The organism is Rhodobacter capsulatus SB 1003 (assembly GCF_000021865.1).
Lineage (GTDB): Bacteria > Pseudomonadota > Alphaproteobacteria > Rhodobacterales > Rhodobacteraceae > Rhodobacter > Rhodobacter capsulatus_B.
Window position 1 is genome coordinate 1064260 of sequence record NC_014034.1, and the last position, 52522, is coordinate 1116781.

At 65.9% G+C, this 52522-nt stretch carries 66 protein-coding genes, 1 other RNA gene and 3 pseudogenes (2 of these 70 running past the window's edge); 12 read left to right on the forward strand and 58 right to left on the reverse strand.

Going from position 1 to position 52522, the window contains the following annotated elements; all coding sequences use genetic code 11:
- The 44 genes from RCAP_RS04880 to RCAP_RS05075 all read right to left on the reverse strand — a co-directional run.
- Positions 1-1352, reverse strand: the start of a protein-coding gene (locus RCAP_RS04880; protein WP_013066710.1) for a phage tail tip lysozyme. The gene continues 1732 nt to the left of window position 1, outside the view; the window shows 1352 of its 3084 coding nt (coding positions 1-1352); it begins with the start codon at positions 1350-1352; its stop codon lies beyond the left edge, outside the window.
- A 1-nt stretch (position 1353) separates the two neighbouring features.
- Positions 1354-1569: a DUF1799 domain-containing protein gene (locus RCAP_RS19520; protein ID WP_013066711.1), complete on the reverse strand. Its 216-nt coding sequence runs from the start codon at positions 1567-1569 to the stop codon at positions 1354-1356.
- A 133-nt stretch (positions 1570-1702) separates the two neighbouring features.
- Complete coding sequence (locus RCAP_RS04890) at positions 1703-2080, reverse strand: hypothetical protein (RefSeq protein WP_013066712.1); 378 nt, start codon at positions 2078-2080, stop codon at positions 1703-1705.
- A gap of 132 nt (positions 2081-2212) precedes the next feature.
- The gene (locus tag RCAP_RS04895) at positions 2213-3139 is read right to left on the reverse strand and encodes a phage tail tube protein (protein ID WP_013066713.1); all 927 of its coding nucleotides are present in this window, start codon (positions 3137-3139) and stop codon (positions 2213-2215) included.
- Positions 3140-3141: 2 nt separating this feature from the next.
- The gene (locus RCAP_RS04900; protein ID WP_013066714.1) at positions 3142-3339 is read right to left on the reverse strand and encodes a hypothetical protein; all 198 of its coding nucleotides are present in this window, start codon (positions 3337-3339) and stop codon (positions 3142-3144) included.
- Between the two features lie 2 nt (positions 3340-3341).
- A complete protein-coding gene (locus RCAP_RS04905) occupies positions 3342-3773 on the reverse strand; it encodes a phage tail terminator protein (protein WP_013066715.1) in 432 nt (143 codons plus the stop codon).
- Positions 3773-4198: a gp436 family protein gene (locus RCAP_RS04910; protein WP_013066716.1), complete on the reverse strand. Its 426-nt coding sequence runs from the start codon at positions 4196-4198 to the stop codon at positions 3773-3775. Before RCAP_RS04910 ends, RCAP_RS04905 begins: the two co-directional genes overlap by 1 nt.
- Positions 4198-4488, reverse strand: coding sequence for an Acb2/Tad1 domain-containing protein (locus RCAP_RS04915; protein ID WP_013066717.1), 291 nt, complete (start codon positions 4486-4488; stop codon positions 4198-4200). The genes RCAP_RS04910 and RCAP_RS04915 overlap by 1 nt, the downstream gene beginning before the upstream one ends.
- A 70-nt stretch (positions 4489-4558) precedes the next feature.
- On the reverse strand, positions 4559-5047 hold the full coding sequence (locus RCAP_RS04920; RefSeq protein WP_013066718.1) for a hypothetical protein: 489 nt from the start codon (positions 5045-5047) through the stop codon (positions 4559-4561).
- Positions 5048-5111: 64 nt separating this feature from the next.
- Positions 5112-6065, reverse strand: a complete 954-nt coding sequence (locus RCAP_RS04925) for a major capsid protein (RefSeq protein ID WP_013066719.1) — start codon at positions 6063-6065, stop codon at positions 5112-5114.
- A 10-nt stretch (positions 6066-6075) separates the two neighbouring features.
- Positions 6076-6420 carry a DUF2190 family protein gene (locus tag RCAP_RS04930; protein ID WP_013066720.1) on the reverse strand — a complete coding sequence of 115 codons (345 nt, stop codon included), beginning with the start codon at positions 6418-6420 and terminating at the stop codon, positions 6076-6078.
- Positions 6421-6432: 12 nt separating this feature from the next.
- Positions 6433-7545, reverse strand: coding sequence for a hypothetical protein (locus RCAP_RS04935; RefSeq protein ID WP_013066721.1), 1113 nt, complete (start codon positions 7543-7545; stop codon positions 6433-6435).
- A gap of 267 nt (positions 7546-7812) precedes the next feature.
- Complete coding sequence (locus RCAP_RS04940) at positions 7813-8367, reverse strand: phage virion morphogenesis protein (RefSeq protein WP_013066722.1); 555 nt, start codon at positions 8365-8367, stop codon at positions 7813-7815.
- A gap of 92 nt (positions 8368-8459) precedes the next feature.
- Entirely contained in the window at positions 8460-9941 is a 1482-nt protein-coding gene (locus RCAP_RS04945; RefSeq protein ID WP_013066723.1) for a PBECR2 nuclease fold domain-containing protein, read from the reverse strand.
- Between the two features lie 95 nt (positions 9942-10036).
- The gene (locus RCAP_RS04950) at positions 10037-11413 is read right to left on the reverse strand and encodes a DUF935 domain-containing protein (protein WP_013066724.1); all 1377 of its coding nucleotides are present in this window, start codon (positions 11411-11413) and stop codon (positions 10037-10039) included.
- Positions 11410-11634 carry a hypothetical protein gene (locus RCAP_RS04955; protein WP_013066725.1) on the reverse strand — a complete coding sequence of 75 codons (225 nt, stop codon included), beginning with the start codon at positions 11632-11634 and terminating at the stop codon, positions 11410-11412. Before RCAP_RS04955 ends, RCAP_RS04950 begins: the two co-directional genes overlap by 4 nt.
- The gene (locus tag RCAP_RS04960) at positions 11631-11969 is read right to left on the reverse strand and encodes a DUF6527 family protein (protein WP_016042342.1); all 339 of its coding nucleotides are present in this window, start codon (positions 11967-11969) and stop codon (positions 11631-11633) included. The genes RCAP_RS04955 and RCAP_RS04960 overlap by 4 nt, the downstream gene beginning before the upstream one ends.
- Complete coding sequence (locus RCAP_RS19525; RefSeq protein ID WP_016042341.1) at positions 11969-12118, reverse strand: hypothetical protein; 150 nt, start codon at positions 12116-12118, stop codon at positions 11969-11971. Before RCAP_RS19525 ends, RCAP_RS04960 begins: the two co-directional genes overlap by 1 nt.
- Positions 12118-13776, reverse strand: a complete 1659-nt coding sequence (terL, locus tag RCAP_RS04965) for a phage terminase large subunit (RefSeq protein WP_013066727.1) — start codon at positions 13774-13776, stop codon at positions 12118-12120. Before terL ends, RCAP_RS19525 begins: the two co-directional genes overlap by 1 nt.
- Positions 13773-14276, reverse strand: coding sequence for a DUF1804 family protein (locus RCAP_RS04970; RefSeq protein WP_013066728.1), 504 nt, complete (start codon positions 14274-14276; stop codon positions 13773-13775). The genes terL and RCAP_RS04970 overlap by 4 nt, the downstream gene beginning before the upstream one ends.
- Positions 14263-14529, reverse strand: a complete 267-nt coding sequence (locus RCAP_RS04975) for a hemolysin XhlA family protein (protein ID WP_013066729.1) — start codon at positions 14527-14529, stop codon at positions 14263-14265. Before RCAP_RS04975 ends, RCAP_RS04970 begins: the two co-directional genes overlap by 14 nt.
- A complete protein-coding gene (locus tag RCAP_RS04980) occupies positions 14526-15038 on the reverse strand; it encodes a 3TM-type holin (protein ID WP_013066730.1) in 513 nt (170 codons plus the stop codon). Before RCAP_RS04980 ends, RCAP_RS04975 begins: the two co-directional genes overlap by 4 nt.
- A complete protein-coding gene (locus RCAP_RS04985; RefSeq protein ID WP_013066731.1) occupies positions 15038-15967 on the reverse strand; it encodes a lysozyme in 930 nt (309 codons plus the stop codon). Before RCAP_RS04985 ends, RCAP_RS04980 begins: the two co-directional genes overlap by 1 nt.
- A 71-nt stretch (positions 15968-16038) precedes the next feature.
- A complete protein-coding gene (locus RCAP_RS04990; RefSeq protein WP_013066732.1) occupies positions 16039-16407 on the reverse strand; it encodes a helix-turn-helix domain-containing protein in 369 nt (122 codons plus the stop codon).
- A 48-nt stretch (positions 16408-16455) separates the two neighbouring features.
- A complete protein-coding gene (locus RCAP_RS04995) occupies positions 16456-17133 on the reverse strand; it encodes a DUF7168 domain-containing protein (protein WP_013066733.1) in 678 nt (225 codons plus the stop codon).
- Between the two features lie 103 nt (positions 17134-17236).
- Positions 17237-17683, reverse strand: a complete 447-nt coding sequence (locus tag RCAP_RS05000; protein WP_013066735.1) for a regulatory protein GemA — start codon at positions 17681-17683, stop codon at positions 17237-17239.
- The gene (locus RCAP_RS05005; RefSeq protein WP_013066736.1) at positions 17680-17895 is read right to left on the reverse strand and encodes a hypothetical protein; all 216 of its coding nucleotides are present in this window, start codon (positions 17893-17895) and stop codon (positions 17680-17682) included. The genes RCAP_RS05000 and RCAP_RS05005 overlap by 4 nt, the downstream gene beginning before the upstream one ends.
- Positions 17892-18776: a hypothetical protein gene (locus RCAP_RS05010; protein WP_013066737.1), complete on the reverse strand. Its 885-nt coding sequence runs from the start codon at positions 18774-18776 to the stop codon at positions 17892-17894. The genes RCAP_RS05005 and RCAP_RS05010 overlap by 4 nt, the downstream gene beginning before the upstream one ends.
- Positions 18777-18782: 6 nt before the next feature.
- Positions 18783-18853: hammerhead ribozyme type II (locus tag RCAP_RS18775), an RNA gene on the reverse strand.
- Entirely contained in the window at positions 18853-19128 is a 276-nt protein-coding gene (locus RCAP_RS05015; protein ID WP_013066738.1) for an HU family DNA-binding protein, read from the reverse strand. Before RCAP_RS05015 ends, RCAP_RS18775 begins: the two co-directional genes overlap by 1 nt.
- A gap of 92 nt (positions 19129-19220) precedes the next feature.
- Positions 19221-19454, reverse strand: a complete 234-nt coding sequence (locus RCAP_RS05020; RefSeq protein ID WP_016042339.1) for a YggL 50S ribosome-binding family protein — start codon at positions 19452-19454, stop codon at positions 19221-19223.
- Complete coding sequence (locus tag RCAP_RS05025; RefSeq protein WP_013066740.1) at positions 19454-19996, reverse strand: host-nuclease inhibitor Gam family protein; 543 nt, start codon at positions 19994-19996, stop codon at positions 19454-19456. Before RCAP_RS05025 ends, RCAP_RS05020 begins: the two co-directional genes overlap by 1 nt.
- Positions 19983-20348 (reverse strand): hypothetical protein, encoded by a 366-nt coding sequence (locus tag RCAP_RS05030; protein ID WP_013066741.1) that lies wholly within the window; start codon positions 20346-20348, stop codon positions 19983-19985. Before RCAP_RS05030 ends, RCAP_RS05025 begins: the two co-directional genes overlap by 14 nt.
- The gene (locus RCAP_RS05035; protein WP_013066742.1) at positions 20339-20926 is read right to left on the reverse strand and encodes a helix-turn-helix domain-containing protein; all 588 of its coding nucleotides are present in this window, start codon (positions 20924-20926) and stop codon (positions 20339-20341) included. Before RCAP_RS05035 ends, RCAP_RS05030 begins: the two co-directional genes overlap by 10 nt.
- Complete coding sequence (locus tag RCAP_RS05040; protein WP_013066743.1) at positions 20926-21699, reverse strand: AAA family ATPase; 774 nt, start codon at positions 21697-21699, stop codon at positions 20926-20928. Before RCAP_RS05040 ends, RCAP_RS05035 begins: the two co-directional genes overlap by 1 nt.
- Before the next feature lie 32 nt (positions 21700-21731).
- On the reverse strand, positions 21732-24020 hold the full coding sequence (locus RCAP_RS05045; protein ID WP_044033673.1) for a Mu transposase C-terminal domain-containing protein: 2289 nt from the start codon (positions 24018-24020) through the stop codon (positions 21732-21734).
- A gap of 8 nt (positions 24021-24028) precedes the next feature.
- Complete coding sequence (locus RCAP_RS05050) at positions 24029-24496, reverse strand: hypothetical protein (RefSeq protein ID WP_013066745.1); 468 nt, start codon at positions 24494-24496, stop codon at positions 24029-24031.
- 1 nt (position 24497) lies between these two features.
- The gene (locus RCAP_RS05055; protein WP_238530223.1) at positions 24498-25337 is read right to left on the reverse strand and encodes a ParB/RepB/Spo0J family partition protein; all 840 of its coding nucleotides are present in this window, start codon (positions 25335-25337) and stop codon (positions 24498-24500) included.
- A 21-nt stretch (positions 25338-25358) separates the two neighbouring features.
- Positions 25359-25550 (reverse strand): hypothetical protein, encoded by a 192-nt coding sequence (locus RCAP_RS05060; protein WP_013066747.1) that lies wholly within the window; start codon positions 25548-25550, stop codon positions 25359-25361.
- A complete protein-coding gene (locus RCAP_RS05065) occupies positions 25550-25840 on the reverse strand; it encodes a hypothetical protein (RefSeq protein WP_013066748.1) in 291 nt (96 codons plus the stop codon). Before RCAP_RS05065 ends, RCAP_RS05060 begins: the two co-directional genes overlap by 1 nt.
- Entirely contained in the window at positions 25837-25962 is a 126-nt protein-coding gene (locus RCAP_RS20010; RefSeq protein WP_013066749.1) for a hypothetical protein, read from the reverse strand. Before RCAP_RS20010 ends, RCAP_RS05065 begins: the two co-directional genes overlap by 4 nt.
- A complete protein-coding gene (locus tag RCAP_RS20015; RefSeq protein WP_013066750.1) occupies positions 25962-26096 on the reverse strand; it encodes a hypothetical protein in 135 nt (44 codons plus the stop codon). The genes RCAP_RS20010 and RCAP_RS20015 overlap by 1 nt, the downstream gene beginning before the upstream one ends.
- On the reverse strand, positions 26086-26403 hold the full coding sequence (locus RCAP_RS05070; RefSeq protein WP_013066751.1) for a hypothetical protein: 318 nt from the start codon (positions 26401-26403) through the stop codon (positions 26086-26088). Before RCAP_RS05070 ends, RCAP_RS20015 begins: the two co-directional genes overlap by 11 nt.
- Positions 26400-26693 carry a helix-turn-helix domain-containing protein gene (locus RCAP_RS05075; RefSeq protein WP_013066752.1) on the reverse strand — a complete coding sequence of 98 codons (294 nt, stop codon included), beginning with the start codon at positions 26691-26693 and terminating at the stop codon, positions 26400-26402. The genes RCAP_RS05070 and RCAP_RS05075 overlap by 4 nt, the downstream gene beginning before the upstream one ends.
- 300 nt (positions 26694-26993) lie before the next feature.
- On the opposite strand from RCAP_RS05075, the gene RCAP_RS05080 reads away from it, so the two are divergent.
- From RCAP_RS05080 to RCAP_RS19850, 5 genes and pseudogenes are all read left to right on the forward strand, one after another.
- Positions 26994-27554 carry a S24 family peptidase gene (locus RCAP_RS05080; protein WP_238530224.1) on the forward strand — a complete coding sequence of 187 codons (561 nt, stop codon included), beginning with the start codon at positions 26994-26996 and terminating at the stop codon, positions 27552-27554.
- A gap of 161 nt (positions 27555-27715) precedes the next feature.
- Positions 27716-28096, forward strand: coding sequence for a hypothetical protein (locus RCAP_RS05085; RefSeq protein ID WP_013066754.1), 381 nt, complete (start codon positions 27716-27718; stop codon positions 28094-28096).
- A 56-nt stretch (positions 28097-28152) separates the two neighbouring features.
- Positions 28153-28584, forward strand: a complete 432-nt coding sequence (locus RCAP_RS18325; protein ID WP_238530225.1) for a hypothetical protein — start codon at positions 28153-28155, stop codon at positions 28582-28584.
- Positions 28585-28586: 2 nt separating this feature from the next.
- A complete protein-coding gene (locus RCAP_RS05095; RefSeq protein ID WP_013066756.1) occupies positions 28587-29276 on the forward strand; it encodes a hypothetical protein in 690 nt (229 codons plus the stop codon).
- A 710-nt stretch (positions 29277-29986) separates the two neighbouring features.
- Positions 29987-30121, forward strand: a pseudogene (locus RCAP_RS19850) (IS110 family transposase); the annotation flags it as partial.
- Positions 30122-30375: 254 nt separating this feature from the next.
- On the opposite strand, the pseudogene RCAP_RS05110 reads toward RCAP_RS19850, so the two are convergent.
- A pseudogene (locus tag RCAP_RS05110) lies at positions 30376-30858 on the reverse strand (DDE-type integrase/transposase/recombinase); the annotation flags it as partial.
- Positions 30859-30990: 132 nt separating this feature from the next.
- Between RCAP_RS05110 and RCAP_RS19855 the strand changes: the two are divergent.
- The 3 genes from RCAP_RS19855 (at position 30991) to RCAP_RS05125 (ending at position 34469) form a co-directional block, all read left to right on the forward strand.
- Positions 30991-31335 carry an integrase core domain-containing protein gene (locus tag RCAP_RS19855; protein ID WP_238530226.1) on the forward strand — a complete coding sequence of 115 codons (345 nt, stop codon included), beginning with the start codon at positions 30991-30993 and terminating at the stop codon, positions 31333-31335.
- A gap of 358 nt (positions 31336-31693) precedes the next feature.
- The gene (locus RCAP_RS05120) at positions 31694-32647 is read left to right on the forward strand and encodes a CehA/McbA family metallohydrolase (RefSeq protein WP_013066758.1); all 954 of its coding nucleotides are present in this window, start codon (positions 31694-31696) and stop codon (positions 32645-32647) included.
- Positions 32648-32690: 43 nt separating this feature from the next.
- Positions 32691-34469 carry an EAL domain-containing protein gene (locus tag RCAP_RS05125; protein ID WP_013066759.1) on the forward strand — a complete coding sequence of 593 codons (1779 nt, stop codon included), beginning with the start codon at positions 32691-32693 and terminating at the stop codon, positions 34467-34469.
- 21 nt (positions 34470-34490) lie between these two features.
- On the opposite strand, the gene ugpC is transcribed toward RCAP_RS05125, so the two are convergent.
- From ugpC to RCAP_RS05155, 7 genes are all read right to left on the reverse strand, one after another.
- Complete coding sequence (ugpC, locus tag RCAP_RS05130; RefSeq protein ID WP_013066760.1) at positions 34491-35588, reverse strand: sn-glycerol-3-phosphate ABC transporter ATP-binding protein UgpC; 1098 nt, start codon at positions 35586-35588, stop codon at positions 34491-34493.
- Positions 35588-36430, reverse strand: coding sequence for an ABC transporter permease subunit (locus tag RCAP_RS05135; protein ID WP_013066761.1), 843 nt, complete (start codon positions 36428-36430; stop codon positions 35588-35590). The genes ugpC and RCAP_RS05135 overlap by 1 nt, the downstream gene beginning before the upstream one ends.
- Before the next feature lie 3 nt (positions 36431-36433).
- A complete protein-coding gene (locus RCAP_RS05140; protein ID WP_013066762.1) occupies positions 36434-37378 on the reverse strand; it encodes a carbohydrate ABC transporter permease in 945 nt (314 codons plus the stop codon).
- A 67-nt stretch (positions 37379-37445) separates the two neighbouring features.
- Positions 37446-38741: an extracellular solute-binding protein gene (locus RCAP_RS05145; RefSeq protein WP_013066763.1), complete on the reverse strand. Its 1296-nt coding sequence runs from the start codon at positions 38739-38741 to the stop codon at positions 37446-37448.
- Between the two features lie 83 nt (positions 38742-38824).
- Positions 38825-38956 (reverse strand): hypothetical protein, encoded by a 132-nt coding sequence (locus RCAP_RS20020; protein ID WP_023911141.1) that lies wholly within the window; start codon positions 38954-38956, stop codon positions 38825-38827.
- A gap of 202 nt (positions 38957-39158) precedes the next feature.
- The gene (locus tag RCAP_RS05150; RefSeq protein WP_013066764.1) at positions 39159-39728 is read right to left on the reverse strand and encodes a response regulator transcription factor; all 570 of its coding nucleotides are present in this window, start codon (positions 39726-39728) and stop codon (positions 39159-39161) included.
- Positions 39721-40989, reverse strand: coding sequence for a sensor histidine kinase (locus tag RCAP_RS05155; protein WP_013066765.1), 1269 nt, complete (start codon positions 40987-40989; stop codon positions 39721-39723). The genes RCAP_RS05150 and RCAP_RS05155 overlap by 8 nt, the downstream gene beginning before the upstream one ends.
- 198 nt (positions 40990-41187) lie before the next feature.
- On the opposite strand from RCAP_RS05155, the gene RCAP_RS05160 reads away from it, so the two are divergent.
- The 4 genes and pseudogenes from RCAP_RS05160 (at position 41188) to RCAP_RS05175 (ending at position 44624) form a co-directional block, all read left to right on the forward strand.
- On the forward strand, positions 41188-41628 hold the full coding sequence (locus tag RCAP_RS05160) for a hypothetical protein (protein ID WP_013066766.1): 441 nt from the start codon (positions 41188-41190) through the stop codon (positions 41626-41628).
- An 84-nt stretch (positions 41629-41712) separates the two neighbouring features.
- Positions 41713-42819, forward strand: a complete 1107-nt coding sequence (locus RCAP_RS05165; protein WP_013066767.1) for an ABC transporter substrate-binding protein — start codon at positions 41713-41715, stop codon at positions 42817-42819.
- A gap of 5 nt (positions 42820-42824) precedes the next feature.
- Positions 42825-43868 (forward strand): annotated as a pseudogene (locus RCAP_RS05170) (FecCD family ABC transporter permease).
- Between the two features lie 9 nt (positions 43869-43877).
- Positions 43878-44624 (forward strand): ABC transporter ATP-binding protein, encoded by a 747-nt coding sequence (locus RCAP_RS05175; RefSeq protein ID WP_013066770.1) that lies wholly within the window; start codon positions 43878-43880, stop codon positions 44622-44624.
- A gap of 42 nt (positions 44625-44666) precedes the next feature.
- Here RCAP_RS05175 and RCAP_RS05180 read toward each other — a convergent pair whose 3' ends face one another.
- From RCAP_RS05180 to RCAP_RS19200, 6 genes are all read right to left on the reverse strand, one after another.
- Positions 44667-45431, reverse strand: coding sequence for an energy-coupling factor ABC transporter ATP-binding protein (locus tag RCAP_RS05180; protein WP_013066771.1), 765 nt, complete (start codon positions 45429-45431; stop codon positions 44667-44669).
- Positions 45428-46282, reverse strand: coding sequence for a cobalt ECF transporter T component CbiQ (cbiQ, locus tag RCAP_RS05185; RefSeq protein WP_013066772.1), 855 nt, complete (start codon positions 46280-46282; stop codon positions 45428-45430). The genes RCAP_RS05180 and cbiQ overlap by 4 nt, the downstream gene beginning before the upstream one ends.
- 10 nt (positions 46283-46292) lie before the next feature.
- Positions 46293-47336, reverse strand: a complete 1044-nt coding sequence (gene cbiM, locus RCAP_RS05190) for a cobalt transporter CbiM (RefSeq protein ID WP_013066773.1) — start codon at positions 47334-47336, stop codon at positions 46293-46295.
- Positions 47337-47429: 93 nt separating this feature from the next.
- A complete protein-coding gene (locus tag RCAP_RS05195; protein ID WP_013066774.1) occupies positions 47430-50954 on the reverse strand; it encodes a hypothetical protein in 3525 nt (1174 codons plus the stop codon).
- Complete coding sequence (locus RCAP_RS05200; RefSeq protein WP_013066775.1) at positions 50926-51852, reverse strand: prenyltransferase/squalene oxidase repeat-containing protein; 927 nt, start codon at positions 51850-51852, stop codon at positions 50926-50928. Before RCAP_RS05200 ends, RCAP_RS05195 begins: the two co-directional genes overlap by 29 nt.
- Positions 51837-52522: the 3' portion of a hypothetical protein gene (locus RCAP_RS19200; protein ID WP_013066776.1), read on the reverse strand. It continues 334 nt past the right edge of the window; only the last 686 of its 1020 coding nucleotides appear in the window; the start codon falls outside the window, past its right edge; it ends in the stop codon at positions 51837-51839. The genes RCAP_RS05200 and RCAP_RS19200 overlap by 16 nt, the downstream gene beginning before the upstream one ends.

Below are 52522 nucleotides of genomic sequence, written 5' to 3' on the forward strand. Positions count from 1 at the left end.
CCATATTGCGCGGTGGCCTCGGCGATTTTCTTCGTCATCTCCAGATCGTCGGACAAGTCGTAAGGCGCGCGCGTGTCTTTCAGCGCCTTCATCACATCGCCGGTGAGGTCTTTGAGCTCTTTGGCCTTTTCTGCCGCCGTCTTGTACGGTGCGCCGATGTCAGCCTTCGAAACAGACTTCAACAGCGCGTCAATCTGCTCACTCGTGCCCTTAACGCGCAGCGCCTCCAGCGCGACTTTAGCGACGTTTGCGCCGAACGTCAGAGCCGCCTCGGAAGCGCCGTCAGCGTTGTACTGAGCTTTTTTAATAGCTTTTGCGATCTCTTGTGCTGCAGCGGCCCTCTCCGCATCGGTGCTCGCAAACTGGTATTTTTGAATCGCAGCCCCAACCTGAGCGGCACCATAGCTGGTCAGGTTGAATTGTTTCTCGAGCGTCCGTAGATCAACGACCCCCCACGACGCCATGTCGTCAATGGTGTCGGAAATAGACCCGATTGCATCTTTCAAGTCCTTTGCGGCTTGCATCTGCGCGATGCCAAGCATCGCGAGGTTCATTTCGCGCGCTTTTTTTGCGCCGACACCGAAGTCCTCGCTCAGCTCGGAGGTGCCCTTCTTGGCCTCCTTCATCGCGCGATTAACGGCCGAAGTTGATTTCTCCAGATCGCCGAGCGTCTCATCGAGCGTCTGCGCTTTCTCGCCGGAGTCCATGAACCATTGCACGGCGGCCGTGCCGAAGCCGATCACTGCCATGGTGGCGAGCGACATCGGGTTGAGCATCCCCATGAAGGAGGCCCGCAGCGCAGTCCCGACACTCAGGCCGGAGGCGCGCAACCCGGCGAAGGTTTGCGTCACCTGTGTGCCCTGCTGCATCATCAGCATCATCGGGTTTTGGCCGGCCATCGCCATCATCGCGATGTCGTTCCACTGGTACATCAGGTTTGCCGAATAAGCTGCAGCGGCCCCTGACCCTGACCCGGCGGCCGGGGAAGCCGGAACCGGGTTCGGGACCGGCGGCACAACCGGGGGCGCAGGCGTCGGAACTGGGGGCGGAGTCGGAACCGGCGTGGGCAAAGGCGCGGTGAAGCTGTCGATCGACGTGGTCGCCTTGCGCAGCGCCTCGCGCGCGCGGGCCTCCGTCTCGGCCGCGGCGGCCGCTTCGCGCGACGCCTGGGCCGCATCGCGTTTGGCGGCCGCGTTTTGGATGGTGGCGGCGGTGTCCTGACCTGTCACGGCAGCCGCGCCTTGCGTCTCGGCGGCCAGCGCATCCGTTGCGGCCAGCACTTCCTTGGCAGCCGCCGTCGCGCTGGACGCGTTCCCGCGAAAGATCAGCTCATAGACGAAAGGCCCGCTCATCTCATCTTCCCACGAAAGCGTCGATCGCAGCCCGCTCCATCAGCTGCAGATCCGCAAAATCCACGTCGTCGTATCCACCCCGCCGCAGCGCGACATCGACACCGGAATAGTCGAGGCCCAACCACAGCGCGCCGTGCACCTCGGTCACCCGCCACTGGGTCTGGATGTCGAAAAAGGCCGCGACCGTCCGCGCGTGGCACTGCCAGATCTCGATCACATCCTCGGTGACGGGGGCTCGATCTCGGCCCCCATCGCAGCAAACTGCGCGGCGATGTCGGGTGTTGCCACGACAGGTCGGCTTGGATCGACCCGGCCCAGCCGCGCGCAGATCCAGGCGCGCGCGACGGCCGTCAGTTTCCCCGCTTCGCCTCCTGGCCGAAGTTGGCCTCGGCGAGTGCGGTCATGATCCCGGCCCGCCCCCAAGGCAGACCGACCAAGCCATCGAGACGCTCGGCCGAGAACGGCACATCGGCGCCCCGCTCATCGACGATGCCCCGCCAGGAGCGGCAGCACATCCGCATCTGCTCCTTGTCGGCCTCGATGCGCTCGCGATCCGTCGTCGCGGCGGCATGCCGTTCCTGGCACGCCAGCAGGACTTCGCGCGGTTGCGCCTCGAACTGCATCTCGAAGCTCTGCTCGACGAACGTGCCAGCATTGTCCGGATCGGGCACACGCACCGTCACCGGCCACCAGTAGAGATGCTTGTCGGTCATCACGAATTTCGTCATGGTCTGATCCTGTCTCAGATGATGTTCTTGCGGCCCGCAATCCCGAGAAGGCGGAACGCTTCTTCGCGAACCTCTTCGCCGACCAGCAAAAAGCCGACGCGAATGAGGAAACAGCCGAGGCGGTGGCGCATGTCAGCGCACGATGATCTTGATTTCGTCACGGCCCGAGACCGGGCAGAACCGCAGCGGCAGGCTGTAGTTCGCGACGTTGTCGGTCTGGCCCTGCGCGGGCTTGCCGATCTCGACGGCCGGGGCGGTGATCTCGACGATGTTGCCCGCCGTGGTGCCGTGCACGATCGACAGCGCGCCCCGGGTCGAGGCCTTGGCCAAGGTGAACCAGTCTTTGGTGGCGATTGTGTCGGCGACCACGACGGCCGTGCCGCTGGCTTTCCGATCGGTGATCTTCATCTCCTCGGAGCCGATCAGGAACCGCGGCGTCACCGTATTGCCCAGATCGAGCGACAGGCTTTCGGCCCCGCCGGTGTAGCCATGCAGCGAGAAGACATCGTTCGCTTTCGAAACCGGCACCGGCGTCGTCCAGCCGGTCATGGTCACCGCAGGAAGGGCGACATCGGTCACGGTCCCGAGCATGCCCATGAAGCTGAACTTGAACTTCGGGATCTGCTTCGGAACGAAGTTCATCGAGACGTTGGCACGGCCGCCCAGGAAGATGTGCTGGACGCCGTCCGAGTTGAAATAGAGCGTCCCGCTCTCCTGGGCCGCTTCGACGATCGCATATTCGACCTTGGTCGCGGCCGTGACGGTCTCGCTCAGCCCGCAGACCCGCAGGATCGAGCCGTATTTCGGGGCGGTGCCAGCGGCGCCGCCGCCTGCGATCTCGATCTCGAATTCGAGCTTGCCATACATCGCCGTCAGGATCGCGCCCTGGTTGCCCATGTAGGGCAGCATCAGATCGCGCGAGACCTCGGTCGCCTCGATGGGCGTGAAGGTGATGTTGGTGGCGATGAGCGCGTTCGCGGCCGCGGGGGTCGCATCCACGCCCTGGGTCGTTTCGATCTTGTGGAGCATGGCCAGCGTCGGCCAGCGGCGGGATGCCATGGTCAGCGTCCTTTCCGGGTCTGGGCCGCGGGGGCGGCGGGGATCGTGTCGGCGGCGGCATCAGTCGAGAGGTCGCCCTGATCCTCTCCCGCCGCCGACGGGGGCGTCTCGGATGCCGGGGCGTCATCTTCCTCGACGCGGGTCAGCGCACCCGTTTCGGGATCGCGCAGGTAACGGCCGCCTTCGGTGGGCTGGTCCATGGTCAGGCTCCTGTCAGGAAACGGGCGGTCGCCCAGGTTTGTGCGTAAATGCTGACGCCCGTGCTGATCGGGCTCGTTTCGCCGCCGACCAGCTCGCAGGGCTCAACGAAGCCGGGGATCACGACGCCCGCCAAAGCGGCCTCGATGTCGGAGCGATAGGCGTCGAAGGCCATCGCGCGCTCGCCCCCCATCACCCCGTCGTAAAGGCGCACAACGATGCCGACGACGAACTGCACCTCGACCCATTGCCGGAAGCCGCCCCCCATCAGGGTCTGCGGACGCCCGGTCTCGGTCCAGGGCATGATGATCGCGGTGCCGCTCTTGACCTGACCGGCGCGGTCGGCGAGCGCATCGATATTCTCGGCGACATCGACACCGGCCCAGCGGGGATCGCTGAGATGAGAAGTCAGATGGCTCAAGAGGTCCGCGAGCATCAGCGCCACCCTGCCAGCCGGGCGGGCGTGAAGACCGGCTCGGGATGGGCCGCCATGACAGTGCCGCCCGAGACCGCCGCCGCCGTCTCTCCCGCCGCGACCGGCAGGGTGATCAGCCCGCGCGAGACATCCTTCAGGGCGAGGATCGCATCCTTGTAGTCTTGGCCAACATGATCGGGGGCACCATTGCGATGCAGCGTGTAGCGGGCGATGCTGACGGCCCAGCCGCGCACGATCGACGGCACCGAGGGCAGCGGCAGGGCGTATTTCGCGCCGACATAGCCGTCGATCGCGGCATCGGCCGTGGCCAGCGCGGACGCGACGACATCGGCGTCGATCACGCCGTCGCGGTCGCGGTCGGCGATCTGGCGCAGCTCGGCCTCGCCCGCGCGGTCGATCAGGTCATCGAGCGTCGCGTAGGACATCAGGCGACCTCACCGAAGAGCTTGCCGAGTTCCGTAAATACCGCGGCGGGATCCACCTCGATCTCGGCGCGGCCGGGCTGGAACACGGCCCGGTTCACGGCCATGAAGCCCTGTTCGATCGCGGTGCGGCCGATCTGGAGCCATATCTTGTCGATCGCCGGATCAGCGGCCAGCACATCGAGACGGCGCAGCAGCAGCTCTTCCAGCCACTTGTTGCCGTTCACCACTGCCAAAGCTTCGCCGCTTTGCGGCTTGTAACCGGCGACCGGCAGACCTTCATGCGTGCTCATCTTCGACCTCGTCGCGTTCGAAATGCCGGGGGCGATCTGATCGCCGCCCCCGGCGCGGGCGATGGGCCCCTCAGCCCTTCGCCTTGCCGCGTCCCGCTTTCGGCGTGGTCTTGGCGGCTTCGGGATCTTCTTCGACCGGTTGCACCTCGGCCTGTTCTTCCGCCTGGACGGGTTCGAGGCTGTCTTCGGTGCCGCTCACCGGGCGGGTATTCGGATCGACGGGCGCGACCGGGGCGCTTTCGTTTTCGATGGGCCAAGTGCCGTCAGCATCTTCGGCGACCGGAAGCGGCCCGCCCTGGAGCTCGATCACGCGGGCCTCAAGCAGCTTGAGCTGCGCCTCGGCCGAGAGCGCGCGGGCCTGCCAATCGACGATCACGGCATTCAGATCCGCCGCGACGTCAGCATTCTCGATCAGCCCCGCCGCATCCTCGGCCAGCACACCCGCGGCGCGCAGCTGCTCGCGCTCGGCATCGGTCACGCGGACCTTGTCACCGGGACGCTTCACCGCATCGCGGATCTTCGCGGGGCCGATCAGTACCACTTCGATTTTGTCTTCCATCAACGGCTCCTGTCGGTTTGAGCAAGCGGGCGGCGAACCGCCCGCTCCTGAAACCGACCGCCGATCAGGCCGCGGCCCCGGCGTTCTGCAGCAGGAACCCCCCTTCGGCGCCCACCAGATAGGGCCGACGCTCGACCGTGGTCGGGTAGATCCAGCTGTCGCAGCTGCGCTCGAAGTAGGGCTGCTGAACCTGCGGATAGCCCGCCAGTTCGTAGGTGTAGCCGTAGGCGGGCACCTGGAAGTTGTCGCCGGTATCGGGGACATAGGAGAGGATCACGTCATCGCCCCAGACATCGCTGGCCATCGTGTCGTCGGTCGCGTTTTCGGGCAGCCAGACCGCGGCGCCAAGCAGCACGCGCTTCACCTCGAAATAGGCCGCCAGCATGTCAAGCGTGATGCTGTCCTTCGAGGTGTACTTGAACTGCTCCTTGATCTTGGGGTGGTTCTTCGCCGCGTTCGCAGCCGTCGGCCCCAGCGTGATCGTGTTCGGATAGCGCCCGATCGAGCGCCGGATCGCTTCCTTCCCAGCATCGACATCCGCTTTCGGGTTCGACAGGTCCGACGTCCAGCGCGCGGTACCGGTGAGCGCGAGTTTGTGGTTCGCGTCATAATTGGCCGCCGTGCGCGCCAGCTGCGCCGCCGCATATTCATGGCCCAGATCGATGACGTTCAGCACCATGTTGACGGCGCCCGCGCCCAGATCGACGCCCGGGATGGATTCCGCCTCTTGCTGGTGTTCGATCGGCACCACGCCTTCGAGCGCGTCCTGAACGAGCGCCACCGGGTCCGAGGCGTAGCCATACTGCACGCGCTTCTTGTCCGCGCCGGGCGCCCGGCGGGTGTTCAGCATCCGGAAAGCTTCCTTGCCGAACTTCAGGACGCGCATCGAGCGGTTGGGGATCGTCACCCGCGGAAAGAGCAGGTGCGAGATGAATTCCGAATTGCGATAGCCGCGCGCATGGGTCGAAAGGATCGGATCGACGACGGCGGCGGTACGGACGTTGACGGGCGGGGCCATGGGGGTCTCCTCAGCGGATCAGGATTTGGACGAGCTCGCCCGCGGCCGCGGCCGTCAGAGCGGTGGCGAAGATGTTCGCGTCGGTGCCGACAACCGCCTTGCGCACGCCACCGCCAGCAGCGGAACACAGCGGATCGCCTTTCGCGATGGTCGCTTTCGCGGTGACGGTTTCGGTCCCGGCCGCGGTGATGGCGATCGGCATGCCGACCTCGGTGGCGGGGTACTGCGCGACACCCTTGACGGCTGCGTTGGCGGCGGTGATCGGCGCGTCGTCAAAGCCGATCAGGTCACCGGCGGAGCAGATCGCGGTCACCGAGGCGGTGAGGGTCAGGATGGCGTGGTAGGAACGGATCATGTTGACCTCTGATCAGGAAACGGCGCGCACGGCGTCGAGATAGTCCGTGCCGGGGTGGGCGCGCTGATGGGCCAGCGCCTTTTCGTGGCGGGAGAGCGCCTCGGCATCGACGGCCTTGCCGTCGGCCGCGAACTGAACGGGCGTCGCGGTGCCGGGATCTTTGCCCAGATCGGTTTCGCCGAAGGTCACCACCTTCGGCTGGGCCGACAGGATGTCGCGCAGCGCCTTGGCCAGATCGACCTGCGCGCCGCCCTCGGCAAAAGCGACGGTCGCGCCCAGGGGCAGCGCATCGAGGACGGCGACGGTCTGATCCTTGACCGCGGGCAAGAGCTTGCCATCGGCGATCAGCCCCTCGGCAAAGGCGACGTTTTCATCGTGACGGGCGGCGGCTTCGCGGGCGGCAACCGCCGCCTCGCGCGCGGCGATTTCGGCTTCGCGCGCGGCGAAGGCCGGGTCGGGCTGGGTCACAGCGGGCTCCTTCTTGGGGTGTTGCTCGCCCGAGAACATCGGCTCGGGCTTGGGGTGGATTTCGATCTCGCTCAGCCATTCGAGCCGGTAGGACGGCAGAACCTTGTCCGCCTCTTCCAGGCCGAATTTCTCGATGAAGAAGTCGCGCAGGCCGCGCAGGATCGAGGCGGTCTCCTCGAAGCCGCGCTCGCCGAAGGCCGAGGTGAAGACGGTATCGGCACGGCCGGAAAACTTGACGTTGCGCAGCCCGGAGACCGCCGGAGCAGCCGCGCCCAGAAACCCGACATGCTTCGGATACCAGGTGCCCGGCACAGGATTGTGCGGCTGGCCCGGGCTGAAGAACGCCATCGAGACCTTCTTGAACCGCCCACCCTTCACCAGATCCGCGAACTGCGGCTCGATCTCGTGCAGATCCGCAAAGAGGCGCTCGGTTTTGGCGTCGTAATGGAACGATTTGATCCAGCCATAGGCCGGGGCGTCAGTATCCGGATGCCCGACGACGATCGGCGCGGGGGCGGTCTCGGGGTCATAGGCGTCGGCAATCGCCCGCAGATCGCCCGCGGAATAGGTGATGGCCGCGCCTTCCATCGGCGTGAAAGTGCCGGGGCGAAAAACCTCGATGCGCGCGGTGAGGGGGGCGGGGCTGGTCTCGGTCATGGGTCCGTCCTTGGTGACGGACAACCCTTCGCACAGGCCCGAATGCAAAACCCCCGGACACAGGTCCGGGGGCATCGCGTGGTGGCCTCTTGGTCAGATCATAGGCGCGGCGACGCCGCTCACGCAATGGTCTTCGCCCGGGTCGCTTCGGATTGGCGCGCAGAGCAATCCTAACGGGGGGCTAACGGGGCGGGATGGCTTCTGACGTGCATCCGGGGCCGCACAATGACTGGACCCATCAGCGGCGCAATCAGCGACGCGGCCACCTCAGCCCTCCAGCCAGTCCTGCGCCTGTTCCAGGATCCCCTCCTGATCCGCCGCCGAGATCCCGATATAGGGCCGGGCCGGAATGGTGATCGTGTGCGCCTTGATCGCCACGTCCTTGCCACCCTCCTTGTCGCGTTTGGCAAAGCGCCGCCCGACCATGTAACGGCTGCCCGCTTGCTTCTCGATCGTGCCGCCCAGCTGGTGGATTGCGGCGTATGCCACCGGCGATCCGATGCGCAGTTCGTCATCGGAGGCGATGTAGTTGATCGACCCGGCCAGAGACGAGCCGGACTTGCCTTTCGTATTCGATCGCAGAATTGTCAGCGGCAGCTGTCCGGCCTTCGTTCGCGCCCGGATTGTCGCCGGTTTCAAGGGCGTCCACGGTTTTCCGTCTGGACCGGTTTCGGTTTTGAACCGCGTGCTGGTCGAAGCCAGCAGCAGCTCGCCGACCCCCTTGTAGAACCCGCGGGGATTTTCCATCCGTGCCAGCAGATCCCGCAGCGCCTGGCGCGCGGTGGCCTCCTGCAGCTCAACCGAGATGCTTATGCCCGTCATCGTTGAAATCTCCCTTGGTTTCGGCTATATTTCTGGTGTCGAAGCGGTGCGGCGGTGACTGCCCTTCTAGCCGCTTCGGTGCTGCGACCCGATCACCCGGGCCGCTTTCGTTTCCAGAGCAGCTTTCCGACCCTTTGCTTGTCGATGTGGCTGTAGTCCGGCTTGGCACGGTTGAAGGATGCGTAACCGGTGACTGCTCCCCACGCCTTGCGCCCGACCTCAAACAGCACTTGCAGCGAAGTCGTCTGATCGACTTTGATGTAGCGCCGCGTCACCATGAGCTCTTCATAAGCCGGGAAGTATCCGGAGACTGCGTCAACTGGTACCGCGCGCACGCCCATCCAGATTTCATCCGGGTTCATGATCGCTTCAGCCAAGAGCGCCGCATATTCACCGCGGCCGCGTTTCATGAGCTTCGACGCTCCAGAGTGTTCAAGGAAAAGCTGCTCGGAAATGACGATCGTCGCTCCGGATTTGTCCTCCCAAAGCGCAGCTTTCCCGACGTCGGCGCCAAATGGCTCAAGGAATGCCCTCAGATAATCAGGCTCAGGGAGACCTTCAGGCATGCGCTCTGCCGTGAACGGCACCGATGCCGCAAGCAGATCCGCCATCGGCTCCGCTTTGTCGATCGACACGACATGATGCCCTTTCAGATCTCCGGTCAAGATCGCACCCCCGTCATTGAGGAGCGCCGACGGCACAAGGCCGCGCTCCCACAGATCGCCCGGCATGTAATCCCAGCCGTAGCCGATCCCCTCGGGAAGCTCGATCACCGCACCAGTGGCCCTGTCGATGTGCTTGACCATCGAAGTCTCAGGTGCCTTGTCCGGCCCGTCCTTGCCCATGCGCCGCAGATCACCGCGCGAGAGCGTCCGCACACCGCAGCTGCAGACCCAATCGTTCGGCGGGAAATGCGCATCCCACCACGGATCGTTCCAGAACAGCACCAGGTTGTGCCAGGAGGTGTGCTCCGGCCGCGGGTTCAGCGGCACCCGGGTTTCTCCGTGGCGGTATTGCCAATAGGGCCGCACCTTGACCACATCCGGATCGCGCATCTGCCGCAACCTCCCGGCCATGTAGCTCGTGCGGATGTTCGTCTCGAAAATGGTGCGGATGCGCCATTCGCGCCCGCCGTTGTAGGACCAGCCGTATTTTTCGACGAGACGGTCGAACTCGTCCGCGAAGGCCTTGATGTCGTAAGTGCGCGCGCCCTCGATGATCGCCTGCTGGAACTCCTCCAGCATCGCCATGTCGGTGACCCCCGCCACGACAAAGGCGCGGTCGTGATCGCCCTGCATCGCATCCGTCCAGGCGGTGGTGGGCTTGCCCCGCTTTTGCGTCAGGAAATCGATCTGTTCGCGGAACTCCTGACGGGTCAGATCGACATCGGCAAAGCTGACGTCTTCCCAGTCCGCGAAGACCGCCTCGCGCCCCTCCAGCGCCGCCAGCTGCATCGCCTGGGAAAAGAGCGCGGCCAGCGCATCGGGCGTCCAGGTGGCGCCGATCTCCAGCACGGCCCTGGCGGCTGCGTCAAAATCCTCGGCCGTCTCGATCGCCTTGCGCACAGCGGCCACGCGCTTGGTGAAATGGCGCTCGGCCGCAGAGATGGCTTGATCGGTGATCCGCTCGACCGGCCCGCCCGGCTCAGCGAAGCAGACGTGCCGATGCGTCAGGCTTTTTTTTTGAGCCAGGATGCCGCGAAGGTCGGATCGTCTGTGACGAAGGGATCGGGCGCGGCGGGCGCGGTTCCGAAGGTGCGCCGGGCCTCGACCAGGGCATCGATCGTCTTGTCGCTCAGGCTCTGGGTGATGTCGAACGACAGGATGTATTCCCGGGCCACGTCGTCATCTTCGAACCGAGCGGCCTCGGAAACGACGGTGCGGATCGCCCTGGCGGTCGCCTCGCTCGCCTCTGCCTGGCTCTTTTTCGTCGCAGCCTCGGCTTGCGCGTTCTTCGGCCGTTCGCGCCAGATCTTCGGCACGGCGGCCCCGGGAAGGTTGTAATCGACAATCCACTGCAGGAGCTGCTCGGTCAGCGTGCCCGAAAGCAGATCGCCGTCACCGTCGGCCAGCATATCCAGCATTTCCATATGCACTTCGCCAAGCGCGCGGTTGCCGCCGGACTCGCCTACCTGCGTCGTCAGCGTCTCGCCGGTGGTGGCGATCGAGATCTGCCGGTCCCAGTAGTTCAGGAACTGCTCATAGGTCACGCTGCCCGAGCGGCTCGCCTCCAGAAACTCGGCATCGGTGCCCATCGGCACGACAATGGCCGACGAGGTGACGGCGCCCTGCAGCGTGGTCAGCAGCTTGCGCTGCTCCTCGGGCAGCGATCCGATCGGGCTTTTGCCCACGATCGTCGGCCCGGCGAACTTTTCGAGGAAGTGCAGCCAGAAGGTGATGCCCTCACGCTTGAAGAGCACCGGCCAGAACAGACGGCTGCCCAGCCCCAACCCATAGGGGTTTTCGCCCTTCACACCGACGCGGTGCACAATGAACTTCCGCTCGGGCAGCTCGATCCCTTCCGACATCGCCGTCCAGGTCAGCAGCCGCGGCCGCCATTCGGTGTCGAAGACAAAGCGGCGCTGGTCGATCGACTTGATCTTCACCGGCTTGATCCGGGCGCCGTCGCGGCCCCAGACCACTTCGCTCACCGCATAGCCCTTCAGGGTTGCGTCGAGCAGGCCCTTGCAGACCTGGTCAAAGGGCAACGCCCCGATCATTTCGCGGACCAGCTCGGCCGCGGCCTTGTCGATCGGGCGGTCGCCCCCGGCCTCGACCTTCCACTCGCGCGAGATCAGCGCCCCCTTGCGCTTTTCGAGCATGGCCCCGGCATGGGTGTCGCGCTCGATCTCGTCATAGATCTTCAGCCCCTTGCCGCCGCCCTGGCTCAGCAGCGTGTCGTCAGAATTCTGCAGCACCCCGCTGAAAAACGGGATGGTGATGTCGTTCCGGGCATTGGCGATCAGCGCCGTGGCCGCAGCGGGCAGGTTCTTGCGGGGCTGCTCGGCGAAAGCGGTCGGGCGAGGCTTGCGGTGACGGCGGCTCACGGGGCATCCCCTTTTTCCATGGCGGCGAGGATCTCGCGCTCGACTTTATGGGCGTCAGGGCCGTTCAAATACCACGGTTGATGCTTGACCCTGTGAACCTTGCCATCCCACATGGTGATGATCAGGACGCTGTCGCTCCCGTTCATGTAGTGCCGATGGTCCCACTCCATCGAGGCGACGAAGGCGGGGTTGATATGCCGGTCTTGGTCGATGCGGATCATTCAGCATCCTTCCAATCGGGCAGATCGACGGTCTGACCGGCAAGTGAGTGCGTGCAGTCGCCCAGGAACTGGATGCACCCATCGGTGATGAAAGAATGGCAGACGCGCTTGATGTCCTTCGATGTGTCGTCAAATTCCTCCGGCACATCGCTCGGATCACTCCACGTCACAAGGATTGATGGCGTAAACGTCGGCGCGTCGCCGCTGCCATTCCAGCCCCAGCGCGGCCCGGCGCCCTCGCCAACCGTGACCATGTGCGGCTCGCCGCAACCCGGGCAGCGAAACATGAGGCCTCCGCCTTCAAGTGTCCGCAATTTTGAACCGAGCGCGCCCATCACCCTCTCCGTTTCCAGAGGCGTGCTTGTTGCACAACATGCGCTCCAAGCCGATCGAGCGCGTTGGACGCATCCCAACCCAACCGGCCACCGATCACGAGGCCGAAGCCACAAAGCACCGAAATCACAATAAGCTCGATTGCGAACATCACCCTCTCCTCAGCCGATAGCCGCCCAACTTCTCGCTGCTCGAAGACGCGCCGGAGGTCAGCATCACGCCACCGCCACCGCCCTTGCCAGCGTAGAACAGGGTGTTCTGCCAAAGCATGTCGAGCGCATCCGGCCCGTCATCGTGATCGCCGTTCGGCCATTGCTGCAGCTGGTCAATCAGCGTGCGATGCGCGGTGCTGAACCGGATCAGCCCCGCAGCCACCGGCGGCTGCAGGCGCTCGATGCGCAGGTCCTTGTCGGCCGAGGGCGTGATCGGCACGGCCGAGATGCCAACGCCATCGCGGGCGGCCCGCGTCATCAGCTCGGTGCGCAGGAACTCCTGAAACTGAACCGTTTCAACGAACCACATCAGCGCCCGATATTCGCGCTGCAGGGCGATCGTGTCGGCGATGATCAGATCGGGCAGGCGCTTGCGGATCGAGGCTTCGACCACATCAAGCTTCCCGGCCAGCCGGTCGAAGCCGCCGATCAGGATTGCTGACGGGTCGCGCCCCTTGCCAGCCTTGCCAAGGCTCGGGTCGATCGCGCCGAAGAAGATCCATTCCCGCAGCGGCTGCACCCAATAGGTCAGATCGCCAAACGGGTTCCCCTCGCTGATCGGCTGGTTCTGATATTCGGTCTGGAAGGCGGCTTTGTCGGCCGCGCGCTCCAGCATCAGGAACAGCAGCGACTGCACCGAGGGCCAGTTGACCACCGCGCCCTGATCCATCTCGGCCTTGCGCGCCTCGTAAAACGCCTTGGCCGCGTCTTCGCCGTCGTTGTGATAGACCTCTTCGAACCGGTCCCACAGGTCCATCCGGTCGGGGAACTTCACCACCGCCTGGAACTCGGTCACGCGCCATCCGGGCGCCTTCGCGGCGCGCACGATAACGGCGTCGAAGTGCAACACCGTGCCGACCCAGATCACATCCATGCTGCCGTCGGGCGGGCCGACCTTCAGCGCGGCGCGATAGATCCAGTTCCAAAGCTTGGTGCGCTGCTCGGGGCTGCGCACCTGTTCGTCGTTCTCGATGTCGTCCAGGAACAGCAGATCGGGCCGATACGGGCCATGACGGCGGCCACGGATCTTCTTGGCGGCGCCCAGGCCTTCGACGCGGATGTTGTTGCGCGTGACGATCTCGCCCTCGCGCCACAGGCGCCCCTGGCCGAATGCGTCAGGAAAATCGCACTGCAGCCGGACGTTCGTCGTCAGTTCGGCCTTGATCGCCTCGATCAAAAGCGCCGCCTGTTCATAGACGTCGCAGACCTCGATGATGTAGCGCTTGAGCCCGCGCATGATGCAGTAAAGCGCGAAGCCCAGAGACAGGTGCGTCGATTTGGAGGCCCCGCGCGGCGCGACGAAGAGATCCCGCACGCCCTTTTCAGAGGCGAGGATTTCCGGCACCCGGGCGAAGATGTGCTGGTGGAACAGGCTGTGCTCGCCCTTCACATAGTGGGGCAAGTAGGTTTCCATGAAGAACTGGAAGCCGTCGGCCTCGGCCACCCGGCGCAGTCGCTCTTTTTTGGCGGCCGGATCGGGCGCGAAGGCCTCGACGCTCAGTTCGATATGGCGGGCAAATTCGCTCGCCATTTCCGCGATCTTTTCGCGGAAGTCCTTCGAGCTGACGGCGGCCTTCAGCTTCGGCCGCCGGGTCATGACGTGTAGATCTCGGCCAGCCGCTCACTGAAGGGCTCGATGATCTCGAGGATCGCGGCCGAATGGTGGGGGAAGTGCTCGCGCACGAAATCCAGCATCTCGCGCATGACATGCTGCGCCACGCCCAGTTCCGAGATCTTCGGCGCGAACTTCTTGGCGCTGGCGGCCATTTTCGTCATCGCGTCCGAAAGGGAGACGAGCATCGACACCTTTTCCTGCGTCGTATGGCTTCCGGACTTGATCTCTTCGAGGATCTCTTGCGCCTGGATCATGAAGTCTTCGACCACGGTCGAAACCACGGCCTCGACGCCTTCGCCAGCGATCACATGGGCGGTGCGGGCCTTGTCCCAGTCGTCGCCCTGTTCCTTGGCGGCTTTCTTCCAGCGCCCGACCGTCGCCTCGGAAATGCCGTAAGCGGCGGCGATGGTGGCGGCGGTAAAGCGCCGGAAGACATAGTCCGAGCGGGCCTTGCGGCGCACATCCTCGTTATTGCGCGCCATTGAGGCCTCCCGAGATGACGAACTTGATGACGGCGGCCAAGAGCCCGCCCAGGATCAGGGTGATGAGCCAAGTGATGCCAGACCGGATCGACTTGAGCGTTTCGGTGGTGTTCTTGCGCCATTCGGCCATGGTCGCCCCGTCGAGCTCGATCCGTTGGATCCGCTCTTCGTGCCGGTCGATGCGCTTGTGGGCGCGCTCGATCGACTCGGCGACATGCGGGGGCACGGCGGGATGGCTGGGCAGTGCGGTCATTTCTGCGCCCCCGCCCATTTCGCGACCATGTCTTTGGCCGTGTGCCCGCCCATGTAAAGACCCATGTAAATCCCCGAAAGCGTCAGCAGCTGGTCAACGGACATCTGCGGCATCGCGGTCCCGAACGCGGCGTTGACGACATGCAGCACGATCACCGACCACAGCCAGAGCGCCGCCAGCAGATACATCCCGGCCGGGCGCCAGGCGCGCATCCAGAGCGGTTCGGAGGCCTCGGCCGCCAGCTGCGCCTTCTGCAGCTCCAGCCCCGAAGCATAAAGGGCGATCAGTTCCGGGCTGCGCTCCTCGACCGTGCGCAAAGCCTGGGTGACCACCGCGGGCTGATCCTCGGCCGCCTGGTCGAGTTGATCCACCGGCACACCGACCTGATCGGCGATCGCACCGAGAATATCACCGGCAAGCTGACCGGCGCCGTCGCCGAATTTGCGGGCGACGATCTTTTCGACGACTTTCAGGCCGGCCGATCCGGCCAGGGCAACAAGGGCGGACATCAGAAGCTCCTCAGGGTCGCGGCCAGGCGCGGCGCGCGGCCTTGGATTTTCGCGGCGATCACGTCGCGGTAGGCCCACGCGAGCCACAGGCCCCACAGCCCGATCACCGCGGCCGCAGCGCCGATCGCCCAAGGCTGCGCGGCGATCCAGTCAGTGATGTCCGACATGCCGGTCGGAGCCGTGGCGCTGACGCCGGTGGCCGTGGTGCTGACACTCGCCAAGGCGACGGGCTTGGCCTTCTCGGCAGCATCGAGACGCCGTTGCAGGGTGGACAGGGTGGCCCGGCCGATCTTGCCATCGATCGTCAGACCGTGATCGGCCTGGAAGCGGCGGATCTCGGCCGCGGGAATGGCGAGGGAATCGAGCCCGACTTTGTAGCCGAGCTTTCCAAAGGCCGTCATCGCGTTCAGCTTTTCGTCGAAATTGAGCTTCAGCACCCATCTTGCAAGGCTGACCGAAGGACGGCCAATTTCCAGCAGCACCGGATATTCCGCATCGAACAGGATGCGCAGTTCCCGATCGCGCCGCTTGACCAGCCCGGGAAGCACCTTGCCGCCACCCTTGTTCCACAGGCGGAATTTCTCGGAAATCGCCGCTTTTCCGGCCTTGCGCGCCCAAAGCGGCACCCACGACGCCTTCTGGATCGCCCCGGTGTTCCAATCGAACAGAACGCCCGCGTCGAATTCGTGCTGCTTGGCCCCGGTCATCACCAGGGCGACACGGGGCTCATACTTCGCGGCCAACGCTTTCTTGGTCAGATCGCGCGATTGCTGGGCGGTGATGACCATGCCAGCCTTCGGAGTAATGACGCCCGAGGCGGCAGTCAGGCCCGGCCCGATCGTCCATTTGCCCGCGGGGCACCGATAGGCCCGCAGGACATTGCCTTCTTCGAGCTCAAGCGCCTCGACGCCTTTATCGCTGGTCTGCATTTCTTGCTCCGCGCGTTTTCCAACCTCTGGCACGCGCGCGAAAGCAAAACCCCCGGACACAGGTCCGGGGGTCAGTCGTCGGGAAAGAGGGGGAGCTGATCGGGCGGCCTGTTCGCCAGCCGCCTGACATGGCGCTGTGAGATCCCGAGCGTGGCGGCGATCTCGCGCCGCCCGCGCCCGGTGTCGGCCAGCCGCTGCACATCGAGACGGCGCATCCTGCTGCGGCCGTGGGGCACATAGAGCCGCTGCCCGGACAGGAAATGGCAGAGTTGCGCCGCGACACCCTCGCCCAGGACCTTCACCAGCTCGGCCGAGGGCTTGCGGCGCGGAAACTCGACTTCCTGCCCCCCGAAATGTTGCATGAGACTGAGGGCAACGCCAAGCCCAAAGGTTTCCGCCACATCGACAAGCGACTCGGGCACGTCAGGGCTGAGGGTCATGATAATCTCCGGGGCGCGTGAGGGGAAAGCGTCAGGGGTAGGACCATTTTAGTCCGGTTCGTTGACAGAAAGTGAGAGGCAATTTTTCGCTCCGGCGACACCGTGCGAAAGTTCCACTCTCTCCCCGGCCGCAAGCCCCGCGAGCAGCGCCTTGCCGTTGCGCAGCTTGGCGGGCGCGGGACCCCTGACCGGCGTGCCGCCTGGAAACATCTGGTCCCGCGCCGACATGGCGAGGCTGCGCGCTTCGGACGATCTGACACCTTCAAACAGCGCCTCAAGCTTCATCTGCAGACGCCGCACCATGGCATGCGTGAAGTCCTGGACAGCGCGACGTTTGCTGTCGATCGACCGGCGGCGCTTGTAATTCTGCGAGCCCTTGTATTCGGCAATCGCACCATCAATCGCCCGGCCGAGCACGACGAAAAGATAAGCCGCAATCTCAGGGCCGGGTCCGGCTCCGACAAATGTTGCCCGACCAAACTCATAAATCAGCGCGGTGTTGGTGTTGCGGGCCAGCGTCCCCCAGAGCGGATCGCGCGCCCCGTTACCGTTCGTCTTCGACTTCGCCGAGGCCTTCCCGAACAGGACATCAGCTTCGGTCAACCCGTGTTCCTGCATCAGTTGCGCCGCTTTTTCGGCGGCGGCCATCGCTTCGGCTTCCGAACAACCGCGGGCTTTGGTCATTCCCAGAAGGGCGGCGATCCTGCGTTTAACGTCGTCGGCCATCAGCGCAGCCCCCAGAACACGGCGGCGGTGACGACGATCATCGCGCCCGGGGCGGCGACGGTCAGCCAGTAATGGGCGCGCAGATAGTCAAGCACGAAGGTCATCATTTCCGATCTCCCTCTCTGGGCAATTCGGTGGGGATGTTGTGGCGTTTGCACCAGGCCTGCAGGGCCTCGATCACGGTGCTGATCTGCTTGGCGTCGGTCATCCGGTCGATGTCGATCGGCACCGCGCCCCAGGCGGCGCCATAGCGCGACCGGATGAAGGCGTTCAGCCCCTTCGCGCCCGCCACATTCGCGACGCCCGCCTTGTGCAGCAGGCCCCAGAGGACATGGCAGTAGCGAACATCGCGGCGGGCGGCGGGGGCGCGCTTGCCGCCGGTCTTCTGGAAGCCCATGCGCTTCATCTCGTCAAGAACCGCAGTTTTCTGACGGTCCGTCATCAGCTTCAGCGAAGCCTTCCCGGTCACCCGCTCCAGCATGGCGCGGTAATCGTCCTCGGCCATGCCGATCTGGCCCTTGGCGATGTTGATCACGGTGTTCAGGTTCATTTCAGCCCCGCATGCGCTTTGAGGATCGCGACCTCGATGTCGTCGGCCCCGAAGTTCGTCTGAGCCGCCTCGATGTGAAACACAGCGCCCGTGCACATCGTCACCCGCAGCGCCCGAAAGCCGCTGGGCTTGGGAGTGGGCCCCGTGACCCACTCCATCGCCGCGACGAACTGCGGGTTGATATGCACCCCGAAGTCGGTCGAGATCATCATTTCAGGACACCGGCCCGGGCGCGCAGCACCTGCAGCAGCTGCGTCTGCCGCTCGATCGTCACGCCGTTCGGCGTCAGCGCGATGAAGCGCGCCTTGGCCTCGCCAACTTCCTTGCCGATCTCGTCAGCCACGACGGCCATCTGCTTGCCGCTCGCCAGACCTTCGACCAGCGCCAGATCGAGGCCCGCCGACCAGCCGCCGCGATAGCCGAGCTTGCCCAGGAACTCGGTCAGCTCGCGCCACCAAAGCGGCTTGGGCTCATCCTTTTGTGCGGACACGTCGGGCAGCGGGGCGATGGGCGCCACGAACGCCGCAACGGACTGCGTCGCCGCCTTTTTCTTCGCCCCAGACCAGGCCACATAGCGCCCGCGCAGCTTGGGCATGCTCACGCCCAGCGTCGCGGCGACTTCCGCCATATTCGACCCGCCTTCGACGGCCAGGAAGGCATCAGCCCAATCCGCATCGCTCGGCTCGCCCCGCGGCGCGGCCACCTCGGCAACGGCGGCCTCGACGGGCGGCGCGACCTCTTCGACGGCGATGTCTACCGCATCATCCGCGACCTCGGCGGGCTTCGACGCGATGATGGCTTCGAGCAGCTTGTCGGCATCCTCCGTGCCCAGCGGCTCGAATTCCGTGTCATAATCGTCCGCGACGGCCGGATGCTCCTCGATCTCGATCGTCACGCCGTGAAAATCGGGGGCCGAGTCGTTTTCCAGAAGCTCGTCTGGCTGGTCGGGTTCTCCGACGCGCAGGCTCTCAAGGTCATTCAGACCGTCAGCAACGGTCTCCGCAAGCGCGGCATCATAAAAGACCGCGACCGTGACCGGCCTCAGCGCGTAGAGCTCGACGCGACCGTCTTCGAGCTGGTTCGTGTAATACATGCCATCCTCCGGCTGCTCATCAGGCCCCGGCCACCACGCCGGGACGACGCCCCCGGTTGTCCGGGGGCGTTTCGCGTCAGGATTTCTTCGGCTTCGCGGGCTTGAAGGCGAGATGCGCGCTGGCGGGGATCTCGACCTGTTCCCCGGTGGCCGGGTTGCGGCCCATGCGCGCCTTTTTCTGACGCTGTTCAAAGGAGCCGAAGCCCATCAGGGTCACCTTCGACCCGGCTTCGGTCTGGGCGGTGATCACGCCCAGCGTGGCGTCCAGCATGTCCTTGACGTTGGTCTTGGCAAAACCGGTCTGGGCCGCGACTGCGTCGACCAGGTCGGATTTCGAGAAAGTCTTGCCCATGGGGGCCTCCTGTTTGGTTCGGTTGGTCTTCTGAGTGGGTCCGCGAGTGGCGGGGTAGGCCCGGCCGGAGTGGACGGCCGGTAAAAGCGTTGTCAGTGATGGCGATCGATCTCTTTTGCTTTGCGCAGCCACGCCTTGACGGCGGCGCGATCGCCTTCGGTGCAGCTCGCGGTGATCCGGCACAGCCGTGCCGTGTATGTGCCGCTGGAAAACCTGACGCTGCCGCCATAGCCCTGAAACACGTTCAGCAAGCTTTCGTCGGGCGCACCGTCCAAGCCGACGATCACCGCCTCCAGCACCTTCCCGCTATCTTGGTCCGCGCGCATCACACCCCCTCCGGCAGTTCGGTCTCGAACGGCTCCACGATGAAATCTTCGCCGTCGCTGCCGATCGTGACCCCGGCGATCGTCTTGGCGAGCTGGCGGTTGGCCAGCATCGCTTCCTTGTTCAGCTCTTCCTTGGTGCGAATGAACTGCGCTGCCAGACCCAGCTTCTTGATCGTGGCAAGCACCTCATCGACCTTGCGGATCGTCACTTTCGCGGGCCGCAGCTTCCAGCTGATCTCGCCCGTCGTGAAGCGCGCGAACTTGACCTTGTTGCCCCGCGTGAGCCGGTCGCGATTCACCTCGCAGAACATCTTCAGGCCTTCGGTCTTCGCCTCGATCTCGGCACGCAGCGGCTCGACCAGCGTCCCGTATTTTTCCTGCAGGGCCGCGATTTCGTCATTCAGATCCGCTTCGGCGCGGGCAATCTTCCGGTTCAGATCGCCGATCTCGCGAATGGCGCTGCGCGCCTCGCTGTCGTCTTGCGGGATCGGCAAAGCGCTCGCCTTGGTCTTGGTCTTCTTGGACCTGTTAGACACCGTCATTTCCTTTCGTCGGGTTGATGGGGCAGGCCCGGCAGGCGCCCCAGTGCTTCAGCTTTTCGGGGTTCGAGGTGGACATCGGCGCGGTGGCGAAGGCCCGGCAGTCGTCGGCCGAGATGCCGCGGCGCAGGTGCGGGCACATCATCTGGGAGCGGTAGAGCTGCATCACGGCCGCGCCATGCTTGCGCGTCACCAGATCGAGGCTCTTGGCCGGATAGGTGCCGTTGATCAGCATCGAGACGGAGGGCCGCTTCATGCCAACTTCGCGCGCGATCTGCGCGATCGGCTTGCCCTTGGCCGCTTCGGCCTTCAGCAGCTCGATCCATTCCGGGTTCGGCAGCGAGATCAGCGACACGGGATATCCTCCCCGGTGTTGAAATCGTGCACGATGCCCAGTTTCGAACGATGCAGCGGCGCCCGGGGTCCGGTGTTGCGATCCAGGCGAAACCGCTTCAGCCCATTCGACCCGGGCTTCGTGCCCTTCCGACGCCCGGGCAGCTCCGACACATACCCGGAGGATTTCAGGACGCGGATATAGCTCCCGGCGTTGGTCATCGCGTCGCGCTCGCCATCGACGGCATCGCAGACCACATCCGAGATCGTGAAGGTCCCGCGCAGCCGCATCGAGCGCCAGACGCGATCGCGAAACCCGTTCGTTTCGGGGCGCGACAGCACATTGCTAGAGGCATCGACCGGGCCGCTGGTGATGACCTTGCCATCGGCAATGGCCTGTAACCCGCGGAAGGTGATCTTGTAGATCCCGGGCCGATCGCGGGAGATATAACCGCGATCGACCAGCGACGCCGCCGCTTTCGACACCCGCTTCGGGGACACCTCCAGCGCAAGGGCGATCTGGATCGTCGGTGCCGTCAGCGGAAGCGCAAGGTGCTGCAGCACCTTCATCTGCAGCTCTCCGGGGCCAAAGCTCGCCATCACGCCGCCACCGTCACGATGATTTCCTTGCCGTTCGTGCGGTCGGTCATGATCGGCTGACCGGCCATGTCGGCCAGCGTCACACCGTCATCGTCGATCTCGGCGCGCAGGCCGAACCGTTCGATATGCGCGATCGCGTCCAGGATTTCCCGGTTGAAGCCCTTCGAGGCCCGCCAGACATACTGGATCAGCTCCTCGGCGACCGGCACCTCGCACCGCTCGCGAATGATGGCCCGGGCGTCGTCGATCGTGGCGGGGGTGAACGCGACCTTGTTCGGTGCCCGGCTCTCGATCTGCGGAAAGCGGCGCAGGTTGTCGCGCAGCGTTCCCATGCCGACAAGGATCGTCGGCAAGAACTTCAGGTCGGAAATACCGCGGATCGCCTCCATGATCTCGCCGCGCGACGACACCAGGTCGCATTCGTCGATCACGATGCCGAAGGTCCGATCCCGCAGCGCCGCCCGATCGGCCCGGTCTTGAAGCTCGCTCAGGACACGCGCGAACCGATCCCGCTTGCCGCGGATGCTCTTCGGGTCTACCGACAGTTCGGCCAGAAGCTCCTGGATGAACCAGCCGTAATCCCAGCCCTTCTGCGCCCGCAGATAGACGCTGCCAGTCTGGGTGACCCAGCGATTGAGCGTCGTGGTCTTGCCAAGGCCCGGCTTGCCATCGACAACGACCATGCAGGCCTCTTCGGCGCCGCGTTCGTTGAGCTTCTTAAGCGAGGCGTAGAATTCGCGGACGTTGCTCGTCTCGACAAAAACGTTTCTCATGTTATGCTCCCTCATCTTCCCAGTGAAGTTCGTCAGGCAACGGCGCGGAGGAGGTTTCGCAGCGCCTCCAAGTCGATGCCTGACATTCGAAACAGCTCCCGCGCGGTCGAGCTGTTCAGGCAGCCCCGCAAAACGGCGATCTGGTTAGGTTTCAGTTCTTCCGGATGCTCCAGCGCCCAGGCGGCGAGCGCCTCGTCCGAAGCGAAGGTCCGACGCTTCGCAGCGGGTGCCGATGCAGCTTCGACGGGCGCAATGCTGACGGTGCTCGGCGCGGTGATCGTCACCATCTCGGCCGCAGGCGCATCGAACATTCCTGCGGGGATGTTCTGAGCCCGCAGATCGACCAGCTGCTGCCCCGCGCGCTCGGCTTCAACGGCCGCGACCTTGCGTTCCAGCCGCTTCAGCTGACCCTTGGCGCGGTTTTCGATGGCCTGCTGCTCATAGCTGACCGGGAAATAGCGCTCGGCATTCGCCATGAAGCGGGCAACGCAGATCAGTTTGCCGGGCTGCCCGGTTTCCTTGTCGAACTCGCGCACCCAGACCCGATCGGCCTGGTGATAGTCGTAACCGACCATCACCTTCGGCTCGTGATAGGGGGCAAGCGCGTGATCGAAATACTGGTTGGTGTTCCACAGCACCTCGCCGCGCCGTGTGGTACGGATCTCGTAGGGGCGGAAAAGATCGTCGGCCTCGGCCGGATCGACCGTCACGGGCTCGAAACCGCGCACCACATGGGCCTCCCAGCACTCGTTGGGCGACATGTGGCGCAGCTTGCCCGTCTCCGGGTCGCGGATCTGCGGCAGGCTGCTGTGCGGCTTGGCGTTGTATTCGGCGACCATGTCCTCGCACAGCTTCACGAACTCCGCCCAGGTCGGCAGGTTGCGCGACCGGCCGTATTCGCGGATCTCGCGACGGGTCAGCTTGTGGATCTTGTCGCCAGCCTCCTTGTCCATGTCGGTGCCGATGTAGGTCGGCAGGCGCTTGGCAAGCCGGTCCCAGATCGTGTGCTGAATGCGCTCGATGCGCCCCTTTGCCTGCGACCCATAGGGCGCGGCATGGGCCTTCGTGATGCCCAGCCGCCCCATCAGGCCGGACACGTCAGCATCCATCGCCTCGTTGCGATAGCCGGGGCCGCGGTCCACATAGAAGATCGCGCAGATCCCGTGCGAGACGCAGGACCGCCGCAGCGCCTCGGCCACGGACTTCTGATTTTCCGACCGGCCAAGCGAAATGCCAACCACCTTGCGCGTCACCAGATCCATGACCGTGGTGATTTCGGGCCGGATCGCATTGTGGCTGACCGGGTCCTCGATCTCGGCGTCGAAGGTCTTGCCGTCGGCGGTGTAAACCGTGGTCGGCCACATGTCGTCGGTGGTGCGGGTGACATAGGGCAGGCGCGAGCGCAGTGTCAGCATGCCTTCGCGGCCGACGTGCTTCTCGATGTTGTTCATCCGCACCCGCAGGATGTATTCGACCTGCGACAGCGTCAGCGTCATCAGCTGCACACCGTCTTTCGCCGCGGCTTCCTTGAGATATTCGCGATAGGCATCGGCGATCGACGGCTTGCTGGGCATAGCATAGTGCCGAAGGAAGTCCGCGAAGGCGGGCGGGATCGGCATTTCCTCTTTCGTCGCCGCAGGGGCCAGCGCCACGACGCCCTTTTCGTCGCGAGTCTTGAACCAGTCATAGATCGCGCTGCGACCGACAGAGGGCTTGCCGCGGCGGTCATTCGCCACCACGATCCGCTCCGGGTCAATCATGAACCCGGTCTTCAGAAGCAGCGGCCGCGCCAGGCTGGCGATCTCGCGATCCGTCAGGATTTCCCCGCAATCCCGCCGCGCCTCGATTTCCTGACGCACGACCATCGCGGCCTGTGCGTTCAGGAACTGCGCCACGCCCCAGGCACGGCCCATCCCCTGCGAAATCGCATAGCCCTCGATCGCCTTCAGGATCTCGGCACGGGCTTCCATCACATTGCGGGCGCGGGCGGGCAGCGTGCTGGCCTTCAGCGCCGCGATCCGGCGATCATCCGCCGAGTGCTCGGCCTCCAGACGGGCTTTGAGGCCAGCAGTGATCAGACTGCCCTCATAGGCCAGCCGCAGCGGCTCCGGCATCAGGCTGATGTGGTACTCCATCCCGCCGCCGCCGACCTTTCCGGGGCGCTTGCGGGCCAGATTTTTTCCAAGCTCATTCCATCCATTGCGCGCGGCATAATCTCTGGCGCCGCGCTCGGCTTGCGGAAAGCACGTCAGTCCGCGCGCTTTGGAGATCTCAGCCAGCTCGCGTGCCGTGAAGAAGGTCTGAGGTGCGGAAGTCGTCACAAGGTCTTTCAACGGTTCACCCTCCGACGAGCGGCCAGAGCCGCCCGGCGTGCCTGCATTTCTTCGATGTGTTCTTCGAGAAGCCGCTCTTCGATCAGAGCGGCATATTCATCCTCGATCACCGTCAGGCCGAACTCACCCGGCACGAAGCCAAGCAGGTCACGCGCCCCGGTGACCTTGACGAGCGCGATGAAGGCATCGAGCGGGATGCGGTGCTCCTCAGACCCTTCGGAACACCACTTGTTGAGGATTGCCTCTGACACCGGACGGCCAAGGAACTCAGCCATGTCGCGCGCGATTTGCGCTCTCGACTGACCACTATCGCGCGCGTCGCGCAGCGCATGGGCAATGATCCGCGCAATCTTGCTGTCCAGCCGCCCGCGCCCGATGACGTCGGCGCTGTAACCGACGGCAACCTTCTTCGGCTGCCATTCGAACAGGTCTTTCGTCAGGGGATCACGGTGACGGGGGGGCATGTCAGATCTTCCCCTGCCGACGCAGGGAGGCGATCACGCGCCCCTCATGGGCCAAGACCACCCGATCAAGCGTGTGATCGTCCAGCGCCTCGATCGCGCGATGCACCGCCTGGTAGCGCTTTTCGACCTCGCTCGGGCGCGATCCGGCCTCGATCAGCACCAGCGCATCTGCCACGCTGGCCGCGATCGGCGGATCGCTCAGCAACATGTCCATGATCCGCTCTTGTCGGGCCGGGCTTTGCTCGGACAGCGCCTTGATTTCCGACTGGTTCGAGGCGGTCTTGGTGCCCACCAGACGGCGGCGGCTGTCAGGCGTCAGGCCGGTCCAGATCTTGACGGCGATGTTGATCGCGCGCTTCGACATGCCGATTTTTTCGGCCACTTCCGTAGCAAAACCGAAGATTTGCACCTTCTCATCACCGGTGGGAAAAGTTTTCCCACCGCCGTTTGCGAAGTCAGGGTGCATCCGATCCCAGACCACCTTCAGCTCGTACAGGTGCTGCGCCCGGTCCAGCGCCGTCAGCTCGTTGCGGCCGAGGTTCTCCAGAACCTCATCCATCCGCGCTTCGTCGGTCGAGCGCTCGGAAAGCACCCGCGCCGGGATCGCCGCGCGCCCCAGCAGCTCGAAGGCGCGCAGCCGGTGCAGACCGGCGATCAGCACATAGATCGGATGGTCATCGGTGCTCGCAAAATGCGGCTTCACGGTGATCGGGTGCATCAACCCCTGCACCTCGATCAGCCCGGCCAGCGCCGCAGCGCCGTCCGCATCGAACGACCGCGCCCGATCCTCCGGAACACGGATCGCATCCAGCGCGATGTCAGTGAAAACTTCGGTCGTCATGCCTGTATCCATCTGAGTTTCTCAGCACACGGCGGCTGCGCGCCGCTTCGTGCGTGCCATGCCTGCAGCCAGTTGCAGCTGCAGGCCGATGTCTTTGGTTTCCGGCTTGGACGCCGCCTCGGCGGCGATCGCATCGACGGCGCTGACGAGCCGAAGATGCATCGCCACCAGGTCGGCGACCTCATGGGCATTCATCGCCACGATCCCGACCATCACCGCCCCCGGCCTTTCGGCAGCTGCGGGCGCACCTCGTCTCTCAGCGCGCCGCCAGCCCCGCGGCACCGGTCGCACAGCCGGTTGTGAAACCCCAGCGACAGGAACGGCTTGCGGCAGCACATGCACGAACGGCTTTGCGGCCGTTTCTTTTCGGGGATGGTCTCGAAGTGGCCCTCAAGCCAAGCTTCGGCCTTCTTCCGGCTGTCAAACTTCGGGGCCTTGCCGCCGACACCGGCGACAGAAAACCCCGCCGAGGTGCTCACGATATGCGGACGATGCTGGGTCATTGCTGCACCACCACCGCATAGATGCCCAACCCCCACAGCGCCGTCCCGATCGGCAGGGCCACGATGACGATCAGCACCGTCAGCAGCTGCAGGAGGTCATCCAGACGCTTGCGGCGCGTCATCACGGCGCCACCCCGGCGATGCCGCCGAGCCCCCCGGCCAGAAAGCACCCGACCCAGATCGTCAGGACGATAGACGCCGCGCCGATCACGTCCTCGATCATCTCGACAAGCCCGAAGCGATCCTCACCGCCCATGACCGGCCTCCGTCACCAGCGCCACCGGCATCGCAACGCTCACCGGATGCGTCATCATCGACGCCACCGCCGCCCGCAGCAGCAGATCTTCACTGACCGCCGCGCGGCCATCCTGCTCATGCGCTTCCGCCACCAGGAACGACTGGATCTCGCGCAGCGCCTGGGCCAACCGCGACCGCGTCCACTGGTCGGGCGGCAAGCCACCCGACAGAACGGCGATCGCCTCGCCAAGATCACCGGCCGCACGCCGAAAACCGGCCGCGGACCCGTCAAGAACGGGCGTGGGTTTGGACGAAATCGGGCTCATGCTGCGACTCCCTTGTCAGGATCGAGACCCGCTTTTTTCCTTGCGATCCGGGCTTCATTCTCGGCAGAAAGAAGCGAGGATTTCCGCATGGGATAACGAGTCGGGAAAAGCTCCGCGGGCGGCACGCCAAGAAAATCGGCGAGGACCTTCTCGGCAGAGCGGACGGGGCGGCTCCAAACGGACCGCATCTGACTCGGGTTCATGTCGTTGAGGATGGCAAGGCCCGTCAGGGTCATGCCTTTCTCCTCAAGGGCGCACTTGATCTGGGCTTTCGTCCAGATTTTGCTCATCTGGGACCTCCTGGGGAAAGTCGATGTTGGCGCATCGGCTTTTTTCGGTTTCGTTCGTTGCAATCGTCTGCGGCTCACGCCGCCGACACAGGTAAGGGATAACAGCGCTTCTCTGTTTAGTAAACAGAGAAAGTGAACTTATAGATGGGTAGAAAACCAGTATCAAAAACAGAGTTTTCCCAGAGACTTACGGCGGTCCGTGAGGCGTTAGGGCACGAAAGCAGGAAAGCATTCGCAGGTGTTCTTGGGATGAACCCAGAGACATTGGGGGGCTACGAGAGGGGAGACACCTCCCCTGACATGCAGTTCCTTGCTCGCTATAAACAGGATTTCGCTGTTAATCTGGATTGGCTTATCACCGGTGATGGAGAGATGTTTCAGTCTTCAGCAGGGAGCTCCCAAGGGCTCCCCGCGCCGATCATGGATTTCAGCCAACCGGATTTCGTCAGATTGCCCGTTTACAACGATGTGCACGCCTCGGCCGGGTCGGGCATGGTGCCCGCCTCAGAACAGGCCGACGGCGTGGTCGCCTTCACCCGCCGTTTCCTCGCCAACCAGGGCGCAAGACCGGATCACTGCTCGGTCATCTGGGCGCGTGGAACCTCGATGAAGCCGACGATCCCGGACGGCGCGCTTCTCGTCGTCGATCACAGCCAGCGCGAAGTCGAGCACGGCTGCATCTACGTCTTCAACGTCTCAGACCGGCTCCTGGTCAAACGCGCCAGATGGCGCCTCGACGGTCGTCTCGAACTCGTCTCGGACAATGCCGACGAGGGCTATCCGGTCGAGACCTTCGGCGCCGAATCCGTCGATCAACTGCGCGTCGTCGGCCGCGTCGTCTACTTTGGGAGGACGCCGTGATCGATCAACCGACCGATATAGCCCGCTCGCATGGTTCGGCATCAGCCTCATCGGCGGCGTGCTGGCACCGGCGGCAAAATTTAATCGCTTGACTTACTAACGCTACGTTAGTATAAGGGGGCATGCAAACGGGGCATCCCCCCACGGAATGGAGAGCCAAGATGACCAACCGCGCCACCTGCCGCATCATCGAGACGCTGGGCAGCCCGACCACCGACGCTGCGATCGGCTGCCTGATTGGCCTCGGCCATCACGAACTGGCCGACAAACTGGCCGCCGCGGAATATGACCGCGATTTCTGGCAGCGGTCGCTCGACAAGCTCCCGCGCAATTCCGAGCTGGCGGGCGCCGATGACAACGACAACGCGGATCCCTTCTGGGCGTTTAAATATAAAGACGTTGCGGCCGGAGACCTCGCATTCTCCAACCTCACGGCAGCCCAGAAAGAGGTCAACCGCCTCTCGGCCGAGGTCGAGGAGATCCGCCAGCAGATGATCTTGCAGCTTCCGCTCGGCACCTACGAAGATCATCTGGGCCTCTGACCGCCCTGCCAGTGCGGCCCTACGGGGCTGCACCGCCGGACGATCAGGAGATGCTGATGGCGCAGTATGACATCAAATATGCCTGCGGCCACACCGCCACCAAGCAGCTGTACGGCAAAGACGCGGATCGGCAGCGCTACATTGCCTGGGCGGGGCTCAATGCCTCGTGCCCGGCATGTACCGCCGCCAATGCGGCCACAGCATTGGCGGACCTCGAAGCCGAGTATGGGCTGCCTCCCCTCGACGGATCGCTCAAACAGATCGACTGGTCTCGTCAGATCCGCGCAGACAAAATTCGGGAGTTTGTGGTGCTGATGGACAAGCAGCGCGCGGCGGTTCGGGAAGATAAGCTTGAGCTTTTTGATGTGCAAAATGCAGTGGTCATTACCGCGATGTGCGGCGTGACAGCGGCAAAATGGTGGATCGATCACCGCGATGACGGCGCTTTTTCGGTGGCGCGTCAGCTGTTTGCCCAGGCCAAGGGGTAACCATGCTCATCCGCGACAGTCTGCGCATTACGATTAACAGCCTGCATGGCGGGGCGGCTGTGCAATTTCCCAAAGACACAACCCTGATCAGCAGTTTCAAAGCGCGCTTTCCGCGGGCGCGGTGGGGATCCGGCACCAGGTCATGGCACATTCCTGGCAAACTGGCGGCCGCGCGCGCTCAAATATGGGCCGAGGAGCAGTCGGACTATCTCGGCAGGCTCGAAATGGCGGCGCGTGATGCGGAGTGGGCAGATCAGTCCAAGCCCAGTCCCAGGCCCGCAATCCGGTCGATAATGTGGCACGCGATACCCGGGCAACCGTCTCGGCGCGCTACAGCGGCGCCACCTTCTGGCGACATCGAGCGCGCGGTGCGGGCCGTCGAGGATCTGGCGCAGGACACCGTACGCCGCGTGCTTTGGGGATTCCTTTCACCGCCCTTCGGGGTGTGGCAGATCTATCCTGCCGGATGGGAGACAGGCTACGGCGATAGCACATACATGGGGTTTTCGACCTGGCACAAGCTGACTGGCGGCACCGGTACGGTGCATTGGCGTTGGCAGGCCGTTTGCGGCGGCGACACCTGGCAGACAGATGGCTGGATGCCAGATGCCCTGTGGAGTAATCAGGCACTGGCTGGACACCGCGCCAAACTGTGGGCCGCGATCAATCCCAAACTAGGTATCGTGATATGACCGAGCTAACCATTTCGCCAATCAACGACCCTCGGCCGTTTTCGGATGTCCTGCGGACATGGCTCGATGCTCGCCAAATCACCGCGTACGCGGCTGCGCCCATACTGGGCACGACGCAACAGTCGATCGGGCGCTGGCTTTCTGGTCAGCCCTGTGCCCACGAGCGGGCGTATCGGGCGCTGCTGTCCATCTCGTAACTGCATCCCAGTTCGACAACGGATCGCTCTGCGTATTGTCGTGCTTTAATTGACGTCAGGATTGCCGTTTGCAGTCGATTCCTGACGCTTCCACCGGCGAGATAGACTGCCGACCTTAGTCGCCGTGCCGCCTCACCGAATGGCTATACATTTCTTTTACTATTCAGCGCTTTGCCTGTTTTCCGCGTGACCATATGCAAGGTCGGCACCGTTTGCCGACCTTGCCATGCCCAAGACCGGCGCAGCAGCCTTTGCGATCATCCTCTATGGCGCCTTTTATCCTTTATCCGCCAATATGTTACCATCTGCGGCCGGATGCAGTCTCTTTAGCGCTTTTCTGTCAGGAAATGTCGCCCCAATGTCGAGTTTTTCCGCCACTTTCGACACCAACTTGCAATCTTCTGCATGTCCTCGATGCATCCAAAAACGTCATATGTGTCAACGTTTTCAGCGCGTTCCACATCGCGCCTCGGGGTCGTCGCCTCGTCCGGAAGGTAGTCCCCCCCTACATATACTGCCATCGCCGCCAAGATGGCGCGCACCATTCACGCCGTGATCAAGTCCGGCGAACCCTATCGCCCCTTCTTCGAGGGGGCGAGCCCAGGCGGAAGGACCCCTCTCTGTAGAGCCGTGGAGGCAGCTTCCTGACCTCGTAGATAATGTTCGCCATCGTCGGGGAAACGATCCCCCGGATCGTTCCCTGATCCTCCTCTGTCCGCTTGGGATTTCGGATCTCGTCTTGAGGACGGTGAGGGCGGCAATCAGGCCGACCCTGTATTTGCTATGGAAGAGACCACTTCTTGACGGCGGAGCCCGCCTGGGCAACTATTCAACAGGTACCCGGTCGCTCGGATGCCCCGTGATCTGATGCCTCAAACGGCAAATCGTTCCCAACATAGGACGTTGTCAGAAACGATGCAGGCGGGTTTGCCGCGCCATTCGATGATCCGATCCAGGCTCCGGATGACCCGCTCCGCTGGCAGTGAAAAGTCGACCTCGATGCCCAACCCTTCGCGGTTGAAATCATCCAGCACGTTCAGAAGCCGGAACTGTCGGCCATCGCCGAGCCGGTCAGCCATGAAGTCCATCGACCAGGTCACGTTCGGCGCATCCGGCACCGCCAAAGCGTCAGGTTTCTCTCGCTTCAGCCGTTTGCGAGGCTTGATCCGCAGGTTCAACTCAAGGGCGCAATAGATGCGGTAGACCCGCTTGTGGTTCCAAGGATAGCCCTTCACGTTGCGCAAATGCAGGAAACACAAGCCAAACCCCCAGGTCTTGCGGGCATCGGTCAGGCCGACCAGCAGGTCGGCGATCTCCTCGTTCTCGTCCTTCAGCTTCGGGCTGTAGCGATAACAGGTCTCGCTGACCTTGAAGGCCCGGCAGGCGCGAACTCCTGGGCTGGCACCTGTCGCGCTCCGGCAAGGCCACGACCGCCAGCGCCGCGCTTGAACATGCCCTGATCCGCCGGTTCGGAACGCTTGGCCGGGTCAACCGGGCGTTCCTGCTGCGGTCTGACAATGGCGTTCGCCATGGGCCTCGGACCAGTGGCGGCACCATGGCTCACGCGTCACAAGCCGCCACTTCACGGCGCTGGTGCACAGCTATGGCCTGAAGCAGGAGTTCATCACCTCGCCATCGGGCTCGGACCGATGGCGCCTCGATGGCTCGACCCGCAACAGAACGGCATGGTCGAACGCGTGATCCGCACGCTGAAAGAGCAGTGCATCCATCGCCAGCGCTTCGACAGCATCCAGCACGTGACGCGCGCCATCGGTGACTGGATCAGCTTCTACAACAACCGTCGCCCGCATCAGGCGCTGGACATGAAAACCCCCGCTGAGGCATTCGCATTAGCGGCTTAACCTGTGCAGATTCAGATGGGTCGATACATGTATGTTTTGGTGAGCCCCGGTGCCACGCTTCAGCGCAAAGAGGGCAGGGGAGAGGGCGCGCTCACTACGTCGGATCGCCAAGATTTTGATTTTCCACGCAGAACTGCCCCGGGTTTTCCATCGAGACGTGACCCGCATGAGGGTCATGTTCCCGGGGTGCAGGTTCGGGGCAAGGGCTGGGTTGCCTCCTTCCTTTTGCGGGTCGCCACGGCGGCGCTGACCGTCATGATCCTGACCGGGTTCCGTGCCAATCTGGCCTGAGGTCCCTGCGGCTGCGCCGGGACTGTCCTGACCAGCATGCAGGCCGCAAGGCCAAGGGAGTCCGACCATGATCGACACGTTCACCGCCCCCGGCCGGTTCTGGCGCGGCAATCTGCACGGCCATTCCGACCGCTCCGACGGGGCGCTGCCGCCCGAAGAGGTCTGCCGCCGCTACGCCGCCGAGGGCTATGATTTCCTGGCGCTGACCGATCATTTCCTCGGCCGCTACGGCTATCCGATCACCGACACCGCGCCGTTTCGCACCGAGCGCTTCACCACGCTGCCCGGCGCCGAGCTGCATTCCGGCGCGCTGGAAAACGGCGAGCTGTGGCACATTCTGGCGGTCGGTCTGCCCGCCGGTTTCGCGCCCTCGCACAGCCCCGATTTCACCCCGGTCGCGGGGCAGGAAACCGGGCCCGAGATCGCCGCGCGGGCGGTGGCGGCGGGGGCTTTCGTCGCGATCGCGCATCCGCACTGGTCGGGGCTGAGCCTCGCCGACGCCCGCAGCCTGACCGCCGCCCATGCGATCGAGATCTACAACCACGGCTGCGCCATCGGCGCCGACCGCGGCAACGGCGCGGCAATCGCCGATCTGCTGCTCTCCGAGGGGCGCCGGGTGACCCTGATCGCCACCGACGATTCCCATTTCACCGAGCCCGACCATTTCGGCGGCTGGGTGATGGTGAAAGCGCCCGAAAACACCCCCGAGGCGCTGCTGGCGGCGCTGAAGGCGGGGCATTTCTATGCCTCGCAGGGGCCCGAGTTGCACGCCATCCGCTTTGACGGGGCCGCGCTCGAAGTGGAAAGCAGCGCCGTCGTCAGCGTGATCGTGCAGGGGCGGGCCTCGGCCGTGGTGGCGCGGCACGGCGCTTCGATGACGCGCACGCGGATCTTGCTGGCGGCCGGGCTGGCGGCCTCGCCCTGGTTGCGGGTGACGGTCGTGGATGCGGCAGGGCGTCGCGCCTGGTCGAATCCGCTCTGGCGCGACGGCGCCGACGGGGCGGGCTTCATCGCCCGTTAAGACGGACCGGATAGCCGTCGGGAAAATTTGCGAGAGAGACGGGATGCGAGACGACCTGCCGATCTGGTTGCACAATTTCGACTCCGAACAGTTCCTCAGGGATGTGGACCAGCATCTGATCATCGCCTTGCAACCTATCGTTGAGGCCAGCACCGGCGCCGTGGTCGCGCATGAGGCGCTGATGCGCGGCTTTGACGATCTGGGCTTTCCCGATCCGGGCGCGCTTCTGGACGGATCGGCCGCACGCAAGCGGCTGCTGGAGGTGGAATGCTGCGTGATCGCGAAGGCGATCGCCGCGCGGGCGCGTCTGCCCAAGGCCGAGGGCGGCGCCCTGTTTCTCAATCTTGACGGGCGCAATCTGGCGAACTGGCGGGCCCTGCGCACGTTTCTGGAGCTGCGCTGCGACCAGCTCGATCTGTCGCCGCAAGATCTGTGCATCGAACTTTCCGAGGCGCATCAACCGCTTGCGCCCGAGGCCTTCGAAGAGGCGGTCCGCGGTCTGCGCTCTGCCGGGTTCCTGATCGCCATCGACGATTTCGGCACCGGCGTTTCGGGGATGCAGATGCTCTATCAGGCCGCGCCCGATTTCATCAAGATCGACAAGTTCTTCATCAAATCGATGCCGAGCGACGCGAAAAAGCGGCTTCTGGTCGGCTCGATCGTCGATCTGGCGCATACGCTGGGCAGCCGGGTGATCGCCGAGGGGGTGGAGACGGTCGAGCAGCTGATCTGCTGCCGCGACGCCAATTGCGATCTCATTCAGGGCTATCTGATCGCGCGGCCCGCGGTCGATCCGGGCGAGCTTGCAACCGGCTATGCCGACCGGGTGCATGCCGGTACAGCGGCCCCCGAAAGCGGCGAAAGCCTGATGATCGAAAGGTTCATCGAAGATGTGCCGACGCTGCAGGAAAACACGCTTCTGGCGGTTCTGTTCGACCAGCTGACGCTTCATCCGGGCCGCAATGTCTATCCGGTTCTGGATCCCGAGGGCCTGCCGCGCGGCGCGGTCCGCGAAAGCGACGTCAAGCGGCTGTTGCATTCGCCCTACGGGCGCGATCTGGCGCGCAACCGCTCGATCGGGATGACGATCGATGATTTCGTGCGGCCGATCCCGACGCTGGAAAGCAGCATGCCGATCGCGCAGCGGCTGGAACTGATCGCCGATCATGCCGAGGATGGCGTCGTGGTGACGAAATCGCTGCGCTATCAGGGCTACATGTCCTCGGGCAGCCTGCTCAAGCTGGCCAACGAGGTCCGGCTGCAGCAGGCGGCGGCGCAAAATCCGCTGACCCGGCTTCCGGGCAACAATGCGATTGCCGGTTTTCTGGAAGGCTGTCGGCAGCGTGACGGCCTGCCGCGACTGGTTGCCTATATCGACATCGATCATTTCAAGGCCTTCAACGACCGATACGGTTTCGAAATGGGGGATCGGGCAATCCTGATCCTGGCCTCGATCCTGAAATCGCTGGAACGCGATCATGCGGCCTTTGTCGGCCATATCGGCGGCGACGATTTCTTTCTGGGGGCCGAGGGCGCGGCCTGCGACGCGCTCGACCGGATCTTGCAGACGATCGGGGCGCGGTTTCGCGACATGGCCGAGAGCCTTTACAGCCCCGAGGACCGCGCCGCGGGTTTCCTCGAGGGGCGCGCGCGCGATGGCACGCAGACCCGGTTTCCGCTTTTGTCCTGCACCGTCGCGGCGCTGCGGCTGGAACCGGGCAGTCACCCGCAAACGACGCTGGAGCTGACCACCCGGCTGACCGCGCTGAAATCGCTGGCGCGGCAGCAAAAGACCAGCCTGCAAAGGGAGGCCTGTGTCTGACGCCCCCCGGCGGTCCCGGGCCTAGGACCGCGGATCCGCCCCGGCGGCGATCCGGGACCGGGCGGCCGGATGCAGCGCCAACGGCAGGCGCAGCCCGGTCAGCGTGTCGAACAGATGCCAGGCCGCGGGATCGGCGCCCAGATGCAGCGCCGCGGGCAGATCCGCCCCCGCGGGCAGGGAGAGGCACAGCGGCTGATCCTCGAGAAAGCCATGCACCAGCCGCGTCGCGCCCAATTCCTCGACCCCGTCGACGCGAAAGGGCAGCCCGCCCGAGGGGCGCAGCCGCAGATCCTCGGCCCGGATGCCCAGCGTCACCATGCGCGGGCCGCTGTCCACCGCCCCCAGATCGACGCCCGCCAGCATGAGCCGCCCCGCCCCGATCCGCGCATCCATCAGGTTCATCGCGGGCGCGCCGATGAAAGCGGCGACAAAGGTCGAGGCCGGGCGGTGATAAACCTCAAGCGGGCGGCCGACCTGTTCGATCTTGCCGCCGTTCAGCACCACCAGCCGGTCGGCCAAGGTCATCGCCTCGAGCTGGTCATGGGTGACATAAAGCGCGGTGGTGGCCAGACGCTTTTGCAGCTTGCGGATTTCCCCGCGCATGCTGACGCGCAGTTTGGCATCAAGGTTCGAGAGCGGCTCGTCGAACAAAAACGCCGCGGGCTGACGCACGATGGCACGGCCCATGGCGACGCGCTGGCGCTGCCCGCCCGAAAGCGCGCGGGGCTTGCGGTCGAGATGCGCCTGCAGCTCCAGCATCCGCGCCGCTTCCTCGACCCGGGCGGCGATCTCGGCGGCGGGGATGCGGCGGTTCTTCAGCCCCCAGGACATGTTTTCGCGCACCGTCATATGCGGATAAAGCGCGTAGTTCTGAAACACCATCGCGATGTCGCGCTCGGCCGGTTCCAGCCGGTTCACCACGCGCCCGCCGATCGTCACCGTGCCGGTAGTGATCTCCTCCAGCCCCGCCACCATCCGCAAAAGCGTCGATTTCCCGCAGCCCGAGGGGCCGACGAGCACGATGAACTCGCCATCCGCCACCGACAGCGACACCGCGCTGACCGCCTGCAGCCCGCCCGCATAGGTCTTGCCCACGTCCTTCAGGGTCATCTCGGCCATCATTTGTCGCTTTCGGTCAGGCCCTTGACGAAGAGGCGCTGGAACACGATCACCACCCCCAAAGGCGGCAGCATCGCCAGCACCGCAAGGGCGAAGGCTTCGTTGTAATCGGGGATCTGGCTGCCCACCCAGACCTGCAGGATCGTCTTGATCCCGCGCATCAGGGTGAAGAACCGCTCGTCGGTGGTCATCAGCATCGGCCAGAGATACTGGTTCCAGCCGTAAACGAACATGATGATGAAGATCGCCGCCATCATCGGACGCGAGAGCGGCACAAGGATGCCCCAAAAGAACCGCCACGGCCCGGCGCCGTCGATCCGCGCGGCCTCCAGCAGCTCGTCGGGGACGGATTTGAAGAACTGCCGGAAGTAGAAGGTGCCGGTGGCCGAGGCCAGAAGCGGCACGATCAGCCCCCAATAGCTGTTCAATGCGCCAAGCTGGCTCATCACCTGATAAGACGGCATGATCCGCACTTCGAGCGGCAACAGAAGCGTGGTGAAGATCGCCCAGAAGATCGGCGTGGCAAAGCGAAACCGGAAATAGACCAGCCCATAGGCCGCCAGCATCGAGACGATCAGCTTGCCAAAGGCAAAGCCAAGGCCAAGGATCAGCGAATTCAGCGCCATCCTTGCCCCCGTCACCTCGCCGGTGAAGCCGCCCTTTTGCGTCAGCACTTTTTCGTAGGTGGCCAGCCCCTCGGTGCCGGGGGTCAGGTAAAGCCCGTTCATGTGGATTTCCGCCGCCGCATGGGTGGAGGAGAGGAACGCCATCAGCACCGGCGCCACCAGAAAGGCCGCGCCCAGAAGCAGGATCAGATGGTCAAGGGGTCGGAACCGTCGCATGGATCACCCGTAATGCACGCGCCGCTCGATCAGGCGGAACTGCGCGAGGGTGAGGGTTGCGACAACGATCATCAGGATCACCGATTGCGCCGAGGACCCGCCGATGTCGTTGCCCTTGAAGCCATCCAGATAGACCTTGTAGACCAGTGTGACGGGATTGTTGGCGGGCTTGTCCTTCACCATCACGTCGATGATCCCGAACGTGTCGAAAAGCGCATAGGTGATGTTGATCACCAGCAAAAAGAACGCGGTCGGCGCCAGCAGCGGCAGCGTCACATCGCGAAACTGCCGCCAGCCGGAGGTCGCATCGATCCGCGCCGCCTCGCGCACCGCTGACGGGACCGCCTGCAGCCCCGACAGGAAGAAGATGAAATTGTAGGGGATCTGCTTCCAGACCGCGACGGTGATCAGCGCAATCGCCGTGTCCCAATAGTCGATGCCCACCTTCAGATCCCAGCCGAAGACCGCGGCGGCACGGGTGAAGGGGCCGATATGCATGTCGAACATCATCATGCCGATCAGCCCGACGACCGGCGGCGCGATCGCATAGACAGAGATCAGCGCCGTCTTGTAGGCGCCCGCGCCGCGCAGCACCGCATCGGCCTTGACGGCAAGCAAAAGCCCCAGCCCCAGCGCCAGCGCGGTGACGGTGGCGGCAAAAAACGCGGTGAAGCCCGCGATCTGGCGGTATTCCGCTGACCCCAGCGCCTCGCGGTAATTGTCGAGCCCGACGAAAGAGGCACCAAAGCCGAACGGGTCCTCCAGGTAAAAGGACGAGGTCACCGCCTGCACCGAGGGCCAGTAAAAGAAGATCGCCACGATCAAGAGTTGCGGCGCCACGAAAAGCCAGGGCGTCAGCTTGCGGTCGAACTGCGCCAGTTTCGCGGGCGGCTCTGCCCGGCGGGCGAACCAGCGGCGCGGTGCGGCGGCTTGGGGTGAGGCGGTCATGCGGTGGCTTTCATGGCAGGATGACCCCGGGGCGATCCACCCCGGGGCCAGAAGTCTGTCGCAGGGCTCAGTTCGCGGTTTTGGCGAATTTCGCCAAAAGCGCATTCGCCTCGGTCTGCACCGTGGCCAGCGCCTCTTTCGGCGCCACCTCGCCCGAGAAGATGCGGTTGAATTCGCGTTCCTCGATCGAACGGATCTGCGGGAAGAAGCCCATCCGGTAGCCCCGGGTCCAGTCCCCCGCGGGCAGCATCAGCTGCTTGATGCCGACCTCGGCGACGGGGTGGCTTTCATACCAGCCCTCGGATTTCGCCAGCTCATAAGCGGCGGTGGTGATCGGCACGTAGCCGGTGGCTTCGTGGTAGAATTTCTGCACCTCGGGCTGGGTCAGGAAGCTGAAGAACTCGGCCGTGCAGGCGGTGTTTTCCGCCGGCTTGCCCGCCATGGCGAAAAGCGCCGCACCGCCGATGAAGCTTTGCTTGCCCTCGCCAAGGGCTTGCCAATAGGGCAGGAAATCGGCCGAGAACGGCGCGGTGGCGGTTTTCGCAAGGCCGCCGAAGCTGCCCGAAGAGCCGATCCAGAGCGCGGCCTTGCCCTCCTCGAAGGGTTTCTGGTTGTCCGCCCAGCCCGCGCCGTAGAAACCGAAATAACCGGCATCGGCCCAGGCCTTGAGCTTGTCGAACATCATCACCGTATGGGCGTCATCGACGATGATCTCGGTGCCCTCGGTCGCGTCATAGCCGTTGCCATTCGTCGCGAATTGCTGGTTGTTGCGCGATTTGAAGTTTTCCACGAACTGCCAGGTCAGCTGCGAGGCGGTCAGCGGAATGTAGCCCGCCTCCTTCAGCTTCGGCGCGATCGCTTCGAACTCTTCCCAGGTCTTCGGCGCGGTGACACCGGCCTTGGCCAGCGCCTCGGTGTTGACATACATGATCGGCGCCGAGGAGTTGAACGGCATGCCGATGAACTTGCCCGTGGCATCGGCATAAAAGCTGCGCACGCCCGGGATGAAAGCATTGCGGTCAAAGGGCTTGCCCGCGCCGGTGATCAGATCCTCGGCGGGGATGGTGGCGCCCTTGGCGGCGATGATCGTGGCCGCGCCCGCGTCGAAGACCTGCAGGATGTCGGGCTGCTCGCCCGAGCGGAAGGCGGCGATGCCCGCGGCCAGCGCCTCTTCATAGGTGCCTTTCGAGAGCGGCGTCAGATGGCAGGCGGTCTGCGCATCGTTGAACTTCTGCGCGACTTCGTTGATCACCTCGCCATTACGCCCGCCCATGCCGTGCCACCAGGTGATGTCGGTCTGGGCCAGGGCCGTGGTCGCGCCAAGCGCGGTCAGCATGGTGACGAAAGAAGCGGTTCTGAGCATGGTGCCCTCCGGTTGCAAGGTTGCGCGGACCCTGCCTGTTGCGGGTGACATTTTGTTAACCACCGCGTTACAGCCGTGCAAAATCACCGCCGGACGCGCTGGGCCTGGGCGGGCGGCGGGGCGGTGACGGCCGCGCTGACGGTCCGGGACAGTGCCTCGTCGCAGATGACGCTCTTCATCATGCGGGTTTCGACGAGGATCTTTCTGCCGGTCATCCTGGCCTGCACCTCCCGGGTCTGCAAGGTGCCTTGGGGCGGCTGCGCCCCGGGAGGCAGGCGGACCGGCGCCGCGACGGAGAGGTCCGAACGCGGGGGGCGCCTCGGGGCGATTTCGCCGCGCGGCCGCGCGGCGATCCGCCGGGGGCTCCGCCCCCGGACCCCCGGCGTATTTGGGCCAAGAAAAAACGGGGGCCGGGGATCAGTCCTCGAAATCGATCATGCCGCCCAGGTCTTCGCCCGCCGCCTTGCGGGCGGCGAGTTTGCGCGCCAGCGTCCGGCGATGCATGCCGAGACGGCGCGCGGTTTCCGAGACGTTGAAGCCGGTCTCGGCCAGGGTGCGCTGGATCAGCTCCCATTCCTGCGCCTTCACGCCGACCTGCGGCGTCTCGATTTCCGGCATCGCCATGCCCGCCCGGTGCGCGAAGGCGGCCTCGATCTCGCGCACCGTCGCCGGTTTCGCCAGATATTGCGTGGCGCCAAGCTTGATCGCCTCGACCGCCGTCGCCACCGCGGCAAAGCCCGTCAGCACCACGATCGCGGGCGGCGGATCCAGCGCGGCCAGCGCCTTGACGACGCCCAGCCCCGAGCCCTCGGCCAGTTTCAGATCGACGATGGCATGGCTTGGCCGCAGCCGCCGGGCAAGGGTGATCGCCATCTCCTCGCGCGGGGCGGTATGGACGGCATGGCCGCGCCGGGCGAAGGCGCTGGCAAGGGTTTCGGCCAGATGCGGGTCGTCTTCGACGATCAGAAGGCAGCGGGGGTCAGTCATGCGGCGTCTCGTCGGTCAGGGGGGGATCGAGCAGCGGAAAGGCGATCTGCACCTCGGCGCCGGTGGGGGTGTTGCGCAGCTCCATCCGCCCGCCCAGACGGTCGATCGCATTGCGCGCCAGAAACAGCCCGAGGCCGCGCCCCGGCGCCCCGGACCCGGTCACGAAAGGCGCGGCCGGGCCGGTCAGGACGAAATCGGGAAAGCCCGGGCCGCGGTCGGTCAGGCTCAGGATCATCTGCCCGCCCCGGCCCAAGAGCTCGGCCGCGACCGTGCCCGGGGCGGCGCTTTCGGCATTGTCGAGCAGGTTGATCAGCGCCGCTTCCAGCACCGGGGCCGAGAGCATCCGCGCCCCGCGCAGGCTGGCGCCGGCCACCACCGGCACCCGCGACCGGCCCCGCGCGCCGCTCCAGAGCGCCAGGATGCGCCGGATTTCGGCTTCGGCGGGCACGGCGGCGGCGGCTTCCAGACGTTCCCGCCCCGCCGCCCGCAAGGTGCGCGACACGATCGCCCGGCAGCGGTGCAGCTGCGCGATCATCCGGTCCAGCTCGGCTTTCGCCGCCGGGCCCTCGGGCGGGCCGACCTCGGCCCAGTCGTCGAGCGTGACCGCAAGCGTGGTCAGCGGCGTGCCCAGCTCATGCGCCATCCCCGAGGCCAGAAGGCCAAGCCCCGCCAGCTGATCGGCCTCGGCCTTGGCCTTGCGCAGGGCCTCGATCGCGCGGGCGCGGGCGGCGGCGGCCAGCCGCAGCCGCAGCACGAACCAGGCCATCAGCGTCGAGGTCAGCACGAAGGCGGGCACAAGGGCGCTGCCCGGCCCGCCCGCGGGCGCGGGCACCAGCGTCACCAGCGCCCAGACCGACAGGTTCGACACCAGATAGATCGGCAGCGCCGCCGCCGGGGCGCAAAGCGACAGCGCCAGCAGCAGCGGCACCAGAAGCAGCACCACGAAGGGATTGGCCGCCCCGCCCGAAAGCGCCAGAAGCGCCGCCAGCGACAGCGTGTCGATGCCCAGTTGCGCCGCCAGCACGGCATCGGGCGGGCGCCGGTCGCGGCGCAGCGACGCCGCGATGATCAGGTTGAACCCCACCAGCCCGGCGATGATCAGCGCCATCCGCTCCAGCGGCAGCGGCAGGCCCAGAACGCGGGCGGCAAAAAGCGTCGCGAGGATCTGCGCCCCGATCGCCATCCAGCGGATCTGCACCAGCAGCAGGCCGGTTTCGCGCAGCGAGCGGTGCTCGGTTTCCTGGTCTTCGGCGCTCGGCATCGGTCCGTTCGGGGCAGGGGGCGGCTGGGGGGGCTCTGGCAACCTGCCCGTTTCGCCGGTCCGGGGCAACCGGCAAGGCCGCGGAGCGGCGGCGGTCGGGCGCTTTTTGCCCGGGCGGTGAAAAAATGTCGCAGTTTCATTTGCCGTCTTGACCAAGGTCAAGTTAGCTTGGGTGCGGATCTTCTAGTCAGGGCCGCAATGCGCCTGAACCTGCCCCTCCTTGCCCGTCTGCGCCGCGGTTTCGCGGTTGGCCCGGGCTTTGTGCCCGCCCTCGTGTCGGGCCTGCTGGTGGTGGCGCTGCTTCTGTCCGGGGCGGTGCCGCAGGGGATGATGCGGGTTGCCGACGCCTACGGGCAGCGGCTGGTCCTGTGCACGCTTGATGGCCCGCATGACATCTGGATGCGGCCCGACGGCAGCTTGCAGGACCGCGCCCCCGCACCCGGGCAAAACCGCGACACCGGCAAATGCCTGCCGGTGGTGCTGGCGCTTGCGGCGGTGCAGCCCGATCTGGGCGATCTGCATCGCCGGGTCGATTTCGCCCGCTTCCGCCCGGTGCTGCGGGCCGCCGCGCGGATCCGCCCGCCGCTGCGCCTCGCGCCAGAGCCGCGCGCGCCCCCGTCCGGTCTCCGTCTCTCCTGACCCTCGCAAGGCCCGGCCCCCGGCGCCTGCGCTTTCCTGCGACCGGCGCCCCGGCGTACCGGTCCCCCATTCCCGGAGACAGAGATGAAACTTGCCTCTTTTGCGGTTCTGGCCGCGCTTTTGCTGGGCCCTGCCGCGATCCCCGGCCCCGCCCGCGCCCATGACATGATCACCGATCTGGACGGCCGGACGGTGATGATCCACGCCGTGCCCAAACGCGTCGCGCTGGGGTTTTACTACGAAGACTATCTGGCCGTGACCGGCCCCGAAGGCGCCGCAAAGATCGTGTCGCTGTCGCGCGCGCCCTGGGCCGACTGGCGGCCGCAGCAATGGGCCGCCTATGTGAAGGTCTTTCCGGCGCTCGAGACGCTGCCCGATTTCGGCAATGCCGATGACAACAGCTTTTCGGTCGAGGCGCTGATCGCCTCGAAGCCCGAGGTGGCGCTGCTCTCGACCTGGCAGACCGCGGCGATCGGCGCGGCGGGGGTGAAGCAGATCGAGGATGCGGGCATCACCCTTGTCGCCCTTGATTACAACGCGCAGACGCTGGAACGGCACCTGCTCTCGACCCGCATCCTCGGGGCGGTGATGGGGCAGCCCGAACGGGCAGAGCAGCTGGCCGGGATCTATGCGGCAAAGACGCAAGACACGCTGGCGCGGATCGCCAAGGCCGGGCCCTCGCATCGCAAGGTCTATGTCGAACTGGCGCAAAAAGGCCCCGACGAGATCGGCAACACCTATGGCAAGGGCATGTGGGCGGCGGTGATCGACCTGGTCGGCGGCGACAATATCGCCAAGGGGCAGATCGAGAACTGGGGGCCGCTTTCGCCGGAATATGTGCTGGCCAGCCAGCCTGACGTGATCCTGCTGGCCGGGTCGGAATGGAAGAACAAGCCGCAGGCGGTGATCCTGGGCTTTGGCGCGACCGAGGCGGCGGCGCAGCCGAAGATGGCGGCCTATGCGACGCGGCCCGGCTGGGCCGATCTGCCGGCGGTGAAACAGCGCGAGGTCTACGGGATCTATCACGGCGGCAACCGCACGCTGTCGGATTTCGTCTATGTCCGCACCGTCGCCAAGGCGCTTTATCCCGAGGCCTTCGCCGATGTCGATCCGGCGGCAGAGCTGCGCGCCTATTATCAGGCCTGGCTGCCGGTGGTCCCCGAGGGCGTCTTCGTGACGAAACTGCAATGACCGCGATGCCCGTTCCCGTCCTTGCACGATGGCGGGCGCGGGCGGCACGGCAGGGGGGGGCGGTGCTGACCGCCGCCCTCGTGCTGGCCGCCCTTGCGCTGGCCGATCTGGTCACCGGCCCCTCGGGGATGTCGCCCGGCGCGGTCTGGCAGGCGGCGCTGGCGGGCCCCGAGGGGCTTGACCGCGCCGCCGCGACGATCTTCTGGCAGATCCGGCTGCCGCAGCTGGTGATGGGCGGGATCGTCGGCGCCTCGCTGGGTCTGGCGGGGCTCTTGATGCAGACGATCCTGGCCAATCCGCTGGCCTCGCCCTTCACGCTGGGGTTTTCGGCCGCCGCGGGCTTTGGCGCGGCGCTGGCGATCCTTTTCGGTTCGGTCGTCGCCCTGCCGCTGCCGGGCTGGCTGATCACCCCGGCCGCCGCCTTTGCCGCGACGCTGGCCGCCACCGCGCTGGTCTGGCTGGTGGCGCGGGCGAAAGGCACGGCACCGGAAATCCTGGTTCTGGCCGGGATCGCGGTGATGTTCTTCTTTCAGTCGCTGCAATCGCTGATGCAGTTCATGGCCTCGCCCGAGGTGCTGCAGCAGATCGTGTTCTGGCTGTTCGGATCGCTGCTGAAGGCCAGCTGAAATTCGGTCGCGGTGTCGGGGGCGATCCTGATGCTGTGCCTGCCGCTTGTCGCGCGCGATCTGTGGGCGCTGACCGCGCTGCGGCTGGGCGAGGCGAATGCCGCCTCGCTGGGTCTGGATGTCGCGGCGCTGCGCCGCCGGGCCTTCCTGATCACCGCGCTGCTGACGGCGGGGGCGGTCAGCTTCACCGGCACCATCGGCTTTGTCGGCCTGATCGCGCCGCATCTGGCGCGGGCGCTGGTGGGAGAGGACCACCGCTGGGCCGCGCCGATGGCGGCGATCGCGGGGGCGCTGATCCTGATTGCCGCCTCGGTGACCGGCAAGATCCTGTCGCAGGGCGCGGCGATCCCGGTGGGCATCGTCACCGCGGTGGCGGGGATTCCGATGCTGATGGTGGTGATCTTGCGCCACCGCACCGTTTAGGGGAATGCCATGCTGACACTTGATCTGCCCGCCCTGTCCCGCGGCGCGACGCCGGTTCTGGCGCCCTGCCGTCTGACGCTGGCCGCGGGCGAGGTGCTGGCCCTGGTCGGTCCGAATGGCGCGGGAAAGACCACGCTCTTGCAGGCGATCGCGGGGCTGGCGCCGGAACGGGTGCGCCGACGGCTGGGGAACGCCGATCTGGCGCGCGCGGAAATCGGCTTTCTGCCGCAGGCCTTTGCGGTGCGCGCGACGCTGACGGTGCTCGACTGCATCCTGCTGGGGCGGCGCGAGGCGCTGGGGCTGCGCGTCGCGCCGCGCCTGATCGCCGAGGCGGAGGCGCTGCTCCTGCGCCTTGGCCTGGCCGATCTGGCCGACCGGCCGATGATCGACCTGTCGGGCGGCCAACAGCAGCGGGTGCTGATCGCGCAGCGCCTGTTTCGCCGCCCGAAGCTGCTGCTGCTCGACGAGCCGACCTCGGCGCTTGATCTGCATCATCAGCTGGAGGTGATGGCGCTTTTGCGGGCCCAGGCGCAGGCGACGGGCGCGCCGGTTCTGGCGGCGCTGCACGATCTGAGCCTGGCGGCGCGCCATGCCGACCGGGTTCTGGTGCTGGCCGGGGGGCGGCTTCTGTCCGAGGGCCCGCCCGAGGCGGTGCTGACGCCGGACTGTCTGGCGCGGCACTGGCGCATCACCCCCGAGATCCTGCGCGACCGCGACGGCAAGCCGGTGATCGTGCCGCATCTGCCGTCCTGCTGACCGGGCAGGGGCGATCGGGGCAGGGGGCGATCGGGGGGGCGATCAGGGGGCGGTGCCGTCAAATCCGGGCAGCAGCCGGGCCCGGCGCAACAGCGCGGTCCTGGCCAGAACCTCGGCGGCCGGTCCCGCGGCCGCCACCTTGCCCGCCTCCAGCACCACGACATGATCGGCGATCCGCGCCACCAGATCGAGATCATGGCTGGAAAAAATCAGCGTGCGCCCCGGGTTGCGGGCGCCGAATTCGGTTTCCAGCAGCGCCGCGATGTCGTCGGTCGCCTGCGGGTCAAGCGCCGCGGTGGGCTCGTCCAGCAGCAGCACCTCGGGATCGAGGATCAGCACCGAGGCCAGCGCCACCCGCTTTTTCTCGCCGCCCGACAGCCGGTGCGGCGGACGCCCGGCCAGCGGGCCAAGGCCGAATTGCGCGATCGCCCGGGCCACGCGGGCGCGGATGCGCTCCTTTGGCCAGTGCAGCTGCAGCGGTCCGAAGGCCAGTTCGTCGAAGACCGAGGGACAGAAAAGCTGCACCTCGGGGTTCTGGAACACGAAGCCCACCCGGCGGCGAAAGGCGATGGCGGCGGCCTCGTCTGTAAACATCGCCTCGGTCAGCGGCGTGCCGAACGCCGAAATCCGCCCCGCCGCGGGGAACTGCAGCCCGTCGAGCAGCCGCAGCAGCGTGGATTTGCCCGAGCCGTTCGCCCCCAGAAGCGCCGTGCGCCGCCCCAAGGGCAGCGTCAGATCCAGGCCGTTCAGCGCGGGCACGCCCTTGTAGGCGAACTGCACGCCCTGCAATTCGAAGGCGGGGGTCATGGCCAGACACTCCCGGCCCAGACCACCCCGGCAAGGATCGCCGCCGCCAGCACCAGCGCCCCGCCGTCGCGCGGGCGAAAGCGGAAATCGTCGATCAGATGCACCTCGCCGCGCCAGCCGCGGGCGAGCATCGCCAGATGCACCTCGCTCGACAGCGCCAGCGCGCGTTCGAACAGCGCCCCGGCGATGCCGGTGGCCAGACGGCGGGCCTCGGCGGGGGAGAGCCGCCCGACCAGACGGCTGCGCCGCGCCTCGAACAGATCCAGCGCCAGATCGGCCAGCACGAAGATGTAGCGATGCGTCATGCCAAGGATCATCACCGCCGCCCGCGGCACCCCAAGGCAGCGCAGCGCCTTGAGCACCTGCGGCCAGGGCGTCGTCAGCACCAGCGCCAGAGCCAGCGTGGCCGTGGTCTCGGACCGTCCGGTCAGGAACGCCGCCGCGCGCAGTCCCTGTTCGGTGATCGCCAGACCGAAGGGCAGCGAAAGGACCGGCGTGCCGGGCACGAGGATCAGCGCGGGCAGTGCGATCATCCCGGTAAAGCCCAGAACGACGATCCAGACCTGACGGGCCAGCCGGGCAGGAGAGATCTGCGACGCCGCCGCCAGCGCGGTGGCCAGCACGAACAGCGCCAGCAGCACCAGAAGCGACCGGGTGGCCACCGCCGCCAGGATCAGCGCGAAGGCCCCGGCCACCTTGGCGCGCGGGTCAAGGCCCTGCAGCAGGCCCGGGCGCTGCGCCAGACCGGCGGCCTCCTCGGCGTGCTGCATGAGGCCGCGAACCCCCGCGCCAAGGCGCCCGATCCGGTCGGGCGCAGGCGCGCGGGCATGGACGACAGAAGGGTCGGTCATGCGCCGGGGCTCAGCCCGCGCGCCGGGTCAGTGCCCGCAGACCCGCGCTCAGCCCGATCCCGGCCACGATCAGCGCCACGCCCAGCAGCGCCGACAGCACATAGCCAAGCGGCGCGTTCTGCACGAAGGCGGGGGCGTAATCGGGCAGCGGCGCCGACCAGAGCTCGGCAAGCCGCGCGAACCCGCCCGGCAGCCCCGCCGGAGGGGCGACCCCGCCCGAGGCCCCGGCCATCGCGGCCCGGCCCGCCTCGGAGGTGAAATCCTCTGCGCCCCATTCGCCCCAGGCCGTGCCCGCGGCGATCAGCCCGAGCGGGCAGAGCACGACAAGCGCGCCGATCCCCGCCCAGAGCCGCAGGTGGCGCTCCGGCGCGGCGGGGGCCCGCCGCGGCGCCAGCAGCTCGGGGTTGCTGCGCTGCAGCCAGGCGACAAGCCCGGCGGTGACGATGAACTCGGCCGCGCCGGCGATCGTCAGATGGGTCAGCGCCATGGCGGGCACCGCGACCGACAGCGGATAGGGCGCATAAAGCGGGGCCCCGGCGGCATCGTGGAAAAACAGCGGCTGGACGCCGAATTCGACCGCCGCCAGCAGCGCCGCGGCGTTCAGCCCCGCATAGCTCGCCAGCCCGGCCATGATCACCCGCCGCCGCGACCCGATCGCCGCCCCCCGCGTGCCAAGCGCATAGACCGCCGCGGCGACCATCGGCCCGACCACCGCCATGTTCAGGCAATTGGCGCCAAAGGCGGTGATGCCGCCATCGCCAAAGAAGATCGCCTGGATCAGCAGCGCCACCGAGATCGCCGGCACCGCCGCCCAGGGGCCGAGAAGCACCGCCGCGATGCCGATCCCCGCCGCATGGGCCGTCGTGCCGCCCGGAATCGGCAGGTTGAACATCATGATCACGAAGCTGAACGCCGCGACCAGCGCAACCAGCGGCAGATGCTGCCCGTTCAGGTCGCGGTCCAGCTTGCGCATCGACACATACCAGAACGGAACCGTGGCCGCGAAGGTGACGGCACAGGTCACCGGGCTCAGATAGCCGTCGGGAATATGCATCGCGGGATCCTCGGGTGGGGGTATGATTTTCAGATCATTTCGTCATATTCTTCTCCTGTCAAGAAATTCGACGCCGCCCGCCGCGCCCGGCGGTCAGACCTGTGCCTGATCCTTCAGATGGATCTCGGCGATGGCCACGCCAAGCGAGCCCCAGCAGGACAGGAAGCTCAGCACGCCAAGGACCGCCGCCGGGATCATGTAGGTGCTCTTGTTCAGGGCCGGGATCGCCAGGAACCGCAGCGCCTGGCCGGGAACAAGGTTCAGAATGCCCCGGCTGAACGCCAGCTTGTTGCGCGTCGTCTGCTCCTGATTGGCGAAATGCACCGAGAGCATGATCAGATAGGCCACCCCCCAGGCGGTCTGGGTCAGCTCGCCGGTGGTGATCTTCGCCTCGCCGGTGATCCATTTCTGATAGTGCAGCGCGATCCCGCGCCCCGGACCGCACAGCACCTGGCAGATCCAGATCGTCACGCCGAATCCCGGATCGCCGGGCTGGCAGTTCGGCGCCCCGGCCAGCGGCGACAGCGCCCAGGGCATGGTGAAAAGCGTCGACAGGAACCCCGCCGCGATGGGCACGATCCCGGCCTCGCCCAGCCCCTTGCCGGTGGCATTCGCCATCGCCGAACTGGGATCGAGCAGCGAGCGGAACGCCATCACGACGCAATAGCCGGTCAGGAAATTCTCGCGCCATTCCGGCGTCCAGCCGTTCGCCTCGGCCGCGGTCAGCGCCTTGGCCCGGCTCATCCCCAGCCGGTCTTTCAGCATCTCGACGGTGAAGCTCGCCTTGAAGACGGCCAGCTGTTCCGCCGTCCAGGGCGTCCGGCCCAGGACAAGCTTGCTGGTGATTGTCATCGGAATCGCCGCGATCCAGGCCACGACATCGATCGGCGTCAGCGTCAGCCGGTCGCCGGTGAACAGCTTGTAAAGCTGCGACAGGATCGGGATTTCCCATTCCTGAAACAGCGCCAGCTTGACCAGCCGGATCAGATCCTCGACCAGATCGAACAGCGTCAGCACGATGCCCTCGGCCGCATCAAGCGCGAACAGCGCCGCCGCCTCCAGCGCCTTCACCAGACCGCTCAGCAACAGCTGCGCCGCCCGGCCGGGTTCGTTGCCGATGTTGTTGAAATAGCCGAAGGCCTCGTCAAGCGCCTGCTTGCCGTCGCCGAACTGGAAATTGTCCGAAAAGGACTTCATCCGCCCGAACAGATCCTGCAACGGATCGGAGAGCGCGGTGGTGGCGCGCAGGATCGCGGCGCCATCCGCCTTGACCGTCAGCTTGCTCTCGTTCTCGCGGAAGGCATTGAGAAAGATGTTGTGATCGGAGGCATGCTGTTCCTCTTCGCTCGGCTCCTCCTGTTCGAAATAGGCGCCCATCGTCGGATCGCCCTCGCGGTTCAGGGTCAGGATCAGATTGTTGACGATGCCGTCCAGCCCGGCCTTGAGAAACTCGAACCCCTCCTCGACCCGGCCGCGCAGCGCATGGACGGCATCGGCGGTGAAATCGAGCGTCACCCCGACACAATGCTTGATCCCCTCGGCCGTGCGTCCGAAGTCCTTGAAATCGAACAGGAAGGCCAGCCACTGAAAGAGCTGCTCCAGCTTCACCTTGAGCCAGTTCCACACCCCTTCGATGAAATCGAGCGCCTGCTGGGCGAATTTGATCACCGCCTGAAAGACCTGGCCCGCGATCTTGAACAGCACATTCGCGATGCCGTCGACGATCGTCACGACGATCTTTTCCAGCCCGTTGATCAGCCATTCGACACCGTCGCGGATGCCGCGCCAGACCGAGCCCCAGTCGATGCCGAGGAACGACCCCCCGGCGTCCAGCTGCGGCGCATGGGCGGCGCGGAAGGCGGCGATGTCGCTGCTGTCCAGGCTGCGATAGACCGGCACGCCGGAGCCGAAATCGATTTCCCAGGACACGGTGCCAAGCGACCGGAAATCCGCCTGCAGGCTGTGGCGCAGCGCATGGGGGGTGGCGAACTTGTACTGGATCGCCCGCGCGGTTTCATCGGCCTGCGCGATCCGCATCGATTGCCGGGTGACCTCGGCGATGCTTTCGGCCACCTGCTCGCGGTCCTTGGTGTCGGCGGGCAGCAGCAGCGCCCCGGCGCTGTCGGTGGCGGTCAGCACGTCGTCCTTCGTGGTCTGCGCCATCTTCGCCTGCAGCTGCCCATTCGGCTGCACGACGATCGGCTGGCCCGCGCCGGTGACGGGTGTCGAAATCAGCAGCGTCGCCCCCGCCAGCGCATTGGCGCGCTGCAAGATCACCACCTTGCCCGTCGCGTCGGTGCGGAAGCTGACCGGATCGACAAGGCTGGAGCGATAGGCCTCGCCGTTCACCCAAAGCGTGCAGAGAAAGGCCGCGTTGATGCTGACGGGCGCGTCGTAAAGCGGCGCCCCCTCGGCATCGACGACGAAGATCTCGGTCGAATGGGTGGGCACCGAGACCAGCTTGTCCTCGGCCTTGGGCAGATCGAGCACCTCGGAGAACCATTGTTCGGTGTCGGGGGCCTGCCAGAACCGGAAGATCTGGTTGTCCTCGGTCACCGAATAGGCTTCGGAATAGCCGTTCGCATTGCGTCCGACGGCGACGATGCGGTTTTCCATGGCGCGGGCGAGCGGAAAGATCACCCGCCAGCCCTGCAGCTTGCCCGCGCTGTTGGTGACCTGGCGCGTATAGCTCAGATCGCCCGCCTCATTGAGCACGAAGACCTCGATCAGCCCGTCGCGGCGCAGGTTCGCCGTCAGCCGGCCCAGCCGCCCGCTCTGGCCCGGATCGACCTGCACCCAATCGTCGAACTGGATCCCCGAGGTCGACCGCTTGCGCTGCTTCTTCACCCACAAAAGGCCGGTGTCGCGCTCGACCGCCAGGATGTTCAGCAGATTTTCGGCATCGGCGATCGCGGCGATATGCGAGGCCTTCTTGTTGAGCTTGCGCATGTGCGAGGTGCGGAAACTGTCTTCGGCAAACAGCACCTCGTCATCCATGCCGATCGCGAAGATCGCCGATTGCACCGGGTTGTTGGCGGCCATGGCGATCTCCTTGACCACCGCCTCCTTGCCGTCCGGCCCGATCACCGGCGCCCAGACCGGCCCGCCCCATTTGTCGTTCAGCGGGTCGTAGTAATTCGTGCACAGCCGCCCGTCGGACAGCCGCACGTTGATGTAGATCCGCCCGGTCACGCCGCGCACGCCCAGAAAGGTGCGGATCACCTCGTCCTGCGGGCCGGTGTTGCGCTGCCCGTAGCCGCCGGATTGAAAGGTGGCCAGCGTCAGCTTGCTCTCGCTGTTGAGCCCGAAGATCGAGGGCGTGTCGGACCGCCCGCCCGCGGCGTCGAAGAAGTAAAGCTGGCTGGCGCGGATCCCCAGATCGGCTTCCTCATAGGGGGCGAGCGTCGCATCGGTGCGCCGATAGCGATAGACCCGGCCGGTGGTGCCGACGCTGTAGATGTCAAGCATCCCGGCGGTGTTCAGATAGGTCTGGATCTCGGTGCCCGAGGAAACCGGCTGCAGCGGCAGGAAGGTTTCCATGTAATTCGTGCTGACCCGCAGCGCCGGGGTGGCCCCGACCGGGGCGGCGTCAAGCGCGGCCGAGGAAAAGAACGTCATGCTGGTCTCCCTTGTTTGAAAGCGCAGGCGTCTGTTTGAAAAACGCGGGCGTCTGTTTGAAAGCGCAGGCGTCGGAATGGGGCAGGCGGGGCGCGGGGGTGGTGCGGCGGGCGCGTTGCAGCACCGGCGCGCGCCAGACCGGCCGTCCGTGGTCGTTGCAGTAAAGCGGCTTGTCGAGCGCAAGCGCCCGGCTGCCCAGCACCGGCGCCAGCCAGGCCAGAACCGGCTCCAGCACGGGGCCAAGCGTCCCGTCGTCCAGCGCGGCGGCGCGGCGGACGGCGAACCAAAGCTCCGTCACATCGGCATAATAGGGCGCCAGCCGCCGCGCGAAGCGGGCCGGATCAAAGCCGCCCGCGGCGGCGGCGGCCAGCGAGGCGGCGGCGCCCTGCGCCACCGGATGCGCGGCCAGACCCAGACGGCAGGCCAGCGCCAGCACATTGGCATTCACCGCCAGATCGACCGGATTGTCGCGGCCGCGCTCGATCAGCCAGGTCCGCACCGCGCCGCGGCGCACCCAGGGCGGGGCCGCGCCCGGCACCATCAGGCAGGCAGCAGGGGCGATCCCGGCGTCAAAGGCCGCCCGCGCCGGATCGGTGCCGCGCCGCCCGCCGTGCAGCAGCGCCAGCCAGGCCAGCGCGGTGTCATCGGCATCGGGCGGCAGGCCGCGCACCAGCATCGGCCCGCGGCCCCGCGGCGGATAAAAGGCGAAAGCGCCCGGAAGCCGCGGATCCTCGCAGCTTTCGATGAAATCGAGCGCGCGGTCGAGCGCCGGGCGATGCGCCACCGGGTCAAGGCACAAGGCCACGCTGGCGGTGACGAAACAGGTCTCGTCCTCCATCCCCGCCACCTCTGACGGGAAGGCGCCGGTCGCCGTCTGGCGGCTCAGGACCGCGCGCATGATCGCCACGCTTCGCAGCGCGTCGCGCAGGTGACCGAAAGCGCCAGCCCCGACCGGCCCAGCGTCAGCCCGACCAGCCCGTGCCAGGGGATGCCGCCCGCGACCGGGGCGCTCAGCGCGCAGTAGCGCGGCATCGCCCAGCCGCGGCGCTGACCGAAGGCCAGAAGGCTTTCCCGCGCCCGGGCCGCGGGACCGAGCAGCGCATCGCAATGCACATACCAGGTCAGCGCCTCGGCGGTGCCGTCCTCGCCCCAGGACAGGCTCAGCCCCTGATCCTGGGTCGGCAGCAGCGGGCGCAGGCTTTGATCGCGCAGATCGGTGAGCAGCTGCAGGGCCTCGCGCGCGCGCGGCGGCAGCCCCAGATCGGCCAGCAGCAGCCCCAGACCGTCGCGCGCCAGCGGCGCGATCGCGGCATAGATCTCGACCGTGCCCCGCCCCGGATCAAGCCCGAGCAGCACCGGGGCAAAGGCGCGGACGGCCGGCAGGCGGCGGGTCAGCGGGGCAAAGGGCAGCGCTGCCAGCGTCTCGGGCGCCCCGGGCAGTTCCAGATAAAGCTTGCGCCGCAGGCCCGGGTTCCCCGGACGCAACCCGATCCAGCCGCCGAAGCGGGCGCCCTGCGCCTGCTGGGCGGCGGTGACCGCCGCGCGCAGGGCGCGCTGCCCCGGCGAAA

Bases quoted from the DNA above. Each gene is read 5' to 3' on its own strand.
- RCAP_RS04890 (WP_013066712.1), bottom strand. From the start codon at position 2,080: ATGACGAAATTCGTGATGACCGACAAGCATCTCTACTGGTGGCCGGTG.
- RCAP_RS05020 (WP_016042339.1), bottom strand. From the start codon at position 19,454: ATGCGCGCGGACCAAGATAGCGGGAAGGTGCTGGAGGCGGTGATCGTC.
- RCAP_RS04930 (WP_013066720.1), bottom strand. From the start codon at position 6,420: ATGATCCGTTCCTACCACGCCATCCTGACCCTCACCGCCTCGGTGACC.
- RCAP_RS04955 (WP_013066725.1), bottom strand. From the start codon at position 11,634: ATGATCCGCATCGACCAAGACCGGCATATCAACCCCGCCTTCGTCGCC.
- RCAP_RS05175 (WP_013066770.1), top strand. From the start codon at position 43,878: ATGCTGACACTTGATCTGCCCGCCCTGTCCCGCGGCGCGACGCCGGTT.
- RCAP_RS04925 (WP_013066719.1), bottom strand. From the start codon at position 6,065: ATGGCCCCGCCCGTCAACGTCCGTACCGCCGCCGTCGTCGATCCGATC.
- RCAP_RS05060 (WP_013066747.1), bottom strand. From the start codon at position 25,550: ATGGTCGGGATCGTGGCGATGAATGCCCATGAGGTCGCCGACCTGGTG.
- RCAP_RS05095 (WP_013066756.1), top strand. From the start codon at position 28,587: ATGCTCATCCGCGACAGTCTGCGCATTACGATTAACAGCCTGCATGGC.
- RCAP_RS04960 (WP_016042342.1), bottom strand. From the start codon at position 11,969: ATGGGCGCGCTCGGTTCAAAATTGCGGACACTTGAAGGCGGAGGCCTC.
- RCAP_RS05070 (WP_013066751.1), bottom strand. From the start codon at position 26,403: ATGAGCCCGATTTCGTCCAAACCCACGCCCGTTCTTGACGGGTCCGCG.
- RCAP_RS19525 (WP_016042341.1), bottom strand. From the start codon at position 12,118: ATGTTCGCAATCGAGCTTATTGTGATTTCGGTGCTTTGTGGCTTCGGC.
- RCAP_RS04940 (WP_013066722.1), bottom strand. From the start codon at position 8,367: ATGACGGGCATAAGCATCTCGGTTGAGCTGCAGGAGGCCACCGCGCGC.
- RCAP_RS20020 (WP_023911141.1), bottom strand. From the start codon at position 38,956: ATGACCGGCAGAAAGATCCTCGTCGAAACCCGCATGATGAAGAGCGTC.
- RCAP_RS05040 (WP_013066743.1), bottom strand. From the start codon at position 21,699: ATGAGAAACGTTTTTGTCGAGACGAGCAACGTCCGCGAATTCTACGCC.
- RCAP_RS05165 (WP_013066767.1), top strand. From the start codon at position 41,713: ATGAAACTTGCCTCTTTTGCGGTTCTGGCCGCGCTTTTGCTGGGCCCT.
- RCAP_RS05155 (WP_013066765.1), bottom strand. From the start codon at position 40,989: ATGCCGAGCGCCGAAGACCAGGAAACCGAGCACCGCTCGCTGCGCGAA.
- RCAP_RS04985 (WP_013066731.1), bottom strand. From the start codon at position 15,967: ATGCAGACCAGCGATAAAGGCGTCGAGGCGCTTGAGCTCGAAGAAGGC.
- RCAP_RS19855 (WP_238530226.1), top strand. From the start codon at position 30,991: ATGGCGTTCGCCATGGGCCTCGGACCAGTGGCGGCACCATGGCTCACG.
- ugpC (WP_013066760.1), bottom strand. From the start codon at position 35,588: ATGGCCGAGATGACCCTGAAGGACGTGGGCAAGACCTATGCGGGCGGG.
- RCAP_RS04900 (WP_013066714.1), bottom strand. From the start codon at position 3,339: ATGGACCAGCCCACCGAAGGCGGCCGTTACCTGCGCGATCCCGAAACG.
- RCAP_RS20015 (WP_013066750.1), bottom strand. From the start codon at position 26,096: ATGGGCGGTGAGGATCGCTTCGGGCTTGTCGAGATGATCGAGGACGTG.
- terL (WP_013066727.1), bottom strand. From the start codon at position 13,776: ATGACCCGGCGGCCGAAGCTGAAGGCCGCCGTCAGCTCGAAGGACTTC.
- RCAP_RS05195 (WP_013066774.1), bottom strand. From the start codon at position 50,954: ATGACGTTCTTTTCCTCGGCCGCGCTTGACGCCGCCCCGGTCGGGGCC.
- RCAP_RS04980 (WP_013066730.1), bottom strand. From the start codon at position 15,038: ATGTCCGCCCTTGTTGCCCTGGCCGGATCGGCCGGCCTGAAAGTCGTC.
- RCAP_RS05200 (WP_013066775.1), bottom strand. From the start codon at position 51,852: ATGCGCGCGGTCCTGAGCCGCCAGACGGCGACCGGCGCCTTCCCGTCA.
- RCAP_RS18325 (WP_238530225.1), top strand. From the start codon at position 28,153: ATGGCGCAGTATGACATCAAATATGCCTGCGGCCACACCGCCACCAAG.
- RCAP_RS05120 (WP_013066758.1), top strand. From the start codon at position 31,694: ATGATCGACACGTTCACCGCCCCCGGCCGGTTCTGGCGCGGCAATCTG.
- RCAP_RS05000 (WP_013066735.1), bottom strand. From the start codon at position 17,683: ATGAACCTGAACACCGTGATCAACATCGCCAAGGGCCAGATCGGCATG.
- RCAP_RS05055 (WP_238530223.1), bottom strand. From the start codon at position 25,337: ATGACGACCGAAGTTTTCACTGACATCGCGCTGGATGCGATCCGTGTT.
- RCAP_RS05145 (WP_013066763.1), bottom strand. From the start codon at position 38,741: ATGCTCAGAACCGCTTCTTTCGTCACCATGCTGACCGCGCTTGGCGCG.
- RCAP_RS04975 (WP_013066729.1), bottom strand. From the start codon at position 14,529: ATGACCGCACTGCCCAGCCATCCCGCCGTGCCCCCGCATGTCGCCGAG.
- RCAP_RS05140 (WP_013066762.1), bottom strand. From the start codon at position 37,378: ATGACCGCCTCACCCCAAGCCGCCGCACCGCGCCGCTGGTTCGCCCGC.
- RCAP_RS05005 (WP_013066736.1), bottom strand. From the start codon at position 17,895: ATGATGATCTCGACCGACTTCGGGGTGCATATCAACCCGCAGTTCGTC.
- RCAP_RS05025 (WP_013066740.1), bottom strand. From the start codon at position 19,996: ATGACGGTGTCTAACAGGTCCAAGAAGACCAAGACCAAGGCGAGCGCT.
- RCAP_RS05080 (WP_238530224.1), top strand. From the start codon at position 26,994: ATGCAGTTCCTTGCTCGCTATAAACAGGATTTCGCTGTTAATCTGGAT.
- RCAP_RS05065 (WP_013066748.1), bottom strand. From the start codon at position 25,840: ATGACCCAGCATCGTCCGCATATCGTGAGCACCTCGGCGGGGTTTTCT.
- RCAP_RS05050 (WP_013066745.1), bottom strand. From the start codon at position 24,496: ATGCCCCCCCGTCACCGTGATCCCCTGACGAAAGACCTGTTCGAATGG.
- RCAP_RS04905 (WP_013066715.1), bottom strand. From the start codon at position 3,773: ATGCTCGCGGACCTCTTGAGCCATCTGACTTCTCATCTCAGCGATCCC.
- RCAP_RS20010 (WP_013066749.1), bottom strand. From the start codon at position 25,962: ATGACGCGCCGCAAGCGTCTGGATGACCTCCTGCAGCTGCTGACGGTG.
- RCAP_RS04935 (WP_013066721.1), bottom strand. From the start codon at position 7,545: ATGACCGAGACCAGCCCCGCCCCCCTCACCGCGCGCATCGAGGTTTTT.
- RCAP_RS05150 (WP_013066764.1), bottom strand. From the start codon at position 39,728: ATGACTGACCCCCGCTGCCTTCTGATCGTCGAAGACGACCCGCATCTG.
- RCAP_RS05015 (WP_013066738.1), bottom strand. From the start codon at position 19,128: ATGGGCAAGACTTTCTCGAAATCCGACCTGGTCGACGCAGTCGCGGCC.
- RCAP_RS05085 (WP_013066754.1), top strand. From the start codon at position 27,716: ATGACCAACCGCGCCACCTGCCGCATCATCGAGACGCTGGGCAGCCCG.
- cbiM (WP_013066773.1), bottom strand. From the start codon at position 47,336: ATGCATATTCCCGACGGCTATCTGAGCCCGGTGACCTGTGCCGTCACC.
- RCAP_RS04995 (WP_013066733.1), bottom strand. From the start codon at position 17,133: ATGGCCGACGACGTTAAACGCAGGATCGCCGCCCTTCTGGGAATGACC.
- RCAP_RS05075 (WP_013066752.1), bottom strand. From the start codon at position 26,693: ATGAGCAAAATCTGGACGAAAGCCCAGATCAAGTGCGCCCTTGAGGAG.
- RCAP_RS04990 (WP_013066732.1), bottom strand. From the start codon at position 16,407: ATGACCCTCAGCCCTGACGTGCCCGAGTCGCTTGTCGATGTGGCGGAA.
- RCAP_RS05180 (WP_013066771.1), bottom strand. From the start codon at position 45,431: ATGACCCCCGCCTTCGAATTGCAGGGCGTGCAGTTCGCCTACAAGGGC.
- RCAP_RS05135 (WP_013066761.1), bottom strand. From the start codon at position 36,430: ATGCGACGGTTCCGACCCCTTGACCATCTGATCCTGCTTCTGGGCGCG.
- RCAP_RS04920 (WP_013066718.1), bottom strand. From the start codon at position 5,047: ATGGAAGACAAAATCGAAGTGGTACTGATCGGCCCCGCGAAGATCCGC.
- RCAP_RS05010 (WP_013066737.1), bottom strand. From the start codon at position 18,776: ATGTATTACACGAACCAGCTCGAAGACGGTCGCGTCGAGCTCTACGCG.
- RCAP_RS05160 (WP_013066766.1), top strand. From the start codon at position 41,188: ATGCGCCTGAACCTGCCCCTCCTTGCCCGTCTGCGCCGCGGTTTCGCG.
- RCAP_RS04970 (WP_013066728.1), bottom strand. From the start codon at position 14,276: ATGGCGCGCAATAACGAGGATGTGCGCCGCAAGGCCCGCTCGGACTAT.
- RCAP_RS04895 (WP_013066713.1), bottom strand. From the start codon at position 3,139: ATGGCATCCCGCCGCTGGCCGACGCTGGCCATGCTCCACAAGATCGAA.
- RCAP_RS04910 (WP_013066716.1), bottom strand. From the start codon at position 4,198: ATGTCCTACGCGACGCTCGATGACCTGATCGACCGCGCGGGCGAGGCC.
- RCAP_RS04915 (WP_013066717.1), bottom strand. From the start codon at position 4,488: ATGAGCACGCATGAAGGTCTGCCGGTCGCCGGTTACAAGCCGCAAAGC.
- RCAP_RS05125 (WP_013066759.1), top strand. From the start codon at position 32,691: ATGCGAGACGACCTGCCGATCTGGTTGCACAATTTCGACTCCGAACAG.
- cbiQ (WP_013066772.1), bottom strand. From the start codon at position 46,282: ATGACCGACCCTTCTGTCGTCCATGCCCGCGCGCCTGCGCCCGACCGG.
- RCAP_RS05035 (WP_013066742.1), bottom strand. From the start codon at position 20,926: ATGGCGAGCTTTGGCCCCGGAGAGCTGCAGATGAAGGTGCTGCAGCAC.